This window comes from Saccharopolyspora elongata, assembly GCF_004348985.1.
Lineage (GTDB): Bacteria > Actinomycetota > Actinomycetes > Mycobacteriales > Pseudonocardiaceae > Saccharopolyspora > Saccharopolyspora elongata.
This window is the reverse complement of record NZ_SMKW01000065.1, coordinates 1-52,926: the sequence shown is the minus strand read 5'-3', so window position 1 is coordinate 52,926 and position 52,926 is coordinate 1. Positions and strand designations below refer to the sequence as shown.

General features: G+C 65.2%; 40 protein-coding genes and 5 pseudogenes. 17 read left to right on the top strand and 28 right to left on the bottom strand.

Going from position 1 to position 52,926, the window contains the following annotated elements; all coding sequences use genetic code 11:
• Both E1288_RS49205 and E1288_RS34400 read left to right on the top strand, forming a co-directional pair.
• Positions 1-159, top strand: a pseudogene (locus tag E1288_RS49205) (flavodoxin-dependent (E)-4-hydroxy-3-methylbut-2-enyl-diphosphate synthase); the annotation flags it as partial.
• The gene (locus tag E1288_RS34400) at positions 156-2,030 is read left to right on the top strand and encodes a 2-oxoacid:acceptor oxidoreductase subunit alpha (protein ID WP_132492748.1); all 1,875 of its coding nucleotides are present in this window, start codon (positions 156-158) and stop codon (positions 2,028-2,030) included. The pseudogene E1288_RS49205 and the gene E1288_RS34400, both read left to right, overlap by 4 nt.
• A gap of 85 nt (positions 2,031-2,115) precedes the next feature.
• Here the strand turns inward: E1288_RS34400 and E1288_RS34395 are convergent, their stop codons facing one another.
• Entirely contained in the window at positions 2,116-3,327 is a 1,212-nt protein-coding gene (locus E1288_RS34395) for an IS110 family RNA-guided transposase (protein WP_132492746.1), read from the bottom strand.
• A gap of 224 nt (positions 3,328-3,551) precedes the next feature.
• On the opposite strand from E1288_RS34395, the gene E1288_RS34390 reads away from it, so the two are divergent.
• The 3 genes from E1288_RS34390 to E1288_RS49195 all read left to right on the top strand — a co-directional run bounded on the left by E1288_RS34390 (position 3,552) and on the right by E1288_RS49195 (position 5,491).
• Positions 3,552-4,559 carry a 2-oxoacid:ferredoxin oxidoreductase subunit beta gene (locus E1288_RS34390; RefSeq protein ID WP_132492744.1) on the top strand — a complete coding sequence of 336 codons (1,008 nt, stop codon included), beginning with the start codon at positions 3,552-3,554 and terminating at the stop codon, positions 4,557-4,559.
• On the top strand, positions 4,556-4,951 hold the full coding sequence (locus tag E1288_RS50545) for a hypothetical protein (RefSeq protein ID WP_456320515.1): 396 nt from the start codon (positions 4,556-4,558) through the stop codon (positions 4,949-4,951). The genes E1288_RS34390 and E1288_RS50545 overlap by 4 nt, the downstream gene beginning before the upstream one ends.
• 273 nt (positions 4,952-5,224) lie before the next feature.
• Positions 5,225-5,491 (top strand): hypothetical protein, encoded by a 267-nt coding sequence (locus E1288_RS49195; protein WP_235884008.1) that lies wholly within the window; start codon positions 5,225-5,227, stop codon positions 5,489-5,491.
• Between the two features lie 592 nt (positions 5,492-6,083).
• Here E1288_RS49195 and E1288_RS34375 read toward each other — a convergent pair.
• Positions 6,084-6,380 carry a hypothetical protein gene (locus tag E1288_RS34375; RefSeq protein ID WP_132492742.1) on the bottom strand — a complete coding sequence of 99 codons (297 nt, stop codon included), beginning with the start codon at positions 6,378-6,380 and terminating at the stop codon, positions 6,084-6,086.
• A gap of 547 nt (positions 6,381-6,927) precedes the next feature.
• On the opposite strand from E1288_RS34375, the pseudogene E1288_RS50540 reads away from it, so the two are divergent.
• Positions 6,928-7,125 (top strand): annotated as a pseudogene (locus E1288_RS50540) (integrase core domain-containing protein); the annotation flags it as partial.
• Positions 7,126-7,157: 32 nt separating this feature from the next.
• Here E1288_RS50540 and E1288_RS34365 read toward each other — a convergent pair.
• The 3 genes from E1288_RS34365 to E1288_RS47375 all read right to left on the bottom strand — a co-directional run bounded on the left by E1288_RS34365 (position 7,158) and on the right by E1288_RS47375 (position 9,852).
• Positions 7,158-7,781 (bottom strand): DUF305 domain-containing protein, encoded by a 624-nt coding sequence (locus E1288_RS34365; protein WP_165968409.1) that lies wholly within the window; start codon positions 7,779-7,781, stop codon positions 7,158-7,160.
• An 8-nt stretch (positions 7,782-7,789) separates the two neighbouring features.
• Positions 7,790-9,199, bottom strand: coding sequence for an LVIVD repeat-containing protein (locus tag E1288_RS34360; protein WP_165968408.1), 1,410 nt, complete (start codon positions 9,197-9,199; stop codon positions 7,790-7,792).
• Between the two features lie 515 nt (positions 9,200-9,714).
• Positions 9,715-9,852 (bottom strand): hypothetical protein, encoded by a 138-nt coding sequence (locus E1288_RS47375; protein WP_165968407.1) that lies wholly within the window; start codon positions 9,850-9,852, stop codon positions 9,715-9,717.
• Positions 9,853-10,716: 864 nt separating this feature from the next.
• On the opposite strand from E1288_RS47375, the gene E1288_RS34355 reads away from it, so the two are divergent.
• Genes E1288_RS34355 through E1288_RS34345 form a run of 3 tightly spaced genes read left to right on the top strand, consistent with a single transcriptional unit; the run spans position 10,717 to position 13,633 of the window.
• Positions 10,717-11,457 (top strand): hypothetical protein, encoded by a 741-nt coding sequence (locus E1288_RS34355; protein WP_132492734.1) that lies wholly within the window; start codon positions 10,717-10,719, stop codon positions 11,455-11,457.
• 11 nt (positions 11,458-11,468) lie between these two features.
• Positions 11,469-12,149 (top strand): O-methyltransferase, encoded by a 681-nt coding sequence (locus E1288_RS34350; RefSeq protein ID WP_235884007.1) that lies wholly within the window; start codon positions 11,469-11,471, stop codon positions 12,147-12,149.
• Between the two features lie 41 nt (positions 12,150-12,190).
• Positions 12,191-13,633 (top strand): tryptophanase, encoded by a 1,443-nt coding sequence (locus tag E1288_RS34345; protein ID WP_235884006.1) that lies wholly within the window; start codon positions 12,191-12,193, stop codon positions 13,631-13,633.
• A gap of 414 nt (positions 13,634-14,047) precedes the next feature.
• Here E1288_RS34345 and E1288_RS34340 read toward each other — a convergent pair whose 3' ends face one another.
• The 4 genes from E1288_RS34340 to E1288_RS34325 all read right to left on the bottom strand — a co-directional run bounded on the left by E1288_RS34340 (position 14,048) and on the right by E1288_RS34325 (position 15,427).
• The gene (locus E1288_RS34340; RefSeq protein WP_132492730.1) at positions 14,048-14,329 is read right to left on the bottom strand and encodes a hypothetical protein; all 282 of its coding nucleotides are present in this window, start codon (positions 14,327-14,329) and stop codon (positions 14,048-14,050) included.
• Positions 14,326-14,547, bottom strand: a complete 222-nt coding sequence (locus E1288_RS50535; RefSeq protein ID WP_165968406.1) for a transposase — start codon at positions 14,545-14,547, stop codon at positions 14,326-14,328. Before E1288_RS50535 ends, E1288_RS34340 begins: the two co-directional genes overlap by 4 nt.
• Before the next feature lie 27 nt (positions 14,548-14,574).
• A complete protein-coding gene (locus E1288_RS34330; protein WP_132492728.1) occupies positions 14,575-14,952 on the bottom strand; it encodes a hypothetical protein in 378 nt (125 codons plus the stop codon).
• Positions 14,953-15,142: 190 nt separating this feature from the next.
• A complete protein-coding gene (locus tag E1288_RS34325; protein ID WP_132492726.1) occupies positions 15,143-15,427 on the bottom strand; it encodes a hypothetical protein in 285 nt (94 codons plus the stop codon).
• A 211-nt stretch (positions 15,428-15,638) separates the two neighbouring features.
• On the opposite strand from E1288_RS34325, the gene E1288_RS49935 reads away from it, so the two are divergent.
• Together E1288_RS49935 and E1288_RS50530 are read left to right on the top strand one after the other, a co-directional pair.
• On the top strand, positions 15,639-15,989 hold the full coding sequence (locus tag E1288_RS49935; RefSeq protein WP_132492724.1) for a DUF4158 domain-containing protein: 351 nt from the start codon (positions 15,639-15,641) through the stop codon (positions 15,987-15,989).
• Complete coding sequence (locus tag E1288_RS50530) at positions 15,986-16,624, top strand: DUF4158 domain-containing protein (protein ID WP_132492722.1); 639 nt, start codon at positions 15,986-15,988, stop codon at positions 16,622-16,624. The genes E1288_RS49935 and E1288_RS50530 overlap by 4 nt, the downstream gene beginning before the upstream one ends.
• Before the next feature lie 294 nt (positions 16,625-16,918).
• Here E1288_RS50530 and E1288_RS34310 read toward each other — a convergent pair whose 3' ends face one another.
• The 3 genes from E1288_RS34310 to E1288_RS47370 all read right to left on the bottom strand — a co-directional run bounded on the left by E1288_RS34310 (position 16,919) and on the right by E1288_RS47370 (position 20,982).
• The gene (locus E1288_RS34310; protein ID WP_235884005.1) at positions 16,919-18,328 is read right to left on the bottom strand and encodes a cytochrome P450; all 1,410 of its coding nucleotides are present in this window, start codon (positions 18,326-18,328) and stop codon (positions 16,919-16,921) included.
• Between the two features lie 490 nt (positions 18,329-18,818).
• Complete coding sequence (locus tag E1288_RS34305; protein WP_132492720.1) at positions 18,819-19,937, bottom strand: terpene synthase family protein; 1,119 nt, start codon at positions 19,935-19,937, stop codon at positions 18,819-18,821.
• Positions 19,938-20,556: 619 nt separating this feature from the next.
• Positions 20,557-20,982, bottom strand: coding sequence for a polyprenyl synthetase family protein (locus E1288_RS47370; protein ID WP_165968405.1), 426 nt, complete (start codon positions 20,980-20,982; stop codon positions 20,557-20,559).
• A gap of 207 nt (positions 20,983-21,189) precedes the next feature.
• Here E1288_RS47370 and E1288_RS47365 point away from each other — a divergent pair, with 207 nt between their 5' ends.
• Positions 21,190-21,438 (top strand): hypothetical protein, encoded by a 249-nt coding sequence (locus E1288_RS47365; RefSeq protein ID WP_165968404.1) that lies wholly within the window; start codon positions 21,190-21,192, stop codon positions 21,436-21,438.
• Positions 21,439-21,454: 16 nt separating this feature from the next.
• Here the strand turns inward: E1288_RS47365 and E1288_RS34290 are convergent, their stop codons facing one another.
• The 6 genes and pseudogenes from E1288_RS34290 to E1288_RS34275 form a co-directional block, all read right to left on the bottom strand.
• Positions 21,455-22,390, bottom strand: coding sequence for a transposase (locus tag E1288_RS34290; protein ID WP_165968403.1), 936 nt, complete (start codon positions 22,388-22,390; stop codon positions 21,455-21,457).
• A gap of 31 nt (positions 22,391-22,421) precedes the next feature.
• Positions 22,422-23,063, bottom strand: a complete 642-nt coding sequence (locus E1288_RS48295) for a group II intron reverse transcriptase/maturase (protein WP_408014248.1) — start codon at positions 23,061-23,063, stop codon at positions 22,422-22,424.
• Complete coding sequence (locus E1288_RS50525; protein WP_408014255.1) at positions 23,023-23,742, bottom strand: reverse transcriptase/maturase family protein; 720 nt, start codon at positions 23,740-23,742, stop codon at positions 23,023-23,025. The genes E1288_RS48295 and E1288_RS50525 overlap by 41 nt, the downstream gene beginning before the upstream one ends.
• Positions 23,643-24,200 (bottom strand): reverse transcriptase domain-containing protein, encoded by a 558-nt coding sequence (locus E1288_RS48285; protein ID WP_207954716.1) that lies wholly within the window; start codon positions 24,198-24,200, stop codon positions 23,643-23,645. Before E1288_RS48285 ends, E1288_RS50525 begins: the two co-directional genes overlap by 100 nt.
• 534 nt (positions 24,201-24,734) lie before the next feature.
• Positions 24,735-25,442 (bottom strand): annotated as a pseudogene (locus E1288_RS34280) (ISL3 family transposase); the annotation flags it as partial.
• 89 nt (positions 25,443-25,531) lie between these two features.
• Positions 25,532-26,191, bottom strand: a pseudogene (locus E1288_RS34275) (IS256 family transposase); the annotation flags it as partial.
• Positions 26,192-26,275: 84 nt separating this feature from the next.
• Here E1288_RS34275 and E1288_RS49190 point away from each other — a divergent pair.
• Complete coding sequence (locus tag E1288_RS49190; RefSeq protein ID WP_132492710.1) at positions 26,276-27,343, top strand: integrase core domain-containing protein; 1,068 nt, start codon at positions 26,276-26,278, stop codon at positions 27,341-27,343.
• Positions 27,327-27,617, top strand: coding sequence for a DUF309 domain-containing protein (locus E1288_RS34265; protein ID WP_132492708.1), 291 nt, complete (start codon positions 27,327-27,329; stop codon positions 27,615-27,617). The genes E1288_RS49190 and E1288_RS34265 overlap by 17 nt, the downstream gene beginning before the upstream one ends.
• Before the next feature lie 76 nt (positions 27,618-27,693).
• Here E1288_RS34265 and E1288_RS34260 read toward each other — a convergent pair.
• A pseudogene (locus E1288_RS34260) lies at positions 27,694-27,907 on the bottom strand (transposase); the annotation flags it as partial.
• A gap of 431 nt (positions 27,908-28,338) precedes the next feature.
• Here E1288_RS34260 and E1288_RS34255 point away from each other — a divergent pair.
• Both E1288_RS34255 and E1288_RS34250 read left to right on the top strand, forming a co-directional pair.
• Entirely contained in the window at positions 28,339-28,557 is a 219-nt protein-coding gene (locus tag E1288_RS34255; protein WP_235884003.1) for a WXG100 family type VII secretion target, read from the top strand.
• A complete protein-coding gene (locus tag E1288_RS34250) occupies positions 28,554-28,796 on the top strand; it encodes a hypothetical protein (protein ID WP_132492706.1) in 243 nt (80 codons plus the stop codon). The genes E1288_RS34255 and E1288_RS34250 overlap by 4 nt, the downstream gene beginning before the upstream one ends.
• A 268-nt stretch (positions 28,797-29,064) precedes the next feature.
• Here the strand turns inward: E1288_RS34250 and E1288_RS34245 are convergent, their stop codons facing one another.
• From E1288_RS34245 to E1288_RS34215, 7 genes are all read right to left on the bottom strand, one after another.
• The gene (locus tag E1288_RS34245) at positions 29,065-29,421 is read right to left on the bottom strand and encodes a hypothetical protein (RefSeq protein WP_132492704.1); all 357 of its coding nucleotides are present in this window, start codon (positions 29,419-29,421) and stop codon (positions 29,065-29,067) included.
• Positions 29,418-29,627 (bottom strand): hypothetical protein, encoded by a 210-nt coding sequence (locus E1288_RS34240; protein WP_132492702.1) that lies wholly within the window; start codon positions 29,625-29,627, stop codon positions 29,418-29,420. The genes E1288_RS34245 and E1288_RS34240 overlap by 4 nt, the downstream gene beginning before the upstream one ends.
• Before the next feature lie 279 nt (positions 29,628-29,906).
• Positions 29,907-36,296, bottom strand: coding sequence for a beta-ketoacyl synthase N-terminal-like domain-containing protein (locus E1288_RS34235; RefSeq protein WP_132492700.1), 6,390 nt, complete (start codon positions 36,294-36,296; stop codon positions 29,907-29,909).
• A gap of 5 nt (positions 36,297-36,301) precedes the next feature.
• Positions 36,302-42,268 carry a type I polyketide synthase gene (locus E1288_RS34230; protein ID WP_207954714.1) on the bottom strand — a complete coding sequence of 1,989 codons (5,967 nt, stop codon included), beginning with the start codon at positions 42,266-42,268 and terminating at the stop codon, positions 36,302-36,304.
• A 39-nt stretch (positions 42,269-42,307) separates the two neighbouring features.
• Positions 42,308-43,882: a PfaD family polyunsaturated fatty acid/polyketide biosynthesis protein gene (locus E1288_RS34225; protein ID WP_132492698.1), complete on the bottom strand. Its 1,575-nt coding sequence runs from the start codon at positions 43,880-43,882 to the stop codon at positions 42,308-42,310.
• On the bottom strand, positions 43,882-47,370 hold the full coding sequence (locus E1288_RS34220) for an FAD-dependent oxidoreductase (RefSeq protein ID WP_132492696.1): 3,489 nt from the start codon (positions 47,368-47,370) through the stop codon (positions 43,882-43,884). The genes E1288_RS34225 and E1288_RS34220 overlap by 1 nt, the downstream gene beginning before the upstream one ends.
• Entirely contained in the window at positions 47,367-49,163 is a 1,797-nt protein-coding gene (locus tag E1288_RS34215; protein ID WP_132492694.1) for a fatty acyl-AMP ligase, read from the bottom strand. The genes E1288_RS34220 and E1288_RS34215 overlap by 4 nt, the downstream gene beginning before the upstream one ends.
• A gap of 611 nt (positions 49,164-49,774) precedes the next feature.
• On the opposite strand from E1288_RS34215, the gene E1288_RS34210 reads away from it, so the two are divergent.
• Positions 49,775-51,271: a flavin-containing monooxygenase gene (locus E1288_RS34210; protein WP_132492692.1), complete on the top strand. Its 1,497-nt coding sequence runs from the start codon at positions 49,775-49,777 to the stop codon at positions 51,269-51,271.
• A gap of 261 nt (positions 51,272-51,532) precedes the next feature.
• Here the strand turns inward: E1288_RS34210 and E1288_RS34205 are convergent, their stop codons facing one another.
• Together E1288_RS34205 and E1288_RS34200 are read right to left on the bottom strand one after the other, a co-directional pair.
• Positions 51,533-51,979, bottom strand: a complete 447-nt coding sequence (locus E1288_RS34205; RefSeq protein ID WP_132492690.1) for a hypothetical protein — start codon at positions 51,977-51,979, stop codon at positions 51,533-51,535.
• Between the two features lie 62 nt (positions 51,980-52,041).
• Positions 52,042-52,521: a transposase gene (locus E1288_RS34200; protein WP_235884002.1), complete on the bottom strand. Its 480-nt coding sequence runs from the start codon at positions 52,519-52,521 to the stop codon at positions 52,042-52,044.
• Between the last annotated feature and the right edge of the window lie 405 nt (positions 52,522-52,926).

Sequence of the window (52,926 nt, the reverse complement as noted above, 5' to 3'; positions counted from 1 at the left end):
GTGGCCTCGGGCAACGGCAAGGGCCAGATCTTCGTCAAGGGCGAGGTGATCAAGACGGTGCCGGAGCACCAGATCGTCGAGACCCTGATCGAGGAGGCCATGCGCATCGCCGAGGACATGGAGCCCGTGCCCGGCTCCTCTCCGGTGGTCCTGTCATGACCGCCGTCGCTCCCGGTCCCGCTCTGAAGGAAGTGGATCGGGTCGTGATCCGGTTCGCGGGCGACTCCGGCGACGGCATCCAGCTGACCGGTGACCGCTTCACCTCCGAGGCCGCCACCTTCGGCAATGACCTCGCCACCCTACCCGACTTCCCCGCCGAAATCCGCGCCCCACAAGGCACGCTACCTGGCGTTTCCAGCTTCCAACTACACTTCGCCGACTACGACATCCTCACCCCCGGCGACTGCCCCGACGTACTCGTCGCGATGAACCCCGCCGCCCTCAAGACCAACATCGCCGACTTGCCCGCCGGCGGCATCCTCATCGTCAACACCGATGAGTTCACCAAGCGCAACCTGGCCAAGGTCGGCTACACCAGCAATCCCTTGGAAGACCAGTCACTGGCCTGCTACCAAGTACACCAGGTCGCGATGGCCAGCATCACACGCGCCGCACTCGAACCCACCGGCCTGTCGAAAAAGGATGCCGAACGCGCGAAGAACATGTTCGCCCTCGGCCTGCTGTCCTGGATGTACAACCGGGAAACCGTCGGTACAGAACGGTTCCTACGCGAGAAGTTCGCCGAGAACCCCGCCATCGCCGAGGCCAACATCCTCGCCTTCCACACCGGCTGGAACTACGGCGAGACCACAGAGTCGTTCGCGGTGACCTACCTGGTCGCCCCGGCCAAGCTCACCGCAGGCACCTACCGGCAGATCACCGGCAACACTGCGCTCGCCTACGGCGTCGTCGCGGCCGGCCAGTGCGCCAAACGCCCGGTCTTCCTGGGGGCCTACCCCATCACCCCCGCCTCGGACGTGCTGCACGAGTTGGCCAAGCACAAGAACTTCGACGTCACCACCTTCCAGGCCGAGGACGAGATCGCCGGGATCGGTGCCGCCCTGGGCGCCTCCTTCGGGGGCGCGCTCGGCGTGACCGCCACCTCGGGCCCAGGTATCGCGCTGAAGTCCGAGACCATCGGCCTTGCGGTGATGACCGAGATGCCGCTGGTCGTGCTGGACATCCAGCGCGGCGGCCCTTCCACAGGTCTGCCCACCAAGACGGAGCAGGCCGACCTCCTGCAAGCCATGTTCGGCCGCAACGGCGAGGCCCCTGTCCCGATCATCGCCCCGCGCTCGCCCGCGGACTGCTTCCAATCGGCGCTGGACGCGACTCGGATCGCGTTGACCTACCGCACTCCGGTGCTGCTGCTGTCGGACGGCTACATCGCCAACGGCTCGGAGCCGTGGCTGATCCCCGACGTGGAGGACCTCCCGGACCTGTCGGTGGAGTTCGCGACCGAGCCGAACGCCACCGACGGGTCCGGCGAGTTCTGGCCCTACCTGCGTGACCCACAGACTCTGGCGCGACCGTGGGCGGTGCCGGGAACGCCGGGGCTGGAGCACCGGATCGGTGGTCTGGAGAAGGCCGACCGGACCGGCAACATCTCCTACGCCCCGGACAACCACGACAAGATGGTCCGGCTGCGCCAGGCCAAGGTCGATGGCATCGACGTGCCCGACACCGAGGTCGACGACCCGTCGGGCAACGCCCGGGCGCTGGTGCTTGGTTGGGGGTCGAGCTTCGGACCGATCGGCGCGGCGTGTCGGCGGGTCCGCAGACTGGGGATGGACATCGCGCACGTCCATCTGCGCAACCTCAACCCGTTCCCGCGCAACCTGGGCGAGGTGCTGAGTCGTTACGACAGGGTCGTAGTGCCGGAGATGAACCTGGGACAGCTGGCGATGCTGGTCCGCGCGAAGTTCCTGGTGGACGCGGTGTCGCACACCAAGGTCGCGGGTCTGCCGTTCAAGGCCGAGGAGTTGCAGGACGTCTTCGTTGGCCTCGTGAAGGGACTGGATGCAGCGTGAACGAGCTTGCGAGTTCACCATTCAACACCGCGCCATGCGGGCGTGCGGTCGCCGAGCGAATCGAGGAGGCTGCCTAATGAAGTTGTCAAGCAGCGGTAGCCGTGTCGGGGGTCCTGTAGTCGGCTTGGTAGGGCTGGCGGGTGCGCAGCAGCGCGAACAGGACGTTGATGCGGCGTCGAGCGAGCGCGATGAGGGCTTGGTGATGTCGTTTGCCCTCGGTGCGTTTGCGCCGGTAGAAGGCTTTGCTGGCGGGGTCGGTGCGGATGGCGCAAAACGCGGACTGGTAGAAGACGAACTTCAGGGTCTTGCTGCCGGCAGTGGCCCGGCGCAGGTAGTGCATCTTGCCGGACTGCTGCAGCACCGGAGCCAGACCGGCGGCCGAGGCGAGTTGGTCGGCGGTGGCGAAGCGGGTGAGATTTCCTGCCTCCGCGAGGAACCCCCCGGTCAGGGTGGCCCCCATCCCCGGCAAGCTGCGGATGAGGGCCGTGGCAGGGTGGCGGTCGAGATCCTCGGCGATCTGGGCATCCAGCTCCCCGATACGGCGCCGGACCGCGATGGCCTCGGTGGCGAACTCGCGGGCGAACTCGGCCATCCGCGCCTCGCCGGGCACGACGGTTCGCTGAGCCTCGGCGGCGGTGACCGCTTTGCCGACCAGCGCTTCGGCGTAGGGGCGGCTGGCACCGGCCCGCAGCAGATACTCGGTGAGGCGGCGTCGGCCGGCCCGGCGGATCTCAGCCGGGGTGACATGCCGGGCCAGCAACTGGAGATCACCGAGGTTGGTGACGTCCACGGCGCGTTCCAGGCCGGGGAAGAAGCTGGCCAAGGTCTCCCGCAGCCGGGCCAGGCGGCGGGTTTGGTCCACCACGAGTTCCCTGCGGCGGGACACCAGCATGCGCAGGTCCAGCGTGGTCTCGTCGCTGGTGGTGACCTCGCGCCAGTCATCGTGCAGCCGCAGCTGGTCGGCGATGGTCTTGGCGTCGCGGGGGTCGGACTTGGCCTCGCCGCCCTTGGTGGCGCGGCGGGCGCGGTTGACCACCAGGCCCGGCACGTACACCAGGCGGATCCCGGCCTCGATGAGCATCGCGGTCAGCAGGCTGGCCACACCGCCCATCAAATCGATCGCGACAGTGAGCTCGCCGTGGTCGGCCTCGGCCTGCCGCAGCTGGCCGATCAGGGCGTCGATACTGTCGGGATCGTTATCGATACGTTGGGAGACAAGGACTTTCCCGGCTTCGGCCACCACGATCGCGACCCAGTGGAACTCCTTGGCGACATCGATTCCCACCTTTACTGCCATCGATCCTCCGATCAGTCAGACGGTGCGATGCATCCCCGTCCCGCCGTCAACGCCCTACATAGCGATCGTTCGCAGTGCCTAATCAGCGGTCAGAACAAGGGTGCGGGGCAGGGGGCCGAGCCTCCTGAGCCCTCAAGGGCAGCCTGCATGAAAGCCATCCCTGCCCCGCCTGCACACCCCGATCTTTCCGGACGACCGGAGGCACACCAGAAAGGTAGCGCCGCATGACCGGCATCGACCTGGGCCTGCCGGCGATGGGCGGCCTGGCGGCCGTGCCGACCTTCGACGGCAAGCAGTCCGCCAAGGACTTCAAGACCGACCAGGAAGTCCGCTGGTGTCCTGGCTGCGGTGACTACGCCGTGCTCGCAGCCGTGCAGTCATTCCTGCCGGAGCTGGGGCTCAAGCGCGAGAACATCGTGTTCATCTCAGGTATCGGCTGCTCCAGTCGCTTCCCGTACTACATGAACGCTTACGGCATGCACTCCATCCACGGGCGTGCCCCGGCGATCGCAAGCGGTCTGGCCATCAGCCGAGGGGACCTGTCGGTATGGGTGGTTACCGGTGACGGCGACGCGTTGTCGATCGGCGGCAACCACCTGATCCACGCCCTGCGCCGCAACGTGAACCTGAACATTCTGCTGTTCAACAACCGGATCTACGGTCTGACCAAGGGTCAATACTCGCCCACCTCGGAAGAAGGCAAGGTCACCAAGTCGACCCCGATGGGTTCGCTGGATCACCCGTTCAACCCGGTCTCGCTGGCTCTGGGCGCGGAGGCGACCTTCGTCGGGCGGGCACTGGACTCCGATCGTAAGCAGTTGACCGAGGTGCTGCGGGCCGCTGCTGAGCACCGGGGCTCGGCGCTGGTGGAGATCTACCAGAACTGCCCGATCTTCAACGACGGCGCCTTCGAACTGGCCAAACAACAACCCGTCGCGTTGCGCCACGGCGAGCCCATCCGCGACGGCAACAAGATCCTCATCCGCCAATCGGATGGCACACTCGCCTTCACCACCGACGGCGAGCCTGTCATCCACGACACGACGATCCCCGACCCGTCCTACGCGTTCCAACTGTCCCAACTGGACCGAACACTGACCGGTGTCTTCCGCTGCGTCGGCCGGCCTGTCTACGACGACCTGGCCCGCGCACAGGTGAACGCCACCAAGAACCGACCGCCGGACCTGGCGAGCTTGCTGGCAGGACGCGACACCTGGCAGGTCTCCCCATGACCAGCGTCCTCCATTCTCGGCTCGACCGGGTCCATCGGCACCCAGGCGCTGGACATCATCGCGGCGAACCCGGATACGTTCCACGTTGCGGGACTGGCCGCAGTGGCAATGCCGAACTCCTCGGCGCGCAGGCGGTCAGGTTCGGCGTTCGCATCAACGCGGTCAAGACCGAGGCAGCGCAGGAACGCCGCGCCCTGGGTTACCTGGGCAACGTCCTCACCGGACTCGATGAGACGTCCGAACTGCTCAACACCACTCCCGGCCGACGCCATGCTGAACGCCATACCCGGCAACTGGCTCTAGCGAACAAAAAATCCTGGTGGTCGGCGGCCAGCTGGTGCAAGCGGCGGCCTCACCCGGTCAGCTGGTGCCGGTCAACTCCGACGTGCTGAGCGAGTCCGGAGGTCGCGTTTCGCGGCAAGAACGCGTCGACCTGGCCGGTGACCGTACGGAACGCCCCGGCACACCCGACTTGGGACAGGGGGCCGCTCGTGAACGATCAACTCTGCGACCATGGTGAACAATGGCCTCAAGCTCATCGAAGCCCACCTGTTGTTCGGCATCCCCTACGACCCGATCGACATCGTGGCGCACCCCAGTCAGTGATCCACTCCGTGGTCACCTTCACTGACGAATCGACGCTGGCGCAGGCCAGCCCGCCGGACATGCGTCTGCCAATCTCACTGGCCCTCGGCTGGCCGAACCGGGTCGCCGGTGCAGCGAACCTCTGCACGTGGAACCAGCAGCTGTCCTGCCCCTTCGAACCGGTGGACCACGAAACCTTCCCAGCGATCGAACACGCGGGCAGGGCGGGCGGCTGGCTGCCTGCTATCTACCGCGTCGAACAACGAGGCGGTGGCGGCCTTCCTCGCCTGCAGTGCCGGCCGCAGAGCGGTGGGCGCGTACTCGTACGACCGAGCTGCTGGCGGTAATCCCTGTCTGACATACCGGTCCCAGTCCCAGCCACGATCAACCTTCAAACTGTTCGTCGGTGACTTGCGCAGCGACGGTTTCCACGCTCTGGCCGGGGTCTTCCACGCCACTCCCCCTACGACGACGTAAAGCCCGGCACCACCGGCTCCGGCATCGCCGTGCATGGCGAAGGCGCCGACATTGTCCCAACAGGACCGGACAGCCTTGCCGCACGAACAGTGTCCGCGTTCGCGTGCCACCTCGACCATCCTGGGTAGACCGGAAAGGTACACGTGAAGCTGCACAAATGCATCCCGGTCGCCGGCGGCATGGCGGGCTGCAGCGCGGATGCGGGGCCACCCTGATCAGGTCAGCTGAGATGAGTACTTCCTCGACCTGGGCGCCACCGCATTCAACCGAGCGCTGCGTGCACGGCGTTCCTGATCACTGCGTCCGCTTCGAGATATTCAGAGGCCGCCACTTGGCATCGAGCACCGCTACCCTGCGGCGATCGCCTGGGTTTGCGCACGGGGCCGCCAGAGTTTTCTCCGGCGGCCCCGTAGTCTTGCGGTCGCTCATCGAGCTTTGATGGCAACGCGCCCGTTTGTGCCGTCAGGACACGTAGAAGCTCGGTCCGGGGATTCCGTGCACCTCAGCGCCCCGCTGACCATTGTAGATGAACGAACCCATGTAGCGGTCCAGGGTGAACACGTCGACCCGTTCGTTGGTGTTCCCGCCCAGGTCGATAGTCGCACAGGTCGCTTCGTTGGGGCGCTTGGCGGGCGTGAAGCTGAAACCACCACGTCCAGGAAGCTTCACCGTGACGAAGAAGTCCTTTCCAGTGCAGACCTTCAAGGTGCCAGGGGTGGCCGCTTGCGCCATCCCTGTGGAGGCCAAGGTGATCGCCACGCTGAAGGCACCGATGACCCCCGCCGCCCTGGTGACCCGGCTCGAAACCGCTTTCCTCATGTTCATTCACTCCCAAATCCTCGAAACCATTCGGACGCCCCGTTTCTACCTCGTTCCTGACTTCTTGCCGGAGTTTGCGAGCTTCTTGGAGTCGGTAGGACGCACATCTCGGCCCGAAAGTACAGTGCGTTTCCGGCCGTGTGCCAGTAGTCCTCGGGAAGATCGGGCTGCGGATTTGGGCCCGATCAGCGGTGAGCCTGAAATCCCTTCGTGTGAGCTCTGGCTCAGGTTCCTTCGTGGTACGCGCCAGTTGCGGGTCCAGGTCGGGTTGGCAACGTGGTCGCGTGTTGCGTCCATGGCGTTCGGCGACGCTGACGCAGTACGTCTCGATCCGCTACACCGACCGCCTGTCCGAAGTAGGCGCATCGGCTTCGGTGGCTTGGTGGCTTGGTGGCTGACTTCGACAACGCGATGGCTGAGCTCTCAACAGCACGTTCAAGGCCAAACTGATCGACATCTGACCCCGTGACGGGCTTCCGACGAAGTCGAGCGTGCCGTGTCCGCCTGGGTCGCGTGGTACAACGATGAGCGCCCGCACTCGGCACTGGACTACGTCCCACCCACCGAGTACGAACACGTCAACTGGCGGAGAGTCTGGAACAAGGCCCGCAAGCACCCTGAACAAGAAAGATCTCTACGAACCCCTGGGCACTTCACAGGCCCGGGACGCTTGCCGTGGCAATGAGTCCTTGCAGCCGGGACACCATGCTTCTCTCGTTATGGGTCGCGTTGGCCGAGGAAGGCAGTCAACTGCTGGTTTTCCTTGGACTGTTCGACGGCTATGCGTTGAGCGAGTGCCTTGACTTGAGGGGTAGCGGCATGGGTGGCCGCATAGTCCGCCATGAGCACACCGCCTTGGTGATGGCGCACCATGAGTTGCAGGAAGTAGACCTCTTTCGCGCTACCGGCGAGCTCTCCCAGTCGGTTCAGCTGTTCCTGCGTTGCCATACCGGGCATCGCATCGTGCTGGCTGCCGTCGTGGTGGGCTTGGTGGCCTTCGGCACCGCCAGACATCCAGTCCATCGGTGCGATCGAGGAGATGAGCGGCTTGTCCCATACCTGCAGGAAACCCGTCATCTGGCCTATCTCCAGGAGTTGGTTACCCCGCAACACGTCGGCCAGGCCAGCGATCTCAACGCCCGCCCCGCTGCGCACGATCTCGCTCATGGTCACGGCCTGCTGGTGATGGACGATCATGTCCTGCAGGAAGCCCACGTCGACTGCGGATGGCATGATGTTGCCGCCTGACTCGTGGTGGTGGCTGTCGGGAGGAGTGGCCAGCGCAGCACCGATGAGCGCTGCGCCCGCCAGTAGCGCGAGCCCGCACAGCGCGAGCAGCAAGCGCCGGATCATCCTTGTGCACCGTTGGTGAGTTGCAGGGCCAGGAACCCGTTGTCCTGGCAGGTAACCCAGAGCTGGTCCGAACCGGCGAACCGCGGGGGCGAGCTGCACCAGTCGGCGGTCAGGTTGGACCCGGTGAGGCCGCCCCCGATGGGCGCGCCAATGCCGTAGGCATGTTCGGACCCTTTGAGCTTGGCCTTGTTGTCGGATTGGGCGGGTGGGTTGTAGTAGGCGATCTCCTTGACCTGGGAAAGATCACGGATGTCGAAGACCCGCACGCCGGACTGGAACCAGCCACAGGCGAGCTTGCGCGGCTCATCGGCACGGTCCACCGAGCAGTAGTGAGCTTCGTAGCCGAAGAGCCCGTTCCCGACGGTGTCCTCGATCCGCTCGGCTGCGTGCTCGGGAGCATTGATGCCGAGCTTCAGCTGATGGGTAACCTTCGGGTTGCGTTCGTCGCTGATGTCGATGAACCGGACGCCGCCGTTGTTAAATTCATCGACTGCGACGAGGTAGGGCTTACCTTGATACGTGATGGGAATGGTGTGTTGCGTGAACAGGCCGTCGCTCCAGGACACACTCCCGATCTGATTGATCGCCGGGGCCGGTTCCCTGTTCTGGATGGCGCTGACGTCGAAGATGTCGACGCCCGGAGGAGCGGCCCGTGTCATGTACAACCTGTTGCCGTCGGCGCTGAGAGAAAATCCGTGGTTGGCCGGGATGCCGGCGAGGCCAGTGAAGATCATGCGTGGTTTGGTGGGATCGGAGACGTCGATCGCGGTGAACGAGCCCCCGACAACGCCGCTGGCGTAGTAAGTATTGCCGTCAGGGGCCCACTCGCCCTCGTGCCCGAGCACGTTCGCCGGCATTGTCAGGTTGGTGCCGTTGGCGCCGTTGAGGATCCGCGGCCTCGCACAATCCTGGGAGATGTCGTAGACGTCGAAGAACAGCGCCCCCAACGCCCCTCCGCCCGACACTCCGGCCAGCAGCCCGCGCTTCTCGTTCACCTTGAGGCTTTCCCAGGGCGAGGTGAACATGGCAGGGCTGGTGAGGTTGGTGGAGAGCCGAGGATTCCGCGGGTCCGAAACGTCGACGACCTGTGTGCCCTGCGACCGCTTCCCCAGCGTCCCCAGGAACGCGGTCGCCATGTAGGCGCACGTGTCGTAGGACGGGTTCACCCACGCCGCGCCTTCGCCCTGATAGCCACCCAGCCTAACGAGATTGCACCAGTAGCCCAGCTTGTTCCGCCCACTGTCACGGTCAACCTTGGGCACCTGCCCCTGAACACCGGTCTCCGGCCGCGAGCCGGGGCCGCAGTCGGCTTCGGCGACCCGATTCACCAACAGGGACTCTGGCTCGCCAGCAGTGCTCGAGGCCGGTAAGCCGACCGTCACGATGGCGATCGCCACCCCCAGCACGACCTGCCTGCTCCACCACTTCGGTGTCGTACCTGACCGGAATCGTCTTCGTGCCACTTCGTACACCCTTCCATGACACATTCACACGGATATGCGCGCCGTTCTGCGCGTCGCAGTGGCCGGCAGATTCTGCGCTGAACTCGCTCTTGACTCGACTCGATCGGACCGACATGAAATCTGGATTGCCGAAGTTTGCCGATCGCTTGAACGCACTCTCAAGACGGCTGTCAATGCACTGCACTAACAAGTGCCACGTCCGGCTTCGGACACGGTAGATCGACCTCAAACTCGCCGAATCGCTCCGGAGGACGGGAAGGACCGGCGTACCGATCAAGCCGGCCGGTCGGTGCGGGAAGTTATCAGTTCACCGCGATCGACGACTGCACCCGGCTGCGGATCACAGGATTTCCCCGCGCAACGACCAGAAGACCGAGATCCAGTTCCTCGACTGCGTGCTCTCGCAGCCGCCGTTCGCCGTCGGGCACGTGCTTGTGGAGCGTTCCTGCCGCATAGTTCTACCGACTCCTGGACAGCGTTGTCAACGACGTCGACTTCTTCAACGCGCGCCGCAAGGAGGCGACACCCATCAGCGGCACACGCGGCAACGCCGCCGACAGCAGCACATCGCCGCCCTGCCAAGTCCAGACGGTCACTTTGCGATGACACATCGGACATCTCTTGTGGAGGGATGTTGCTTCGAGAAAGGCGGCCAGGAAAGGATCCGGACGTGCTGCGGTCCCCGATGCGATCGCACAACGACCCAAGACTCGGACACATTGCGGTAAATATTACTAATAGTACTTCTGTGTCATTATCTTGAAGGGGCGCTTGCAGATGCGGCATGTGGTGATCAGACCAAGCCGCGCGGCTATCGGAAGCATCGACTTCCGCGCTTCTTCGGTCAACAACCCACACGCGTACAGCTCGCCCTGACTCCGCGATCCGACCGCAGCAGCAGCCCTCCAGCATCCGCGCGGCGAAATCACCAGCCGCCAAACGAAGCCTGTCGGCCCCATCCGGAGTCATCACCACAGTCAATAACTATCCACAGAGGATGATCGACACGATGCGTTAGGACATAACCCCTTCGGGCGCCGGCTGGGCGTGCCGCAGAGTCTGCCTGGCCATGGACATAGCCCGGCCCGCACGTACGTCCTTCGTCGACCGCCTCCTGAAAATGGTCGTGCCTATCGATCCTGACTGGGCACGGGACAAGTAACTCCACCGCGTCGTTAGGGGCTTCGACCACAGCAACGGTGAGCCGTTTGCCTCGCACCAAGGAGCAACTCATGAGATCTTCCACCACTAGCGATGTGTGCTTCCGCGTTTCCGCTCCTTCCGCGTACGGTGACGTTGCCCCTCTTGTGCTGACGATGCCGGAAGAGGAGCCCTCGCCCTGCCCACACGTGGCAGAGGGAATGCCAGGGTGCACCCAGCCAACCGAAGAAGATTTGCGCGCACTACGCCACGCTGCACACGGTGGACAGCCTTCCGTTCTGCAGGCCCCGCTCGACCTGGTGGAACGGATCCGCTACCGGTGGATGGTGGGGCACCACGCAGCGTTCGGCGTCTGGCAGTTGCAGACCCGATGTTTGCAAGCGATTGCGGATAGTCCCGCCCCCACGACTGATGACGTCCATACTGCGGCGCGGCTGTTCGACGCGTACTCCTTGTTGTTCCTCTACACCGGAAGCTGCTCGGCCGAGCACTACGCCGCGACTGTGCGGGCGGAAATGATGGCCTGCAACGCGGCTTTCAGCGGCAAGTGGGCTCGCGACTACGAGCCGGTCATGCTAGCCCTGCGGGGGATCCGTAACAAACACCCTGAATCTGTCATCGCCCCGCTGACAAGCGCCGCCAAGCGCAATCATCGGCTGCACATGGCCGTCGCCAAGAAACTTGTTCCGAATGGCGCCTCCCTCTTGCGGGAGGCCGGGCACCACCCGGGGCACGCACCGACCGGGGCCGAACGTGATGTCTTCGATGCTTTCTTCCAGGTCCAGCGACGCACCCTGTGTCGACGAGCATTCGCAGCGCAGCTGGTCCGCCGCTTTGCCCAAGTGATGTGTGATATCGCCGCCCACAGATTGAGCGATCCAGCTTCTGCCCCCGCCCGGCAGGACGCGATACCGGCGCCGCGCGACGCGGCGCTGCGGGACGCTTTCGAACAATTCGAGGAAGACGCCGGAGACCTACTGCTGAGGATCAGCGAAATCGTCATCTCACAACAGGTGAGTCTACCTCGACAGCGCCGATGAAGGGACTTCCCGTGACCGCCAACGCGAACGATATCAAGACGCTTCAGATCACTCCACCTCTTTATCAGTACCTGGTGGAACAAGCCCAGCCGCCCACACCGGTGCAACAGTACTTGATCGACCGGACTCGGGCTCTTGGTGGATGCGCCGAGATGCAGATTCCGCACGAACAAGCAGTGTTCTTGAAGCTGCTCACCCGCCTGATCGGCGCTAGGTGGGTCGTCGAAGTAGGAACCTTCACCGGTTACTCCACCCTCGCTTTCGCCCTGGGTATGCCTAGGGTCGGCCGGGTAACAACCTGCGACCTGTCCGAGGAGTGGTTGAGGATCGCGCAGGACGCGTGGGAACAGGCCGGCGTCGCGGACCGTATCGAAGCGCTAATCGGGCCGGCGGCGGAGACCCTCGAAACGTTGCCCACCGGTCAGATGATCGACTTGGTATTCATCGATGCCGACAAGACCGGATACGAGGCCTATTGGGAACTGCTGGTTCCCCGAGTACGCCCCGGCGGGCTATTGCTCGCAGACAACGTCTTGTATTACGGCGAAGCGGCCAGCCCGGACGCCACCGGTAATGCCCGGGCTATCCGGGCCTTCAACGACCGGGTACGAGCCGACGAGCGTGTCGAGTCGGTCCTGCTCCCGATCGCCGATGGGCTAACCATTGCCCGCAAACTGCCCGAACGCCGATAGCCTGCGCAGCCCCGTTCAGCACAAGGACAGAGGAGACGAACGTGACCGTGCCCTATACAGCCGAGCCCTGGCGGATCAAGGTCGTCGAGCCGATCCGAATCCCTACCCGCGAGGAACGCGAGCGAGCGATCCTGACCGCCGGCTACAACGTCTCGCTGCTGCGCTCGGACGAGGTCTACATCGACCTCTACACCGACTCGGGCACCAACGCCATGTCCGACCGGCAGTGGGCTGGGATGATGATCGGTGACGAGGCCTACGCCGGATCGTCCAGCTTCTACCGGCTGGAAGCTGCCGTCCAGAGGTACTACGGCTATCCACACGTCATCCCCGTCCACCAAGGCAGGGGTGCGGAGAACATCCTGTCCCGGTGCTTGGTTCGCCCCGGCAGCCACATCCCAGGGAACATGTACTTCACCACCACCCGCGCCCACCAGGAGCTCAACGGCGGCTCCTTCCACGACGTGATCGTCAGTAGGGCACACGATCCCTCCTCAGAGCATCCGTTCAAGGGCGATGTAGACCTGGATGCGCTCGAGCGGCTCATCCACAAGGTTGGCGCAGACACCATCCCGTACGTCAGTGTGGCTGCCACAGTCAACATGGCCGGCGGACAGCCGATCAGCATGGCCAACCTGACGGCGCTGCGTGAATTGACCGCCCAGCACCGGATTCCGGTCATCCTTGACGCCGCCCGCGCGGTGGAGAACGCCTGGTTCATCCAGCAGCACGAACCAGACTGGGGTGAACACAGCGTCGCCGAAATCCTCTGGCAGATGTGCGCGCTGACCGATGGCGCCTGCATGTCGGCGAAGAAAGATAGCTACGCCAACATCGGCGGCTGGCTGGCCGTGCGCGATCCCGGGCTCGCAGAGCAGGCCCGCAACCTCGTCGTGGTGTACGAAGGACTGCACACCTACGGCGGAATGGCCGGGCGGGACATGGAGGCAGTGGCCCGCGGCATCGAGGAGTCGGTACAGGAGGACAACATCCGGGCGCGGATCCAGCAGGTCGCTTACCTGGGGGAACGGTTGATTCAGGCAGGTGTGCCCGTGGTACGGCCGATCGGCGGGCATGCAGTCTGCCTAGACGCCGCCGCAATCATGCCTGCCGTTCCACGAGACCAGTTCCCCGCCCAGACCCTGGCCGCCGCGCTCTACCTGGACTCCGGCACCCGCGGCGCCGAACGCGGCGTGGTCTCCGCCGGCCGCGACCCGGTCACCGGCGAAAATAGGCACCCCCGGCTAGAGCTCGTGCGGCTGGCAATCCCGCGCCGGGTCTACACCCGCAGCCACCTCGACGTGGTCGCGGACAGCGTCATCCGCACCGCCCAGCACTGCCAGGCCGTCACCACCGGCCTTTCCTTCACACACGAACCCGCGACCCTGCGCTTCTTCCAGGCGCGCTTCGCCCCAGTGCCCGCGGGCTCGGCCGACGGGGTCTCCGGACCGTACACCGCGCTGACAGCGGCCCAGAAAGGCTGACCGTCAAGCCAGCTGATGTTTCGCGTTCATCGTCGAGCATCCGGGACGCCAGGGTGCGGCGTCCAGTTACTGGACGCCGAATTGACCCAGCGTCCCCTCACCCGCAGGCTCGCGGCCCCCGATCCCCGGGCACCGGCATTCGCCAGTCTCTCACCCCGCCGCGTCGATCACACCCAAGGAGCAAAATCCATGACGGAAAAACGACCACCACCGTCAGCCCCATGCATTTGATGGAGCTGACGTCCGACGTGTATGCGTTCAAAGCCTTGGCGCCGGCCGACCAACTCGGCGTGTTCACGTCCCTCGCCGGAGGGCGCCACACAACCGTGCCGGAATTCGCCGCCCTGCACGGTCTCGTGCGTCCTACCGGGCCCCCGCCACCAAGGCCGCTGCCGCAGGTCACGGGAGCGGCGGCTACTTGCTCGCGTCCTCCGAGTGCGCGGCGGTGGGCTGTGGCGAGCAGATTACGTCGCCCTGGTGACCCGTGGTACGGGTTGCACCATGACGGATCTGCTCGCCGCCTTGGGAAACGGACCGCGTCCAGCGGTCCGCGTCGTAGAACTTCTGGGTTCGCATCAGTGCGAAGGCCAGGCGGTGCGCGCGGTGGCCGACCGCGATCGCCGCGACCAGGGGTGCCTTGCCCTCGCCGATCATTCGACGGCGGTAGGCCCGGAAGTCAGGGTGGTGCAGGCTCATTCCGCGTCCGAGGTCGAGAATCGCCTGGCGAAGCTCGACCGATCCTTCCCGGCTGATGTAGGTGCCTCGCCGGGCTTTTCCGGCGGATTCGTAGGGGGCCGCACCAGCCCGGCAGCCCGGTAGGCGCCGGCGCCGTTGCGGAATCGGTGGGGATCGCCCAAGGCGGCGCCGTATGCGCTGGCTGCGAGCACCCCGACCCCGGGGATCGAGGTGAGCACGTTGGCCGGCGTGTCGGGCGGAATCGCTTATAGCTGTTCAACGGTGTGCTGGAGTTCCTTGTCCAGGGCGTCGTAGAGGGCGACGTCCGCGGACAGGACCGCCAGGGCCGCAGCGTGGTCGGTCTCGGCGAGCCGGAGGGCGAGTCGCGCGGTTTCCACGATCTGCGTCGCCTTCGGCCTGGTCATGCGCACCCCGCGGCGGCGCACGAACTTCACCAGTCCTTCGACGCCTAGACGCTGCACCCGGGCCGGATCCGGGATGTCGCGCATGATGACCCGCAGCGATGCGGCCTCCAGGCCGTGCGCATAGCAGCCGGTCAAACCTGGGAAGACCTGATCAAGCTGGGCGTGAATCTGGTTGCTCAGACCGACGAACGCGGCGACTCGGCGCTTGCGGTGCGCCACCCTACGCCGCTTGGGTTGCCAGGCCTTCCGTCCGTTCCTGCGGCGGTCGGCCGGCTCCCAGCACGAGCAGCTCGACCATCGCGCCGTCGGGCATCGGACACCAGGCGGCGCAACAGCTGCTGGCCACGAGCATCGGCGACCGCGGCCGGGTTCAGGCCGACGACCCCGAATCCGGCCGAGCACAGGCGTGTCACGAGCGTGCGGTGATAGTGGCCGGCGGACTCGACCCCGACCAACACATCACGGCATCCCGCGCTTGCTGCGCCTGGACAACACGACCTGGCAGTTCCCGAAAACCCGCCTCGTTCAACGGGAACTCGGACGAAGCGACCACGATCTCGCCATAGTGACCGGCGACCAGGCCCATCGCCACTCGCTTGCCGACGTCGATCGGCACCACCAAGCACCGCTGCAGATCAACCCCACGAACGCGGCCCATGAACGCCGCTTCCAGCGCGCCGTTGACAAACGCCACGAACCCACCTCTCCACGGTGATCACTCAGATCTCCACCATGGCCCATCACGCCCGGCGCGGGTGGCTGCTCGTGGTGGTATCAACATCGGAACGAAAACTGGCACCAAGCCGTGACCTGCTGGTTGGCGAGTTGGCCTTGGGTGCTGACTGCTGCTGAGGCACGCCGCAGTTCCGCCATGGTGGGCGGTGTAAGCAGTAGGAGGCACTGCGTTGCCCGTTGAGTTCCTGTCCGATGAGCGAGCGACGGCCTACGGCCGGTTGCCCGAGTCGTTGTCTCGGCCCGAGTTGGAGCGGTTTTTCTTCCTCGATGACGTCGACCGGGGCCTGGTGGAGTCCAAGCGTCGCGATCACAACAAGCTCGGTTTCAGCTTGCAGCTGGTGACCGTTCGCAACGTCGGTGCGTTCCTCGACGATCCGCTGGAGGTGCCGGTCGAGTTGGTCGACTACCTCACCGAGCAACTCGGCATCGCAGACGCGTCGTGCGTGAAGTCCTACGGCAAGCGGGAGCAGTCTGGCGGTTGGCGGGAGTTCTCCACTGTGGAGGACGAGCTCGGTGAGTGAATCGAGGCCCGCGCCTGGACACGGGTGACGGTCCGAAGGCGCTGTTCGATACGGCGGTGGCGTGGCTGCGGGAGCGCCGCGTACTGCGGCCGGGCGTGACGACGCTGGGGCGGCTGGTCGCCTCCCGCCAGAAGGCAGCGACCCCGAGGCTGTGGGAGACGCTGTACCAGCTGCTCGACGACGAGCAGCGCGCCGCTCTGGACGGGCTGTTGGAGGTTCCGGAGGGGCACCGGAATTCGCAGCTGGACAAGCTGCGGCGGCCACCGACGCGGATGTCGGGTCCGGCGATGGTCGATGCGCCCCCAGCGGGCTGCGGAGATTCTGGGCCTGGGGTTCGCCGAGATCGACACAGAGGTGGTGGTGCCGCCGCGGCAGTTGGCCGAGCTGTCCCGATGGTCGCGGTCGGTACGGCGCCCTGCGGCGTGGATGGCGGTGGCGCACCACATGAGCTGGATGATCCGGCCAGTACGGTGTCGAGGTCGTGGGCGAACGCGCGCTGGACGCGGTCGGCGATCTCGGAGTGCGGCAGCGCCATGCCCCAGAGGGTGGCGGGGTCGAGGCCGCAGGGCGCGTGGCCCAGCCTTCCCAGTCGAGCAGGTGGCCGTCGGCGGCGACCCCAGTGCAGGTCACCGTAGCAGGCGGCCCATTCGGTGACGGTGGTGTCGATCTCGTGGCCGAAGATCCTGGTGATGTGGCGGATCACGCTGTCCTGATCGAGCCCTCGCCGGTCGCTGCGATGACCGGCGAGGGCGGTCAGGGACGACCGCAGACCGTTCCACCACGAATCCGGCAGGACATGTGCGGTCGCGGTGACGCCGGTGAGGTCACATCCGGTCGACCGCAGGCGCGTCGAGCAGCGTCAGTTGCCGCCATGTCTCGCCACCCGAACGTTCGGACAATTCGGCTGAGCCGGCCGTTGGCCAGCACTCCTACGGGACAACCCCCTTACCACCCTCGAACTCGCGCACACCATCGGCGAGTACCTCGGAACGGGGTGGCGCGCTCCGAGAGGTGAGACGCATGGCGAATTCGCGCGGCCGCAACGCGGCTGCTACGGCGGGACGGACGCGTTGTCCAGGAAGGGGTGTCAGGCGCCAGCGGGCGGCGATGGTCGCCAAGGCGAGCGTGGCTTCGATCGTGCCGTAGATGTCCCCGATGCATTTGCGGGCACCTCCGCCGAACGCGATGTAGGCGGTGCGCGGCGGCTGCGGATGGCGCGGATCCCATCGGTCTGGGGCGAAGGAATTGGGGTGGTCGTACAGGTCGTCGCGGTGGTGGATGAGGTAGGGGCTACAGACGACGGTAGTGCCGGCGGGGAGGGTGTATCGCCCCAGCCGAGTAGTGGTAGTGACAGATCGCGTAAAGAACCAGCCAGTCGGGTACACCCGGAGGGTTTCGGTGATGATGCGTTGGGTCTGTTGCAGTTTGGGCAGATCAGCGTGGGTGGCCGCCCTGCCAGCGAGGACCGCGTCGACTTCGTCGTGCAGTTGCTGCTCGATCGATGGATGCTGGGCGAGTAGGTGCAGTGCCCATGCCAGAGTGGTGGCAACGGACTCCACGCCTCCCACGAAGAAGGTGACCATCGTGTCGGTGATTTCCTCGTCGGTCAGCCCACGGCCATCGGTTCCGGGGGCATGGGCAGTCAGCAGAGCTGACAACAGATCGCCGTGGTCGACGCCGGTGGCACGACGTCTGCCGGTGATCTCCCGGAAGGTCTGGCGGAGGCGAAGGCTAGCCCGCCGGTAGGAACGGTTGCCAGGAGTGGGCAGCCGATCCAACGGCGGTAGCATGAGCATGCGCCGGAAAATCCCGCCGATGACGGTGTTCAAGTCGCTGACCGCATGGGGGAGCACCGATTGGGGTAGCGCGTCGGAGAACAGAGTGGTCATTGCGAGTCGACACGAGAACGCCATCATCTCGGCCATTACGTTCAGGACTTGGCCGTCGTACCAGGAACCAGTGACGTCGTCGATACAGGGGGTCATGGTCTGCGCGTAGCCGGGTAGACGGGTCGAGCGGAAGGCAGGCTGGACCAACGGTCGCAGTTGGCGATGCTCACTGTGCGGACAGGTGAGGATGCCATTGCCCACCACTTCGGCGAACCGGTTGTAGAACATACCGCCCTTGTCGAAGGTGCGACCATCACGCAAGACCTCGCGGGTCAACTCCGGGTCACAAATGACGACCATGGTGATGGGCCCCACGCGAATCCGAACCAGGTCCCCGTGAGCAGGCAGCGAAGCCATGAACTTCCATGGATCTCGCGAAAGGGCAGCGAAGTGACCGAGCAAAGGCAGTGCCTTCGGCGCGATGGGTATCGAACGCAACATTTCCATCATTGCTCCTCATGAGGGCTAGCGCTTAGACCATTACCTCGACAACCTCGGTTACGGTCTTCCCGACATGGCTCTATCGGGCCATGTGTCGGTTGCATTAGATGACGCAGGAATGGCAGTATATTCGTTGAGAAAAAATCGAGGCGCGCGTCGCCATGTGCTCTTCTGCTACTGCGGGGCTGTTGGTATGGGTTTGGTTGGACACGGGTGGTTGGTCGTTCATCGGTCGTGCGGTGGCGAATCGCCCCTTCGCTACCGTCAAATTGCGTATAGGTCCTACGGCGACAGCTCCCCCGCAACGCCGCCCTGACCATGGCGCTTTATGCTCATCGCGGGCCGCGCAGCCAAGCTGACGAAGGGGCTGCACTGCACGTCGTCGCGCTTTTCCGTGCGGGAGTCCGTTCGAATGAGTTCACCTCGTGGGCGTGCTGCCATCCTTGCAACGTGTATATGTTTAGTCCTACGGCGCGATCCGCGACTTTCAGTCGCGTCACTACAGGCGTGCGGCGACCTCCCACCACCAACTCACTGATGGTGCGACGGGGATGAGGCCAGAGTGGGATGGGTGGTCTGTGAACTCGAACTGAGAGCCAGCGGGGGGACGTGCCGGAGACTCGCGGGTTTCACCGCTGGGATCGGCGAGTTCAAGTCGCATGTCGTTGCTGTAGCGGGGCACAGTGCGTTGCCAGTCGATGTTTCCGCGGATCTTGTGGGCAAGCTGGGCCATGTAGCGGACGAGCTGCGTGCTGGCGGTGGGTTCGATCTGCTCTCGCAACGTCACGAACAGGTGCATCACGCAATCCAGGAGCGTTATCGCTTCGGTCATCGCATCTTGAGGGGAGCACTTCCGTTCATTTTGCAGCACACGAACGAGGTTTGACTCGGGTGAATCTTGGAGGACTTCTCGTCGGAAGCTGGCGACGTCGTTGTAGCCAGTGACGAGGACGTTGGTGGCGCCCGTAATGGCCCGCACCTGTGGCAAGTTGCGCTCCGCTGCAGAAAGCTCGGTTCTCTCGCAGAGTTCGATGAAGAGAGTGGTGAGATCCTCGCCCCGGTCCAGGGCGCCGATGAACATGTGTTCGTCGAGGCTGCGGACCCGGGCTCCGAGGCGATCACTGACTGAGCAGGCGCTCCCCAGAAGCCATATGTAGTGACAGTGCACCCATCGCTCCAGTTGCGCCGGCGACACCACCCGCTGCAACCGACGACGCAGCATACACAACGGCTCAGTGAAGGGATTTCCGTCGAATACCGGCCGCTCGGGATGTGTGAGATTTCCCAGCATCATAGAGATCATCGGGTTGTACAGGTCCGGGCGATTCATCAGCGGCCCGCCGTCGGAATAGAAGTCGTCGAACAGAAATGCCCAGCAGACCCAGTCCGCGAAGATCTGCAGGTGTTCTTCCTCGCCGTCCGGCGCGACACGGCACACCCATTCACCGGAGTGGGTTGGACCAATTCGTTTCATGGTGAGCGCATCAAGATCAAAACTGGAAAACCAAGGTGTGATACGTGCATTGATCCGAGCCACCTGCGGATGGACGGCCGACTCAATCGGACACCAAATGGGAGGGATATCAACGTTGATACCAGCAAGGGAAGCGGAACTCATTTCATACTTCCTAAAACTTATAAAGGGAAAGCCAATCGGATGACATATCTTGAGGGCTCGCTTTAGTTTGAGGAGACTCATTACAAGAGGGATGCAGCATGACGGATCGTGAACACTGTTGTATCAACTGCCACATGCCTGCACGGGACTGTAATCAAAGATGATCCCGTTATTCGCTGCTGGTGTTGGAGGACAGGTTTGTCTTACCTGGAGCGCTCAGCGACAAAGGCTAGTAGTTCCAGCGTCATCTCTTCGACGTAGTGGGAAAGTTGCAGGCGTCCCAGGACTGCGCGTGCGTGTTTGTGGTGTCAGGCGCATTCGCTGCGGGGCTCGTGTGGCGCTTCCTGCTTGGTCGACGAGTGTGATGGCGTGTGCGAGGTCCGATTAGGAGAGTTCGGGTGTCGCAGCGGTGCCGCAAGTTCGTTTCCGGCTGGCGATGGGGACTCTAGTGCGGCGAGGACGGGGAGGATTTCTTGCGGCGGGCCAGGTAGGAGTGTGCCGGTTTGCCTGTGTTGTCAGGGTTGCCGAAGAGGCCGAGTAGGTCGTCGACCACTTGGAAACACCACGCCGAGGTGGTGACCGAGTCGGTCGAGCTCGGCGATGGTGGTGGCGGCGCGCATCAACGCGCCGGTTTTGCCTTCCAGCATGGACAGGTATCCCTGTACCAAGACCGGTCGCGGTGTTCGAACTGGAAGTCGGCGGCCTGTCCGCGGCACGAATCACAGACTGTGGTGGCCAGGCGCGCTGCGGCGCGATGGCCATATAGTTCGGTCTCGGACAGGATTGTCTGGGCGAAGGTGTGGAGAGCGTTGCCGAGCAGGACCGCTGGCCCGATGCCGTAGATGGTCCAGACGGCGGGGCGGCCTTGGCGTAGTCGGCCGTTGTCCATGATGCCGTCGTGCACCAGGCTGAAGTCGTGCACGAGTTCGCCGGCGATCGCTGCCAGCAGCCCGACCGCCGGATCGGCGCCGACTGCTTGGGCTGACCACAGGGCCAGCGCGGCGCGGATTCGTTCAGTGCTGACTCGAGAACCCTGCTGGCGCAACGGTCCGCAGACCACCGTCGTCCGACACCGCGCTGATGAGATGCGCGCGCAGCCATGTCCACGCATCGCTGGTCCGCTGCCGCAACTCGCCGGTGAGCCAGGCACGAACCCCGGACGTTTAGGAGAAGTGGGAGCGAGGACGACAACACCTTTAGCGCCTCCTTGGGGGCCAGTCCGTACTCGAGTAGTAGAAGCGATCGCGTTCAGATGGCGAAGAGCGTGTTCCGTCACGTGGAACAGCGGATTCGGCGGGCCTGGGAAACGGACCCGGAGCAATCCGGATACCGCGCCCAGGCCCGCCCCAACAACCTGGCCGCGGCAGCCGAGAAAAGCGTCGTCGCCTTCGCCGCTTCCTGGAACGCAACGCCTCGCGTGGCCGGTTCGGTGCTTGCCGAGCGAACGCGGGAGCAGTTCTGTAGGCGCTCTTTGAAAGTGGTTCTGGCACATATTCGGTGACGCGGCTGGTGGCCGGTCATGTTCTGGCGAGTACTCGGCGGCGCAGCAGGTCGAAGTTCGCGCGGCCGAACATGGCACGCTTGATGAGCTTCAACCGGTTCACGTTGCCCTTGGTAGGGCCATTGCTGTGCGGCAGGGTCAGTCCGGCGACCACGGCGTCCCAGTCGCGGCGCAGGGTGGTGGCAAACGAGCGGATCTCGCGGACACTACTGGCTTCTGCTTGGTCGGACCAGGTGTCTAGTTCGGTGCCGCGGTGTTGGCGCAGCAGCAGCGTGAATTCGGCTGCGAGCCGGGATGTGGTGGCGACTTCCTCCGAGCGGCTCAGGACCGCGTCTAGCTGCTGCCGTTCGTCGTCGTCCAGATCCTCGGGCCGTCGCATGATCCAGGCGGTCACTTTCCGGGGGGTAAGAGTGGGCGGTGCCTCGGCGGGGGCGCTGGCGATGCGCCAGTGCTGCAGGTGACGGCGCACGGTCTGGGCACTGCCTCGGTAGCCCTGGGCTTTGATCTCGGTATAGAGGGTCGCGGCGTTGACGCAGCCCTCGCTCCAGCGCTGCTGGAGGTAGGGCACGAAGGCGTCGATGAGGCTTCTCCGGCGTACCTCGGAGTTCATCAGGCTGGTGATGTCGCCACGGGCGTAGCGGCGCACCGTCTTGCGGTCCAGGTTCAGCTCGCGGGCGATCGCCGAGATCGTCCAGCCCCGGGCGATCATCCGCTGAACCTGCGGTTGTCGTTGCCGGATCCGCTGGGCCAGCGGTCCTTCCGACGAGCCTGCCTCGGGAGTCGGCAGCTTCCGGATCTCATCGGCGGGCTTGTCCTGCAGGCAGGACCGGCAGCGGTGGATCACCTTCTCCACTGCGGTGGAGAGGTTGTTCCATACGGGCACTGGTGGGCCGCCGGCGAGGTGCCCGCAGTGCGGGTCCTTTTCCAGCGGCCCCCAGCCCGAACGACGCATGCGACTTTCACCGCACGTCGCTCTCCGGTGACTACTGCGTGAGACGCGGAGCAGGTTGTCCAGAGTGGATTGCATTGTGGCACTCGCGACAGACCACCAGGGTCTTGCGCCGCCGCCGTGCCATCAGTTGCGCCCACTCCGGCTGTGGCTGTCCTGGTCGATCGAGGTCTGCGAGCTGTCGGACATGGTGCACCGAGATGCCGTCCGTGCCCTTGCAGAGTTCGCACCGATCCGCCAAGAGCCGGGTGACCAACTCCTTATGGCGGACGACTCCCGGGACCAAGACACGGTCGGAGATCGCCGTGTCCTTCTGCCTTCTCAAAGGAATACCGCCGAACCGTGCGACCAGTGGCTTCCTGCCACTGCGTTCGATCCTGGCCTCGAAGCACTTGCGCAGCCCGTGCGGGGTGTTGACGGTGGCCGCGTACTTGCGGGCCATCGTCGACACCGACGAGCGGTGCTTGTTGGCCAAGGTCTTCAGCAGCGAGGTCTCCATGACCCAGAGCAGTCGGTAGAGACGATGGACGTTCCCGGCCAGCAGGTAGTACTGGACGATGCCCCGCCACTCGGCCCCATAGGTATTGACGATGGTGTGGTCGTCCTCGTTGATCAGATGGGGCCTGCGCTCGGGTTTACCGCGCGACAGGTAGGGGGCTTTCTTGGTTTTGATCACCGACTCCGGCACCCGCAGGCTGACGACGCCGTTGGCACTGCGACGGCCACGGGTGACCTTGCGGTCGTTGTGGAGCACGGTGATCTCGTAGCCGAGGAATTTCGCCGCCCCTGTACGGGCGTGCGTGATCAACGTCTTCTCGGACGAGTTCCAACTTGAGGTCATCACGTAGGAATGTCGTCAGGCGCTGTTTGATCTCCTCGGCTTCGGCCTTGGGTCCGGTGAAACCGAAAAGGGTGTCGTCGGCATACCGGACGTAGTGCAGCCGCCGGAAGCCCGGATCGCGGGGATCCCCACTGGGCATACCGCGCAACTGCTTACGCAGTTCCCGCGCCGTGACGCGGTCGCCGCGCTTGTGCGCTCGGTCTCGTGCCGCACGCACCCGAGCGTACTCAGTGTCTTGCTTCCTGATCCGCCCCCGGGTGTATTCCGGAATGAGCACTGTCGCGACGAACTCGTCCAGTCGATGCAGGTAAATGTTGGACATGACGGGCGAGACCACGCCGCCTTGCGGAACCCCGCTCAACGTCGCGTTCCATACCCAGTCCTCCAAGTATCCGGCCTTGAGCATGTTACGCATCAGGCGCAGGAACCGGTTGTCCTGGATCTTCTCCGCCAGCCTGGACAGCATGATCTGATGATCGAAACTCCCAAAGCAGTCGGAGACGTCTCCCTCAATGAACAGGTCGTCCCGGTCCAGGTGTTGGCCACGTCGCGCAGCGCGGTGTGGCATCCCCGTCCGGGGCGAAAACCGTGTGACCGGTCGGAAAAGGTCGGCTCGTAATACGCCTCCAACAACAGACGCGCCACCTCACCGACCAGCTTGTCCGACCACGACGGCAAGCCCAGCGGCCTGCGTTTCCCGTTCTTCTTCGGGATATATATCCGCCTGGCAGGGCTGAATCGGTAGCGCTCGTGGCGCAGCGCATCAATGATGCGCTCGATCTTGCTCAGCGACATGCCGTCCACGGTTTCCCCGGAGGCCCCAGGCGTCATCGCCCCATGGTTGGAGTAGATGCGCCCATAGGCCAGCAGATACAACTGCGGGTTGAACAACTGCCGATACAGCTCATCACACGGCAGGCCACGCCTGCCACGCTCACGCAGGACACCCAGCACCGTTTCGGCGCTCTGCATTACGCATACCTCCCGGTCGTTGAGTGTCCGATCACCTGGTCTGCTTCGCCCTGTGGACGGCCTTCCCGTCCGCCTTGGCCGGGCGTGACTCCGGCGACTACTACCAGACCTCCGTCGCCATAGGACTCGCGTCCCGTAGGCGATCCCATGTTCGCCCTGGCCGTACATGACAGCGTGACGTAGGCGTCCCACTCATCCCCTTCAATGTCCTCATTGGACATCGTTCCGTGCTCCGGAGGTTGCCCCGGCCATGGCACCAAACCGGAGCAGAGCACGGCGTCGGCTTCGGACGTCATTTCCGACGGATGCGACCTTCCATCAACTGGGAATTGGGATTCAGACAATCCAGCTTTCGCCATATCACGCGGGTCCCACAACGCGCCGCCTCCAACGCCTGAGCACGGCCGTCGCTTCAATGGCATGCTGTTGTCCCCTTCGCCTTTCGGCTCCAGGTAAGCCATCGGACCCAAGAACCTCCCTCCAAGTTCCTCCCGGCTGAGCCGGGGATACAACCAGGCGCCTCATGGCGCACTGCCACCGGTCGGCTACCTGCACCGCGCCGGGCAGTGCGTCGCGCACGGCCTGCGCGTAGGTGGTCGATCCGTCCCGGCAGACGACCTCGACCCCGGGATGGGCCCGCAGCCACTCGGTGACGACCTTCGCACCCCGGCCGGGCAACACGTCGACCCTCCGGCCGGTGTCGGCGTCGATGAGCACGGTGGCGTAGTCCTGACCCCTGCGCAGCGCGAAATCATCAATACCTAGCACCCGCGGCACCCGCAGCGCCGGCAGCGGGATGCCCAGCAAGGTGCGCAGTGCGGTGTCCCGGCCAACGTCCATGCCCAGGGCCGGCAGTAGCCGGGCCGAGGCGCGGCCGGCGAGTTCCCGCACCGTGACCCGGATCTGCTCGGTCAACCTGATCGTGCGCCGCTGATACCGCTGCAGCAGGCCAGGAACCTGTTCCCGGAACGTCCGCCACGTACAGTCCGCGACATCGCAGCGCATTCGTCGGATACGCACCCGCAGCAGCACCCGACGACCATCGAGAGGCACATCGGCCGGGGTCCGCTGGTGATAGGCGTGCAGCCGCGTCGTCGGAGTCGCACACCCCGGGCATTCCACCGCACCGCCCCGCGTCGCCGCCCGCACCACGATCACCTCACCGGCGTCCTCCACACCCTCGATCACCAACGCCGCTAAACCCGAAAACACCACGCTGGCAAGGGCTTTCACATCAAGCACACTTGATCATGACAAACCCCGCACGCACGACCGACAGCACCACCGAAAGTGCGGCAGAGCCAAGTTAACGGTGGATCGCGTTGATGTGGTTACTTTCTTCCTACGGACAGGCGTCCGTCGAAGGCGATCTCGAACGCGTTCAACGCCACCTTCCACCGGGAGGTCCAGCGTTTACGGCCGGCCCCGGTGGGATCCAGCGACATGATGGCCACGTAGACGCATTTGAGTGCGGCCTGCTCGTTGGGAAAATGCCCGCGGGCCTTGACCGCCCGGCGGATGCGGGCGTTGACACTCTCGATAGCGTTGGTCGAGCAGATGACCCGCCAGATCTCGGTATCGAAGGACAAGAACGGGACGAACTCCGACCAGGCGTTCTCCCACAGTCTGACGATCGCCGGATACTTGCCACCCCAGTCCTCGCTGAACTCCAGAAACCTTTCCATGGCGACGGCTTCGGTCGGCGCGGTGTAGACCGGCTTGACGGCTTTGGCGATCTTGTCCCAGTGTTGCCGGGCCGCGTACTGGAAACTGTTGCGGATCAAATGCACCACGCAGGTCTGGGTCACCGCCTGCGGCCACACCGTCCCGATCGCCTCCGGTAGCCCTCGCAGACCGTCGCAGACGACCATCAGAACGTCTTGCACGCCACGGTTTTTCAGCTCCGTCAAATGCGCCAGCCAGTCTTTGGCGCCCTCGCCGCCGTCGCCGGCCCACAGGCCGAGGATGTCGCGGGTGCCCTCGGTGGTGACCGCCTGTGGGGTTCCACAAGTCGGTTCACGTGCTGCGACCTGTACCTTTCGGCGTCACCGGCGAGCAGGGCATGATCGCAGGTCATGTCGCTGCGTCTGCTTTACCTGATCTTCGTGCGCACTGGGGGCTGGTTGTCGCTGCTCGGCCGCTCGTCGGCGTCCAAGGACGTCGAAATCCTGGTGCTGCGCCACGAGGTGTCCGTACTGCGCAGAGCCAACCCGAAACCCCGGATGAACTGGGCCGACCGGGCGATCTTCGCCGCGCTAAACCGGTTGCTGCCGAAAGCGCTTCGCGCGCATCGATTGATCACCCCAGGCACGGTCCTGCGCTGGCATCGTCGCTTGGTAGCCAGGAAGTGGACGTACCCGAACCACACCGGACGTCCGCCCGTCGATGACTCTATCGCCGTGTTGATCGAGCGCATGGCCAGGGAGAATCACATCTGGGGATACAAGAGGATCCAGGGCGAACTGCTCAAGCTCGGCTATCGAGTGGCTGCCTCGACGATCCGCCGCGTTCTCAAAGGATTGCGCATCCCACCGGCGCCACTCCGGTGCACGGATACGACCTGGCGGCAGTTCCTGCGCACCCAGGCGTCAACCATGCTGGCATGCGACTTCTTCCACGTGGACTGCGCGGTCACCCTCAAACGGATCTACGTATTCTTCGTGATGGAAGTCGGCAGCCGGTACGTACACATGCTGCGCACGACCACCAACCCAGACGGGGCGTGGACCACTCAGCAGGCCCGCCACCTGCTGATGGACCTCGGCGATGGCATCACCGAATTCCGATACCTCGTAAGGGACCGGGCCGGCCAGTTCACCGCTTCGTTCGATGCAATCCTCGCCGATGTCGGCATACAGGTAGTAAAGACTCCTCCGCGCTGCCCACGGGCGAACTGCTTCGCCGAACGGTTCGTGCGCACTATCCGAGCCGAACTCACCGACCGCCTGCTGATCTTCGGTGAACGGCATCTTCGTGCGGTACTCACGGAGTACGTCCGGCACTACAACGGCCACCGACCACACCGCGCCCGCGAACTCCGCCCACCACGACCACGCCACCCCGTCGCGAACCTCAGCCATGAGCGGATCAAGACCCGACCTGTGCTGGGTGGCCTGATCAACGAGTATGAGCGCGCAGCTTAAAGCTGCTGATCAGCGCCTCCAGCCGACTTCTGGAACCCCACAGGGCCTCACTCACCTGCGTCGAGGCAACGGTACTGGCGCTGCGGCACTACTTCGCCGGGCGCACGACCACATCCAGCCCTACATCCAGCAGCCCCCGTACTCGGTGGCCGCGGAGCAGCTCACCCACTACGCCACCGACCTTGCCACCCGGATCGAACGAGACGGCCCGGACGCCATCGCATCCGAGCAGCTGTCCCCGCAACTGCGCACCATCAGGGCACCGAACGGTTGACCACCTCGCGCGCAGAGCAGTCCGAGAATCCAACGTCACCGAACTGCACGAGACCCGGTTGCCAACAAATTGGGCTCTACTGACGTATCCGTGGGGTGTCATGCTCGTCTGGGGAGTGTGGGTGGGTGGCTGCCGAGGGCGAGCATGGCTAGTGCGATGAGTGCTTCGGGGCTGCGGAATCCGAATGCGATGCGGGTGAGTAGGCGGATTTTGGTGTTGGTGGACTCGATCAGTCCTTGAGACAGGCCGTGTTCCAGCGCGGCGTCGATGGCGGCGCGGTGTTTGACGATCATGCCCCGCGTCGCAACGGTGCAGGCTTCGACGCAGGGCGCTCACCCCGGTCGCGTGGCTGCTGCCCGGCTCGGCCCGTCCGCTGACCTACGCCCGCCGGTACCGGCGGAGACGAGGATGCGCGGAACCGCTTGTCTGAACGAACGCGCCCCCGCACCCTTCACCCGCAGCGTCCGTCGGTGGTGCCCTCAGAGGCGGGTTCGAGCATTCCAAAATCCAACCATCGAAGAAGCAGACGCGCGTAGCTACAGGCGCCTCTGACGAGCGCCGGCCAGCGATCGTTGATCGGTAGTCACGTGCGACCTCGTTGGTCTTGTCGGGTGGATCCGAGTGTGAACTTGATCGAATCGGTTGTCGCGACTGTTCCTGCTGTGTGAGGCTCAGCCGCTGGTTGACCAAGGCATGGCAGATTGGTTCTGGGGGTTTCGGCGTGGAACAGATCGCGGTGGATTTCCGCGCTCTGGAGGCCGGTGAAGAGGCGTTGCGGCACGCGGTCGACGAGATCGACCTCGAAGCTGTGGTCGCTCGGCTACTCGTTTCGTGGAGTGGCGAGGCCGCTGACGCCTACCAGGCCGCGCAGGCCGAGTGGGACCAGGCCGTGGCCGGGATGCGGGAGAACGTGCGTGAGATGCACCAGCTGCTGGTGTGACCGCGCTGGCGACCTCCGTGGGACACGACGCGGGCGTGCCCCTGGACCGCGACCAGCGGTATTCGGTGTTCACGCTCGAGCACCGCGCCACCGGAGAGGATTGGCGCAGCCTGATCGGCACTCCGGAGATCGTCCGCGGTCTGCTGGCGGGGCTGCGGCGCTCCCCGGACGGTATCGCCGACGTGCTCGACCGGCTGGAGACCCTGCTGGCCGAGCACGATGCCGTCGGCCAGGGCTGACCGCACGCACTCGTTCGGGGACGTTCGTGGACTTCTAGAGTGCGGCCATGAGCCCGACGGGAACCTCGCAGACCCGGCTGATCCACCGCGAACAACACACCCTCATCCGCATCCGTCATATCCTCACCGGTCAGCACCTGGAAAAGCCGCCTCACCTCCTCCGGCACCATGATCGACGAAAAACATCACACCCGCCCACCCCAAGAAAACCCAGCGACTGGGCAGTCTCGGGGGAAGCTCGGCCGATCCGGCCAAGCAACCCTCGACTTCACCGGAACATCAGCGGCAACTGCCGCTCCCAGGAATCATCCTCTTCTATATCCCACACCAGGACACAACGACCTTGGTATTCACCGAGTAATTCTTCATACACCGCAACAATTTTCTGCTCGGCGAGTTCGTACGCATCCCGGACGGCGTCACCTGCCACACATACCGATGCCGCACTGCCCGGGTTGAACAACACCTGGTTTTCGTTGCAAGTCAGCTCGATCAGTTCCGCAACAGCAACACGCCACCACACCAGCGAGGAAACACGCCGCTTGGGTGATTCCGCCATGGCCACAAGCACATACGCAGCTTCATCCGGCGATCGCACCACCTGCGGGTGCCCGGCGCCGTTCATGACAACCCGAACCGCGTATCCCGGAAGAACGCCCGAAGATACTTGGCCCCGTCCGGGCCTTTATCCATCAGGAAACGCAGCTTGGTGGCATCCACCACATCGCTCAGCGAATCATTCTCAGCAGGAACATAGTCCGGACCGGCGAGGAAACGGCCAACGCACCAGTTCTTCTGCGACGGCCACACGCTGACGACCGAATAGATCAATGGAACCTCCTCCGCGGCCTCACCAACCCACCGTGGGTCCATTATTACGAACCAACGTCCCCGGCTAAGCATCGCCCCTCACCACGGCTCGTCGCGCGCGCATTCGAAGTCGCACACGCAACGCCAAGCCAAGCCAAGCCAACACTGCCAGTGCAACTGGTATCCAGCTGCGGAAAGCCTGGCAAGTGTGCCCCTTCTACCCGACCGTCAGATGAGAAAGGGCATCGATCTCGCTGACGAACCCAAGGCTCGGAGCCGACCAGCAATGCCCCAAAGAACTCACGGGTTCTGCTCAACCACGCGCAGCGCGAGTTCCGGTACGTGGTAGATGCGAGCGCCGTCGACCCACAGCGAAGCGTCGGCCACCGCGAAGCGGCCGTCGGGGCCCTCGCCGATTTCCAGCACGTCCAACTCGACTGTCGCTGTTTGGTTGGCCGGCGTGACCTGTCCCCGGTACTTCCAGGTCAGCGGCCGATCGGTCACCAACGAAAACCGCGGGTCGGTCAGGCCGTCGCCCAGCCCACGGTCGATCATGTAGAACCTCAGCAGCTGGCACATCGCTTCCACCCCCAGCGAGCCCGGTTGCACGGGGTCCTGGAAGAAGTGGGCCTTGAAATACCACTCGCCGGGCCGGATGTCCTTCTCCGCCACCACTCGGCCGAGCCCGGCCTTGCCGCCGTCGGGCCAGTACCCGGTGATGCGATCCAGCACCAGCAACATCGGACCAGCCAGTCTCAGCGAGCCGTGCCCGTCGCAGGGAAGCAGCTCTCGACATGAGTCGCCGGAAAGTCGCTCGCCACTTGTGGAGGGCAGGCCTATTTGCTCGGCGAATGCCCGTGCGGGAAAGAACCCGAACACGCTCGAAGCATGCAGCAACCGTTGCCCATCGGCCTCTACGTCCACAGCGAAGGAGACGATGATCGTGCCGGAATACCGGGAAATGTCCAGCAGGGTGACCGTCGTGCGTAGCGTCTGCACCGACTGGTCCACCTCGCCGAGAATAGTGGCGCTGCCGTCCAGATTGCGGAAAAGAAGGTCCTCTTCGGACGACAGTGTGCATCCCGCGTAGGAGGCGAACCACCCGCATGGCTGCAGCGCCACTTCCATCAACACCGCCAACGGCATCACCGGGTACCCGTTCTCCGCCCAGTACCAGGCATCCGCCGGCAGATCGTATTCGGCGACGGCGTGACCGCCTGCGGTCATCGCGCCCTGCGGCGCGTCGACCGAGACGATCCGCGAGATGAAGTGGTACGGCGGCCCCGGCAACCGCGCCGAACGACGGACGCCATCGAACGGGGCGAACGCGGGGCCGAACGCATCGGTCGGCTTGCCCCAGGCCGATGCGAGAAGCCCGGAACGGCCGAAGATGCCGCTGCCAACTTCGGCATCCTGAACGGGGACCAAGGTTGCCAGCGGCCAATCCGGCACCAGGCGCAGCCCGACTCGTCTCGCGTGGAACGCCTTGACCCCGTCCACCGTGCACAGCACGTCGGCGGTCAGCGTCGGCACCGGACCCGCCGAAACTTCGGTGACGAAAACTTCGTAGGTGATCGACCGGCTGTCCGGGGTCACCTGGCCACGACAGCGCATGGCCACCGGTACGCCGGTCACCGGCTCGAACCGCCAACCATCGGCGTCCACGGTGTGCCCGAGTGCCGCAAGGTAGAAGGCCATTGCCTGCAGGCAGCCTTCGTACATCAGGGTTCCGGGCATGCACGGGTCGTCCTTGAAGTGGCCTTCGAAGAACCAGTCATCGGCGGAGACCGGTGTTTCCGCCCGCAGATAACCGCGTTTCCACGGACCGCCAGCCGGATCGAACTCGGTGACCTCGCGCAGCAGCAGCATCTTTCCGCCGGCGATGCGCGGGGTGCGGACGTGCGCCTGGGTGCACAGCCATTCCGGGCCGAAGCAGTCGTCCGGCCGCCCCGCCGCGAATGCGGCGACCTGCTCGGCTGAGAAGCTGCGCGCCGAGGACACCACCTGAGGTTCATCGAGCCATCGAGCGGGTTCCGGGGTCTCGCCGGCCGGATCCCACAGGACGCCGCTGGTGTCGGCAAGCTCGTGGTCGCTGAAGAACCCCGCCTGGCCGCCGCGCACGCTCAGCCTGAGTTCGCCGTCGACCCGGCAGTCGTAGTGAAAGAAGAAAAGGCGCGTGCCACCGTGGTCGCCGTGCGCGTCGATGTGGATGTCGAAGTCGAGCATCTCACCGGGCGCGGGTGGGCTGCCGTGAAAAGTCAGCTCGCAGCCCAGCAGCCGGTACACGCGTTCGCCGCGGTTGAGCAGATCCACCCCCATCCAGCTGATCAGGAGCAAGTCTGCCTGTCCTGCCTCGATCATCAGCCCGGCTGGCATGCGCCCGGTCGGATCGAGATACCACGCATCGGCGGTCACGTCGGTCTGGGTCCAGATAGTGCCGGTCCCCAACCGCCCGCGCGGCGCATCGAGCCCGGTCACCCGGTCGGCCAGCAGCATCGGAGGCTGGGGCATCCGGACCTGACGCCGAAACCCGTCCTGTACCCGGAACTCCGGCCCGAACACCTCCGAAATCCGGCCACTCGCCAACTGCACAAGCTGCTCCCGACCGAAGATCGGGCCGCTCAACTGCCCGGTTGGGTGCTGGGTGAAGGCCGCCTCTGACCAACGTACCTGGTCAACGGTGTCCTGCACCTCGCCCAGACCGGGCGTACCGGGCCGGCTCATCAGGACCATGCGTGATTTCTCGAGCAGGGCGAGGTACTGCTGATGTACCTGGGCATGGCTTTCGAGGAACTCCTGGTGCGTCGAGGCGACGATGCGGTGCCATTCGCCGTCCGCGTGGAGTGTTTTCCTCTCGACCGTAGTCTGGACGGGTGCCGGAGTCTGGATTGGCAGTAGCGGCTCACCGGCCGGATCCGGGACCGGTGCCAGCAGCTCGCCCACGGGAGGAAGCACCGGTGCCGGCTGCATTCGCTGCTCCGGGTGCGGTTCCGGTAGCACGATCGGCGGAGGATGCGCCGCGGTGACGAACGTCTTGACCACGGGGCGTGGCGCGGGCCGACCGGTCGCCAGCGCACCGAAAAGCCGTTCGTGGTCGATGATGACACCCGCTGCGACCAATTCCGCGACCGCGCGGGTGAGCTGGCGCAGGCTCCGGCCGTCAGCCGAATCCAGCGCTACGGCCACATGTTCGCGGTCGCCGAGAATGCGTTGAATCCATCCCGTGCACAGTCCGCGCGGCCCGTGCTCGATGAACACCCGGACCCCGTCCCGCCACGCCCGCTCGACGGTCCCGATGAAATCGATTGTGCCGACCGCCTGCGCGGTCACGGCATCGGCGGCATTCTGCTCGGTCACCACGTACGGCTCCGTGGTGGCGCAGGAGTAAAAGCGCATGTCCGGCAGGTCGAAGGTGGGCCTGCGGTGCAGCTCCCAATACTGGTTCCGTACCTCGTCGACCTCCGGGACGTGCGCGGCGATGTCGTAGTCGAGCGGCAGTGCGTTCGGTTGTCCCAGCCGCCGCAGCACACGCTGGCAGCCTTCGGATTCACCGCCTAGAACACTCACCCCGGGCGCGTTCATCGCCATCAGGTGCACGGCGGGTTCGCCGGCGACGGCCTCGCGGACGGCTTCCGCTGATGCGCTGACGATGTAGGCGGCCCATTTCTCGCCCGTAACGCCATTCCGCCGCCACGCCCGGCGAACAGCGGCGAACTCCCCGGCGAGCGCGCTGGTCAACACCACGGAGTCCTCGACCTCCGCAACCAGCCGCGGTACGTCGCGCCATGCGCCCATCGCGACCAAGGCGCTGGATTCCCCCGAGGAATAGCCGATGATCGCGGTGGGTTTCACGCCGAGCAAGCCCCGCGTGATCTCCGTGTGCAGCTGACCGAGTACTGAGGCACCCCAAATCTGGTCCAACGCGCGAGGTGCCGTCCCGGCAAACGCCCATCCGATCAGTTCGGTCAGCGAGCCACAACGCTGTTCAACTCGTTGCCGGATATCCGGCAGCGCGAGCATGACCTCTCGCCCCATCCGCGGGTAGCTGGCTGAACCATTGGAGAACACGAATGCTGTTTCGCCCAAAATGGGTTTGGGCCGGAACGCCACCCCTTCCGGCTGGAGGCCCTGCCCGGCCAGCCAACGTTCGGCGGCCCCGATCCGATCGTTTAGCTGAGTATGGTCGGCTGCCCGGACGACCAGTCGCGCCGGTCCCGTGTCGGTTTCCCGGCCTGCCCGCGCGGCAGCGAGGGCAGTAGCTGCATCGGCGCCGGAAAACACGTGCAATCTGCCAGCACCATCGGCGATCCACGAATCCACGGAGTCAGCCCGGAGTCCGAGATGTCGCTCCCGCGCCCCCAGCGTCGACACCGCCACAGCCGCGCTCCGACGGTCAACGGACGGATCGGCCGGCCGGTCGACACGCGGTATCGCCCCATGCCGCACGGCCACGGCGGCGCACGCCACGGCAAGCAGCCCCTTGGCTGCATGCGGCACCCCGAAAATCTCGGCGGGGTCGAAGGTTTCTCTGGAGCTATGAGCCACCTGATTCTGCTGGTTCGCAATTTCAATGGAAATCGGATCCCTAATTTCCATTGAAATTGCACCGTCACCCACGACGAGGCCAACGTCCGGTTGGGGGTCGGTGAGGACGGCGAGTACGTCGTCGCCGTCCCGGCGCGCGTCGTCTAGGCGTTTGAGGATCAGCACGACGGCCGCATCGCCGGGTGGAACGTCGATGTTCAGGTCTGCGAGGGCTTTGCGGTGCACCTGCTCGTGGGAGAGGTCGACGGCACCGACCAACACCGCATCGGCCTCCCGCGAGCGCAAGGCTCGCTCGCCGATTTCGAGCGCCACCAAACCGGATGCTTCCTCCGCCGAGACGGTGAAGCTCGGCCCGGCCAAGTCCAACTGGGCATTGATCCGGTTCGCCACGGCGTTCGGCATCGTGCCGACGACCGCGGGAGCGTCGAGGACCGGCGCGAAAGCGTTCGGATACTGCTCGCGCTGCTCCGATTCGCCGAGGTTGCTCGCCACGCGTGTGCGGGTCGGATAGCGGGCCACCTCGACATCGCAACCCATGCCGATCAGCACCATCGTCCGATCACGAACCAGACTGACATCGCGCACCGCCTCGCGGGCGGCCTCCAGAATCGACACCTGCTGGCCCAGCGACTTCTGCAGGTCCGCCGGTGGCACGCGAAGTTCCGGGACAGCGACCGCGTAGTCGACGGCACGGCCCAGGCGGGGGGTTCCACGCAGTAGCGCATCGCGGAACTCGTCGGAGTCCGCGCAGTCGGCGACTCGCGCGCCGATACCCACGATCGCGACCTCATCGGGTCGTGAGTGCGAAGACCGGTGGGGGGCGGTTTTCGCACTTACGACCACGTTGTCACCTGTCCATTGTTCGAGGACCAGGTGGGCATTGTTGCCGCCGAAGCCGAACGCGCTGATCCCGGCGCGGCGGTGGCCTTCCCATGCTTCGGCTTCGTGCAGCAGGCGCAATGGGGTGTCGCGCAGCGCCTCGATCGGCTCGTCGGCTCCGAGCGTTGGAGGGCGAATGCCGGCGTCCATCGCGGCAAGCACCTTCAGCACACCGGCGGCTCCCGCGGCCGTGATGAGGTGGCCGGTGTTCGACTTCGCCGAACCGATCGGCAGATCCCGCGCCCCGGCGAAGGCCCGCGATGTGCTGCGAACCTCGACCGCATCGCCGAGGCTGGTGCCGGTCGCGTGGCACTCGAGAAGCGACACCGACTCGGGCGAGATCTCAGCGTCGGTATAGGCCTGCTGGAGCGCGCGAACCTGGCCCTCCTCGGTGGGCACCAGGATGCCTTTCGACCGTCCGTCGTTGGACAGTCCGACCCCGCGAATCACGCCACGAATCCGAACGCCCGCGGCGAGTGCGTCGGACAACCTCATCAGGGCGACGAAGGCCGCACCTTCGGCCGGGACCAGGCCGTCGGCGTCGCGGTGGAAGGGACGGCTGCGTCCAGTGGGGCTCAGCGCGGACAGCGCACTGAACGCCTGGTGGATCGCGAGATCGTCGGTCCGGTTGACCGCGCCCGCCACCATGAGATCCGCCGTGCCATCGTGCAGGCGATCGCACGCCAACTTCATCGCGTAGAGCGACGATGCGCACGCCGCGTCCAACGCGAACGCGCCCGCACCCAAGCCGAGCGCGGCCGCCGCGAAATGCGCCGGGATACCGGAGGAAAACCGGTTCAGCGCGCTGGGCTCGGGCCCATCGAGCAGGCCGGACAAAACCGCCCGGACAGCAGGCGTCTGGTCGGACAACCACACGCTCTCGGCAAAACGCACCATGCCATCCGTAGGCAGCGACAGATTGCCGAGCACCAGTCCGGCGCGTTCGTGGGGCTGGTTGATGCCTGCTTCCCCCAGTGCTTGACGTGCACCGTGCAGTACCCAGCGATACGACTCGTCCAGCACGTCGATCCGCGCGGCATCGACCTGCAAACCATCAGGATCGAAGACATCGGCGAAGCCGGAGACATAACCGCCGACGTCGCTGCGGATGTCAAGCGGCACGTCGCCGGCGGGCAGTCTCCAGCGGCCTTCGGGAACCCTGGTGAGGCTGACATGGCCTTCGATGATGTTGTCCCAGAACGCATCCGGGTCAAGTGCGCCCGGTAGTACGCACCCACGACCAACGATGGCTATCGGCTCGAACACGCCCGTCACCTCCCGCTCGGGGCGCCATCGGGGCGGGCCACCAAGCGAAGCCGGTGAAGCTCGGCGACGGGTGTGCCATCGGCGGCGCAGAGCTGGAGATCGCACTCAGCATGAGCGCTGTGCACCTCTCCCGCTCGGATGATGCTCGTGCCCGCACCATCCAGCATTCCCGGACGATGCAGCCGGAATTCGCCGACGCCCATGGGTAGCGCGGCGGTCCCCAGTGCCCGCTCAGCCCACAAAGTCGCCAACTGGATACCGCCGTCCACCGCCGCCGGGTCGGTGTGACGGTGCTCATCCGGCCAGCCCAGCGCACGCGCGCCGACAACCGTCCCAACTGCTCCGGCCGCGGAAACCCCGTCGACGCCGCGGAGGGCCTGGAACGCCGGACCGTGAAACAGCAGGTAGCCGTCGTAGATCGGCCTGTCGCCGAAGGCGTCCAGGCCCGCCGGGACGTCCCATCGGCGCGGTGCGTCGACCGCAGTTTCAGTTGTTTCAATTGAAACTGCGGTCTCTCGGAAGCCCAGTTGTGCTCGGTAATGCGGCAACTCCCCCGTACCATGCAGGACCAGGGATCCGCCCGGCGCACAGGTGATGCGCACGACATCGCCGTCTCCGGCGAAGTGGTCAAGGGTGATCTTGCGGAGTACGTCGAGGTCGCGAAGCGCAGCGGTTTCACACGTCCCGGACAGGTGCGCCGCGGCGGTGAACCACTCCAGCACCATCGCGACCGGCACCACCGTCGTTCCGGCAACGGAATGGTCCGCCAGATACGGATGCGACCGGTCGGTGACCACGATCTCTCCGGCTGCACTGGGCTCGGCTTTCGGGAAGGTGCCCGCGGCAACCACGACCTGCACAGGTTCGCGCGCACCCAGTACCTCATCGACGAAGGCTTTCGCCCCTGCTTCGATCGGGATCAGCTGGACTCCGGAGGCCCGCAAGCGGTCGGCCAGCGACGCATCCACCATCCCGCCGTCCCACGGGCCCCACGCAATGGTGCGGACCAGGCATCCCGGGCGTTTCGCGCGCTCTGCCGCGGCGATCTGGGTGATGACCTCGTTGGCCATGGCGTAGTCGCTCTGTCCCGCGTTGCCGTAGCAGGCTGCGACCGAGGAGAACACGCAGAGGAGATCAAGGGGGTCCTCGGCTGTCACGTCGAGCAAGGTTCGCAGGCCGTCGACCTTCGTGCCGAAGACGTAGTCGAGCTGTTCGTCGGTCTTGTCCTTGATGGTCTTGTCCGCCAGCACCCCGGCACCGTGCACGAGCCCAGTGATCGGCCCCCACTCCGCGCGCACTCCCGCCAGGGCTTTGCTCAGCGCCGCGCTGTCGCGGACATCCACGGGCAGATAGCGGGCCGGCGAACCGCAGGATTCCAGCGCGTCGAGCGTCGCCCGGATTTCGCGGCACGAAAGCACTCTGGCGGCTTCGGACCTGATCCGCTGCGGTGCAGCTGACTCACCACTGGTCCGCAGGTGCCCGGCCACCGCCTCCCGCACAGCTGCCTCGCCGGACACGCCAGAGAGGTAAGACGGCTCTTCCTCCAAGGCCGTGCGGCCGAGCAGGACGACCTTGGGTTTGCGTGCGGCGGCGAGGGCTCGCGCCGCCATCGCGGTCACGCCGCGCGCTCCGCCGCTGATGACGATCACAGAATCCGGCCCGATCACGTCGGTCCACGAGTCGCCGAACGGCGCCTCGGCGTGGTGAAGCACGGTGCGGGCGCCGTCAGCGGTCAGTCCCACGTCGGTCACCGCACCACCGGTGAGCAGCTCAAGAGCGATTGCCCGCGCCAGCTCGGCGCCGCTGCGCCCACCCCGCTCGCAGTCGATCGCTTTGACCGCCGTCCCCGGCCATTCCTTCGCGGCGGTACGCGCCAGCGCCGCGACCCCGCCGACCCACACACGTTCCGGTGCGCAGCCGGACAGCCCGAAGTCACCACCGGTGTCCTGCACCGCAACGAAAACCCTGGGTGTTTCCGAACGACCAGCGACCATCGCGCGAGCCACCCGCAATGCCTCCCGGTTGACCGCGATGGCCTGCTCTGCCGAGCCGGAGCGCAGGCCCCCGAGGAAGATGACGCCGTCGGTGTCGGCCGGTACATCTGCGGTGACGAACGCGCGCACACCGTGCTCGACGAGTTCGGCCGCGAGAGGCTCGGCCACGCCGGTTCCGTCCTCGGTGATCGCTATCGACGCGCCGATCAACCCGGGCAGCGCGAAGCCGACCGCCGGTGCCCGCCGGGTGGAAATGGCCTGTCGCGTCAACTCGGTTTGGTTGTAACTCGATGTTACTTCCTGGGGCGCGGCAGGTTCGGCTTCGACCTTCACCACGCCGCTATCCCCGGCACCTAGCAGTTCAGCCACCTCGCCGAGCGTTCCGGCGGCTCCCAGCAACGCCGGATCAACCTCTGCCAGATTCCGAACCCGCTCCCGCACCGCCGAAAGAATCTCCACCCGCTTGATTGAATCAATGCCCAGATCCGACTCCAACTCCATGCCCGCATCCAGCACGCTCAACGGATAACCCGTTTTCTCCGCCACCACCTCCAACAACAACGCCACATCAACACCGCTGGAATCCGGCTGGGCAGCCGGGTTCTCAACCGAATCCCGGTATGCGTCGTATGACGGCGTGACGGAATCAGAAGCGGGAACCTGGACACCCACGGGTTCCGGTGGAGCCGATGACACTTGGGGCAGGGCGTAGCCGGCATGGTCCCACGGGGCAACAGCGGGCTGCACGGCAGCCGCTTCGGGCACGCTAGCGGGAGACAACCCACCGGACGCTGCTTGCGGCACGCCGCCGGAAGACAACCCGCCGAGAGCCGCTTCGGACATGCGGAGGAACGCCAGGTGCGTCTCGGCCATCACGCGCTGGTAGGTGGCATGCGCTTCGCTCGCCTGCCGCTGCGTCTCCCGCAACGCGTCCAGCCAGGGGTCCGAAACGAGGTGAGAGCCACCCCGGACCAGGTTGCTCGGTGAAGGGTGCCCCTGGCCCTCACCTGGCATCCAATCGGGGGGAGGTCGATGTCCGTGGACGACAGGTCCGTCCACGGGTTCGGGAAATGGGCGGGTGCTTTCGGCTTGCTGTGGTGGGTTGGGTCGCGGGAGTTCGTGGGCACCGCCGGGCGGTGGATACGGTTTGCCGTAGTTCGCACCGAGCAGGTCCACTGTCATGCCGGGTTTCTCGTCCATTCGGGGTTCCTCGATCGGCGTGAACGGGCACCACAGTGCCTCGAAGTTCAGGGGGATGCCGCGCACGGCGAGCTGGGCCAGCCCTTCGTGCAGGGCGGTGACCCCGTCGGTGCGGGCGTGATCCAGGCTGACCGACAGGTGTTCGCGTCCGGCCAGGATGTCGTTGGTCAGCCTCGTGAGGGTCGCTCCCGCACCGACCTCGACGAACGTGCGGACACCGTTGGCGTGCATATTCTCGATCTGGTCGACGAACCGGACCGGCCGTTGAAGGTGGTCGGCGAGGCGGTCCCGGATCGCGTCCGGGTCGGGCGGGTAGCGATCGGCTTCCGCGTTCGAGTACGCGTCGATTCGCGGCGGCTGGAGTTCCACAGCCTCGAGGGACTCCCGCAGCGGTGCGCGGGCGGTGTCCATGAGCGGGCTGTGGAACGCGGCGGCTGTGTTCAGTTTCCGGGCGGCTCGGCCAGCTTCGGCAAGCCAATTCACCAGCCGATCGATTGCCTCGCTGGTGCCGGATACCACGACTTGCTTGGGGGCGTTGTGGTTGGCGACCCACAGCTGGTCGTCGAGTTCTGCAACGATCGAGCGGACGTCATCGATGGAACCCGCGACCGCGAGCATAGCTCCTTGTGCAGTGGCGGCGTCCCGCATCAGTTCTCCGCGCTTACGTGCCAGCCTGATGAGCGTCTCGGCGTCGTAACAACCAGCGACGTGCAACGCAACCAGCTCTCCGAAGCTGTGCCCCGCAACGGCATCCGGCGAGACGCCCAAGGTACGCAGAACTTCCAGCAGCGCGAGGCTTTGCACAGCGAGAGCCGGCTGTGCCCACTCCGTGCGGGTCAGCCGGCGGTCTTGCTGAGCCCGCTCGTCGTCGGTGAAGACGGGAGGCGGGAACACCACGCGGTGCAGCGCGACACCGTCGAAGCAGATTCCAGCGGCCGAGTCCCATGCACTTCTGGCGGCCGGGTGAAGCATCGCCAACTCCGCGCCCATCCCGACGTACTGGCTCCCCTGCCCGGAGAACAGGAGTCCCAGCTTGCCCGGATCGATACGGCGAGGCGCATAGTAGACACCTCGCGAGCCGGACAACGCCGTTTCCGGATTTGCTTCGATGCGGTCCGCGGCCTCTGCCAGCTTCGCGGTCAGATCGGCGTCGGTGGTCGCCACGATTGCCAGTTTGGACTGGGCGGTGTGGTCGAACGTGCCTTGCGTCTCCCGCGCGATCGTGGCCAGCGGGCGGGAGACACCTGAGCTTGCCCGGCACGCGCTCACCAGCGCCTGCGGGGAATCGGCCGAGAACAGAACCAGCTCGGACGAGGCTACCCTGGTCAACTCGGGCTCACGGCTCTCCGACCCCGGCGAGGGCCGGTACTCCTCCAAGGTGATGTGAAAATCTGTTCCGCCGAAGCCGAAGCTGGACACAGCGGCGCGCCGCGGCTGGCTGCCATCGCTGATCCACGGACGCGCCTGGGTGTTCAGGTAGAACGGGCTGTCGGCGAATCCGAGTGCCGGATTGGGGCGGTCGACCTTGATCGTCGGCGGCAATACCTTTTGGCTCAATGCGAGCGTGGCCTTGAGCAGGCCGGCAGCGCCCGCCGCGTTCTTGGTGTGGCCGATCTGCGACTTCACCGAGCCGAGCGCGCACCACTGGGCGTCGGACCGTCCGGCCTCACCGAACACCGCTCGAAGCCCGGCGAACTCGGCGGCGTCCCCGGCGGCGGTTCCAGTGCCGTGCGCCTCGACGAGCTCCACCGTTTCCGGACCGTAGCCCGCTGCGTCGTAGGCCCGGCGCAGCGCCCTGGCCTGTCCTTCGGGCACCGGCGCGTAGATGGAGCTGCCGCGCCCGTCCGAGGCGGTGCCGATGCCGCGGATGACCGCGTGAATCCGGTCGCCGTCGCGCTCGGCATCTTCGAGGCGGCGAATCGCGAACAGGACAATCCCTTCCCCGAGAACCATGCCGTCGGCTTGGTCCGAGAAGGGACGGCAATCGCCAGTTGGAGAAAGCGCGGGTGTCTTGCTGAAGCAGGTGTACATCACCGGATCGTTGAGCGTGTCCACCCCGCCCGTGATCACCAAGTCGGCTTGACCCGTGGCGAGTTCGTTTGCACCGCTGGACAACGCAGCCAACGAGCTCGCACACGCGGCGTCCGTGGTGTAGTTGCTCCCGTGCAGGTCGAACCTGTTGGCGATCCGCCCGGCCACGACGTTGCTGAGCAAGCCAGGCAGGCTCGCCTCCTGCCACGGGACGTAGTTGGCTGCGATTCGGTCGCAGATCGCCTGCGCCTGGTCTTCGTCGATGCCGCTCTCCCGCAACGCCTTCAGCCACACCGGCCGCTGGATGCGACTGCCCATGGTGGTCAGCAGTTCCAGCGACGACGTACCGAGGATTACGCTCACCCGCTCGCGATCCACACCCGACAAGCCGGTAAGACCGGAGAGCAGTTGTTCGGCTGCCACGAGTGCAAGCAGTTGACTGGTGTCGGTGGCTTCAATCACCTTGGGGGGAATGCCGTGAGCGAGCGGGTCGAAGGGCACCGGGGAGAGGAACGCGCCGCGATGCGCATAGGTCTTGTCCGGTGCCGCCGGATCCGGGTCGTAGTGGTCCTCGACCAGCCAGTGCGTGGCGGGCACGTCGGTGACCTGGTCTTCTCCCGCCACAGCAGTGCGCCAAAATCCGCCCGGATCGGAAGAACCGGGCAGCAGCGCGCTGACCCCGACTATCGCGACCGGCGGCATGGTTCTCGCTCTCGCCTCGGGCATGGCCTTGTCCTTCGGTTTCATCGGGGTCGTCGAGATCAGGACCCGTGAGTCAGTGGCTTCTCATGTCAGCCTGCGCGGCGTGAAGCGGAAAGCCGTCGCGGGCACCGGCACCCCGTAGGTGCGCAGTTGGTGGGCTCTGGTCACCACAGCCGCACCTTCCAGCAGATTGCGGGCTACCTGCACGACACCGCGGTTCGCCGGATCTGCCAGGAAACTGCCGGCCACCCAGCGGTTGAACGCCCCCGTTGCCGGCCCGCACCAGAGCTGGTAATCGGCGCGGCGCGGCGTCTCGCCATGGATCGCCCACCAGCTCGACCTGCCCAGGTACCAGCGGCACACCAGCGCCATGCGGTGTTTCGGATCGGCCTCGGCGCGAGAAAGCTCGGCAGGATCTCGTTCCAGCCAGTAGCGCCGCGTCTCCGCCCAGATGTCCGCGATCGTGGCGCCCAGCACAGTGCGTTCGATCTTCTCGGCCTCCCGGTCGGGCATTTCGTCGAACGACCGATACTGCCGGTAGATCTGGTACAGCTGGTTGGCACGCGGGCCGAACATGGTGCCTTTGCGGAGCACCTGCACCTTGGCACCGAGCTCGAACATGTCCGAGGCTGGTGCCATCATCACGTCCGCGATGTCGGCCGCTGCGAGCATTTCCTTCGCTTCCGCCGAGATCCCGGCCTCCAGGCAGGTCTGGTTCACCGACCCGGTCAGCACGTAGGCCGCGCCGGCGGCAAGGGCCGACGCGACACCGTGGGGCGTGCCGAGGCCACCCGCAGCCCCGATCCGAACGTTGCGCCCATGCCGGAAGTGGTTGCTCAACGCATCGCGCAGCTCCATGATCCGGGGCAGCAACGATGTAAGCGGCCGGTTGTCGGTATGCCCACCGCTGTCCGCTTCCACGGTGATGTCCTCGGCCACGGGGACGCGCTTGGCGAGTTCGGCTTCGTCGGCGGTGATCCGGCCATTGAGGACCAGCTCATCCAGCAGGCGCCGCGGTGCCGGCGCGAGGAACTTCTCCGCGACCTCTGGGCGGGAAATCTTCGCGAACAGCCGTGTCCCGCGGACGATCCGACCACTGCGGTCTGTTCGCAGTCCGGATGCTGCCAACTGGACCACGGTCGCAGTCAGATCCATGAACGCGGACGCCGAAACCGCGGGCACCTGCTCGCGGAGGAGCATGTCGACCAGGTGCCTCTCCCACGCCGGATTCTGTGGTGCGTGGATGAGGTTCACTCCCCAGTTCTGGCGTCCCGGCAACGCTTTCCGGAGGTTCTGCACCGTCGCCGTCACCTTGGGAACGGGGATACCGGCGGCGCCGAAGAAGCCGAGCATGTCCGCTCGTGCCATGGCGATCACCAGCTCCGCGGTTGCGATCCCGTTCGCCATTTCGCCCGCGACATAAGGAAACCGCGTGCCATGAACCTCGTTGAAGGACCGGTCACCCAGCCATTCCGGGTACAGCGGCGGCAAGGTGGCCAGCACACGCCGACCGCGCGGGTCGCCGACGATGGCACCGATTCCGTTGTCGGGCGTCGCGACGATCTGAACTTCTTCACGAATCCTTGCTACCAGGTCAGCAAGCGACTCCTGCGATCCTGGCCGCACGGCGCTGGGTGCCGTGGTCGAGGAAATCTTCATCACTTCTCCAGCAGCGTCTCGTCGAGCACTTTCCGCAAGGTCGCGGCCAACCCGCGCAGGTCAGCCCCGCCGATGATGGTGAAGTGGTTGCCGGGCACCTCATGCACGCGCAGTCGAGCCATCTGCACCGACGCCCAGCCGTTGTGGGGATCACCCACCGGTATCGCTGGTCGCCGCGCCTCGCCGAACACTGGCGGAAAAGGTTCGACAGCGCGAAGCAACGTCATCGACAGATCAGAGGGCTGAGGCCGGTAGGCGATGTTGGCTTCCAGATTCGACTGGAACACCGGCAACAGCCGATCGAGTAGTCGATCGGCTGCGACCGCGCCCATGATCCGAAGCTCCCTGCTGACCAGCTCCCGGCACTGGACCGACGTCAGTGCGGGATCCACCCTCAACGCATCCCATTGGGCTCCCGACATCGCCCGGTGCACCGCCACCAACTCCTCCAGCGCGGCACGCTCATCCCAAACCGGTGCGGTCTGCCCACCGTGCGGAAGGTAACTGTCGATCCCCACCACCTCGGCGACCTCTGCCCCATCACGCCGCAACCGGCAGCCGATCTCGTACGCGACCAGACCACCGAACGAGTAGCCACCAACGACGTAGGGACCACGCGGCTGGACCGCGTAGATGTCCTCGATGTACCGGTCGGCGAGTTCCTCGACGGTCGCGAGTGCCGGCTCGCCGCCGTCATACCCGGGGGCTTGAAGCCCGTAGAACGGGTATCCTGGCCCCAGATCGTCGGCGAGCGCCTGCAACTGATGCGCTGCTCCGACCGCGCCTCCGATGCAGAAGAAGGGCCGTGGCGGAGTCAGCGCAACAGCCAACATCGGTTTCCGCTCCACCTCACGCGTGTCGGCGTGCTCACCGTCCATCAGCGTGACGAGTTGGCGTGCCACCGTCTCCAGTGTGGGATGTTCGAGCAACAGCGTTGGCGGGACGCGGAAGCCCAGCCAGTCGGATAGCTCGGCCTGCAGACCGGTGGCCGTCAGCGAGTCGAGCCCGTAGTCATCCAGTGGGGTCTGTGGGTCGATCTCGGCCACGGGACGGCCGAGATCGGCCGCGAGCTGCCGAGTCAGCCACTCCAACAGCTCGGCTTCGGAGCGCACCTGGTATCGCGGTGCGCCGCGCCGGCCTCGCTCGCGGCTGTCGTCGGCCACTGGAGCTGCGAAGTAGCGGTGCGCGAGATCCTGGGCATAAGCCACATTGGTCTCGATCAACTCGAACCCCAGGAGACTCCCGACGTGGTAAGTCTGCCGGTCTCCTTGCATGCGCTCGAGGCGATCGAGAACACCGGCCTTGAGATCCGCGGCACGGAAGTGCGGCATGAACGGCCATCGTCTGGCGACCAGCACATCGGTAACCTGGCCACCCATCGCGGCCACATCTTCACGAAGCTGCCGGACGATGTCCGTGGTGTCCAGGCCTTGCGCCCCGTAGGAATAGCAGGTGTAGACGTCCGTGTCATCATACCGGTTGTGGTAGGCGACGCAGTGGCCAGGTTGCGGTGCCGCCCCCTTGGAGCGCACGAGATACATGCCGGCTCTGGGCAGTCCGGAAATCCGGCAAAGCACGGTGTAGTAGTCGATCGTACGAACCCTCGACGCGATATCCCGCTCATCGGCGGTGGCGTCGAGCACATCGACGACCTGGTCGAGTGGAACGGACAGGATGAGCGAATCCGCATGTACGGGACCGGAATCGGTTTGCACGACGACGCCGCTGGATTCGCGCTCTATCGATGTGATGCGCGTACCGGTGCGCACATCGGAAAGACTGTCGGCAACCCGCTGCCACAGCCTCCCGAAGCCGCCGGATACCGTGAAGGGCCCGGCATGGCCGGTGGTTTGCGGACCAAGGGAAACCAGGCCGGTCATCTCGGCATGTTTGACAAAGTACAGCGCGGGGACATCGTCGTTCGGATAGCCGTATCCCGAAGCGGTGTAACCGGATCCGAGCGAATCCGTCATACCCAGGAGATCGTTGCCGACCACCCATTCCGATATCGACTGCGACAACGACACTGCGGAGTGCGCCAGGCCGGCTGTCGCGATGCCTGGAAAGGCCTGCTCCCGCAGCTGCGTGTACCGGGAGAACTCCGATCTCCGGAAGAAAGATGCACCCGGCGATCTGCGAAACCACCGGTCGGCGTCATATTCGTAGGTCGCTGTGGCTTCCACAGTGTCGACACCGAGTTCTGCCGCTAATTCGGCAAACCGCTCGTAGCGCGGTGTGCAGATGTGGGCGCCCAGATCGTAGGCACGCCCGTCGACGTCGATCGAGACAGCCTTACCACCGACGACCGGCTCGCGCTCCAACACCACCACGGTGTGCCCGAGGCGCTCCAACTCACGCGCGATAGTCAGCCCGCTCGGGCCCGCACCGACGACGCAGACCGTTTTGGCGAGCGGCCCCTTTGACCCAGTTACTTGTTCATGGGCGCCCCTTGCCTCAACCAGCGCCGTCCGCGCGGCGTGCATCTTCCGGTATATCAGGGCACGGGCGTGGTTTACCGAGGCCGCTTCAAGCGGCGACCGGGCGAGCGCGATGCCAAGACCTTCCGGGGCGTGGGCAGGGTCGAACACCAGGGCTTTCGCCGTCTCGGTGTTGACAACGGCGTCGAACTGCACTCGCGCGATCGTGTGGTATCCCTCAGTCCACACGACCGATGGATCGAGCGCGGCCTGATTGCTGTCTGAGGAGTCGGTCACCGGATGCAGCTGGATTTGCAGCAGTGCACCGAATCCGCCGTCCGAAACCTGCTCGACGAGCTCATCCCGGAGAGCAGTCGGCGGTCGCGGATCAGCGGGATCCCTGGCGAGGAAATCCGGTGGCACGGGCGGAAAAAGGCGATGGCCAGCGACGTGCTGTCCGCAATCGGCCCTGTCTTCCGCCGGTACGAGCCGATAACGCGCCAGCCAAGGACGCCCGGTGGCGTCCACGTGCACGCGCGGCGCCTGCGAGTGGTAGTGGTACCGCATGAACGAGACCGGATCGCGGACCTGCTCCCACAGCAGTTTCCCGGCACGCGGATTCGACCGGACCATGTCCTGGCGGTCCTGATCGTTTCCCTGCAGAAAGCGCACGAAGGCCGCGGCATTGCCGGCGAAAAGTGCGCGACCGGTGTTCAGCGTCAGATTGAACTGCGGCTCCCCGGAACCAGCGGGATCCAACCACAACAGCGACGCACCACGGGTTCCGGGGGCGATGTCGTCCGACGATTCACCGTTGCTGTACCTGGCAATCAGCGGATATTGCTTGCCCGCCGCGAAGAACGGGTGCACGGAGATCCCCGCGACGTCAACGAACTCGATATGCCCGCGCACACAAGCGCCTGCACCGTGGAAGAGGCGTTTGCCGGTTGAGGTCACCACCGTCTGGAATTTCCGGAGCAGTGCGGTGAAGTCCGCGTCGACGTCGTGCAGTCGGGGATCATCCGGCCCGGTGCAGATGCGCAGCCCCGGGACCAGAAGTTCACTACTCATCGGGCGTGCTCCTCTAAACGCTGAAGGTACTGCGTGCGGCACGCGGCGCGGCGCACCTTGCCGCTGGTCGTCTTGAGCACCAGTCCTGGCGCACCCACGACCACCTCGTCGCATGCGATCCCGTGGGCTTCCCTGATCGCGCGACGAACCGTCCTGGTGATTTCCTCGTCATTGTCGGCAACAGGCGCGCCATCCACCATTTCCACGAAGATGATCAAACGCTCGCCCTGGCCCGATCCTGCCGAGGGAACCGAGAACGCGGCGACCCCGCCGGGGCGGATCAGCGGATGACACCCGCGAACAGTTTCCTCGATGTCCTGCGGATAGTAGTTATCGCCCCGGATAACGATCAGTTCCTTGAGCCGACCGGAGACGAACAACTCTCCATTGCGAAAGAACCCGAGATCACCTGTCCTCAGATACTCGCGGGGATCGTCGTCGGCGACGCGAGCACGGAATGTCTCGCGGGTCTCGTCCGGCAGGCCCCAGTACCCGAGTGCCTTGGTGGGCGAGTCGACCCAGATCTCCCCGACCTGACCGGGGTCGCACGGTTTGCCGGTGGCCGGATCGACGATGCGAACGTTGGCACCTTCCTTGGTGACCCAACCGCTGCCGTAGAAACCGGCGGCACCCTGGGTGGAGTCGGCTTCAACCGGCTCCACCCGGCCCTTCTCCAACTCGCGCTTGTCCACCCACAGCGGACCACCGCTTCCCATGCTCAAGCTCAACGTGTGCTCGGCCATGCCGTAACCGGGGTGGAACACCGCAGGGTTCAGTCCGGTCAGCATGAAAGCGTTCCAGAACCGCTCCATGGTTTCTGGGAGCACCATTTCTCCAGAAGAACCGAGAACTCGTACAGAGCTGAGGTCCCAATCTGCGCGCTGCTCCGGAGTCGTCTTCCGGATCATCAGGTCGTAGGCGAAATTCGGCGCCGACGTGTGCGTGGCGCGCACCCGGGACATGACGTCGAACCACACCGAGGGCCGCTGCAGGAAGCTGAGCGGAGACATCACGTAGGTCCGCCCGGAGTGCCCCGCGATGGTGTTCAGCAGGAAGCTGATCAGCCCGAGATCGTGGAAGTGCGGAACCCAGGTGACGGCGACCGTGTCGTCGCCCAGTGCCAAATCCGCGGCCAGGAACTGCAACTCGTGGCTGATGTTGCGATGGCTGACGATCACGCCTTTGGGGAACCCGGTCGACCCGGACGTGTACTGCAGGAAGACCGGCTCGTCCGGATCTTCCGGATTGTACCAATGCCGCGGCTCGACCACGTCCACCTCGCCGCCGCGGCGTGAATCGGTGGCCAACCACGGAATCCCGGGCATTTTGGGCGCTTCGGGCGGCAGTGGGTGTGCTCTCAACGCCGCATCGATCGCCCCCTGGTAGGCATCGTGGGTGAGCACGACACGCGCACCGGAGCTGGTGGCGATAGCCGCCAAGGCCCCGGTTTCCTGCGCGAGTTTCAGCGGGTTTGGCGGTGCGACCGGAACTGGAATCACTCCGCACGCCAGGCAGCCGAGGAACGCGCTGATGAAATGCAGCGATGGCAGGTACACCAGCAACGCCCGGTCGCCACGCCGGACGCCCTCTGCTTCCAGCAGCGACATGGCCCGCTGCGCGTCGTGAGCCAACCTACGCACCGTCATCGACTCGACGTCGCGGCCGTAGTCGTCGACGAACACGAAGAGCTCGCGGTTAATGTCACGCTCGTGGAGATCGATGAACGCCGACAGAATCGTGCCTGCACCAAGGCTCGAGGCCGGGTTCAGATCCGGCTCAACTTCCAAATGCATGGCGAGTCTCCCTGTCTACGGCCGGGCCGCGAACTCACTTGATCCGCGCCCAGCTGCTCGTGCTGGCACCGCCCTGGACGCACCACGCGGACGGTCTTGCGCCACAACTGGCCCAATCCGACCTCGACACCGAAATGCTAGGGACCTCGGCGCGGCGGACGGAAGATCACCATCCCCGACGCTGCCTGATCAGACAGCGTTTCCTGCCTACACCATCAGGCACCGTAATCTCATCGGCTTTTCGGCTATTTTGCGACCCAAGAAGCTAACGACGAGAATCTGGACACTTCGGCAGGTTGGTGAGCTCTGCCCCACCCCGCCACCCGCTAGGCCGGCCATCCAGCGGACGGGCGACCGAACGCCGACAGCACAGGCGTGCCACCTTCGAAACCCCCACGTGGCGCGAGTGCGTGATGCGTACGGAAGCCGCTACGCGATGCGGCCGTGCAACGGTAGTTCCCACTTCCGGAGATGTCTCATTAGGCATGGTTTTTTGCCCTTTGGTTCGCACCGCCGGGCGGTCTCTTGACGAGAGCGCGCCCGGAACGTTAAAGATTCGACCGGGACAGGCAACCGCGACGGTGTGAGCGGGTTGGCCCTGCGAGGAGCGCATGAACCAATACCTCAAGGCCGTGATCGTCGGCACCGGATTCGGAGGACTCGGACAGGCCATCCAACTGGAGAAGGCCGGCATCCGGAACTACCTCGTCCTGGAAAAGGCCGATGACGTGGGCGGCACGTGGCGGGACAACTCCTACCCCGGATGCGAGTGCGACGTGGAGGCGCACCTGTATTCGCTGTCCTACGAGCAGAAAGCCGACTGGCTACGTGATTTCGCCACCCGGTCCGAAATTTTCACCTACCTGAGCAACATCGCGGACAAGCACCGGCTGAGATCCAAGATCCGATTCGGAGTCGGTTTGACCGGTGCGACCTGGGAGCCGGACCAATGCAGGTGGCGGCTCAGCACCACGACAGGTGAAGAACTCTTCTGCCAGTTCCTGATCTCCGCAGTCGGCGGACTGCACATCCCACGGCTTCCCGAGCTTCCTGGGCTCGAAACCTTCAAAGGCCAAGTCTGGCATTCCTCGCAGTGGAACCACGACTTCGACTTCGCCGGAAAGCGCGTCGCTGTCATCGGCACCGGGGCATCAGGGATTCAGCTCGTGCCACCGATCGCGGCCGACGCAGCCAAGTTGTACGTCTTCCAACGCACCCCCCACTGGGTGCTGCCCAAACGCAACCGAGACGTTCCCGGCTGGCTGCGGGCGTTGTTCAAACACATTCCCGGTGCCCAGCGCATCTACCGCAACACGATCTACTGGCGCCGGGAGATGCGCGCGCTTGCGTTCAACGGGCGCTTGGAGCTGTGGGAGGGGCCCGAGTCGATCGCCAAGCAACACATCGCCCGGCACATCAAAGACTCCGCTCTGCGGGAGAAACTGACTCCCAAGTACACCATGGGCTGCAAGCGGGTACTGTTCTCCAACGACTACTACCCGGCCTTGGCGAGGGACAACGTCGAGCTCGTCACCGACAGCGTGGCCGACGTTCGGGCCGACTCGGTGGTGGACGCGTCCGGCGTCGAGCGCGAGATCGACGCGATCATCTACGCGACCGGCTTCCGCATCACGGATGCGTTGGACTACCTCCACATCATCGGCACCGACAAGCGGTTCTTAGCCGAGGAATGGGCGACTGGTGGCATGCGCGCTCACCTCGGCACCACCGTTGCTGGATTTCCGAACATGTTTTTCCTGCTCGGGCCCAACACCGCTGTCACCCATACATCCGTGACCGTGATGCTCGAAGCGCAAGCCAGGTACGTGGTGAACGCGATCAAGTTGGTCGACAATAGCGGCGCTGCGGCACTCGATGTTCGGCGCGACGTGCAGGAAGAGTTCCAGACAACGATCCAGCAGAAGCTGGTCAAGGGCGTCTGGACCCGGGGTGGCTGCACGAACTTCTACCACGATGCGGCAGGCGTCAACCGAGCCATCTGGCCGGGCTTCACGTGGCAGTTCTGGCTGGCCACCCGAAGGGTCCGGCGCAAGGACTACCGGCTGCTCCACCGCGCACCGCAGGATAGGCGCCTCGAGACCATCTAGAACACCCCGGCTCGGTGAAATCCGCCGAGCCAACCGCTGCCGGTGGATCATGCCGACGAAGCGGGGTACCGCTCTGCGATGCTCACTCCAGACGACCCCGCCTGCGCTCGCAGGCGGGGTCGGCACAAGATGATGCGGACCACCGCACTCCGCACACCCCGACTGACATTCTTCTCGCGCTGCCCGCCTGGCATCGCGATGCCCCGCCAGTCCGGGGCGACGGGGCATCCGCGATACAACCTTCCCATGATCAGCCGCCGCCTATGCCTTTCCATAGGTATTGGTCTCGATGTTCGAGCGCACGTGGATGTCTGCGGTTTTACTCCCGGTCTTCCACAGCGTTTCTCCGATACCCGACCTCGGGAACGCGGTGTTGCTGGCCGCTGAATTGACCCCGCCGCGCACCGCGCCGATCGCTCCCTGCAGCAGCACGCTCTTCCACATGTCGCCGGGCTGGCCGTTGCCCCTGGCCACCTCAATGCCGGACTTTATCGCGCCGCTGGTCATGCCGTTGATGGCATCCTTCGGGACATCGTAGAAGAGGATTTCTTGCCAGCTATTGCGCGTGCCGAATGAGTCACTCCACGCATTGTTCTTCCGCACGAACGCCAGCCGCTGGCGGAAGGTGGTCTGCTCGCGGGCGGCGATGCGGGCCGCGTCGAGCTGGTTCCAGGCGTCGACCCGGTCTCTCTTGCCGACCCAGACCACGACGGTGCCCGTAGTGCTTCAAAAAGGGTTCGCTGGTTGTGAGTTGGGGTTTCGTCGGGCCGTCAGGCTGCTTGGCGGTACTCGTTGATGAGTCCCGCCACGGCTTGTCGGCGTTCGATCCGAGCTGTCGGCAGCGGTATGACGTTCGGGTCGTCGAGGGGTGCCCGCTGGTCGCGGGCTTGGTGGGGCCGATGGGTGTTGAAGTGGCAGGCGTATTCCTGGAGGATCTTCTCCGCGTGACCTCTGTCGAAGATCAGCACTCGGTTGGTGCACTCTTCGCGGACGGAGCGTATGAATCGTTCCGCGTGCGGGTTGCAGTTGGGGCTGCGCGGCGGGATCTTCGTGACCGTGATGCCTTCGCTGGCGAAGATTGTGTCGAAGGCGGCGGTGAACTTCGCGTCGCGGTCGCGGATGAGGTGCGTAAATGTGGCGGCGCGGTCGCCGAGCTGCCACAGCAGCTGCCGGGCGTGTTGAGTGGCCCAGGCGGCGGTGGGGTGGGCGGTGACGCCGAGGATGTGAACGGTGCGGGTGCGGACCTCCATGACGAACAGGGCGTATAGCCGCTGCAGCCCGATAGTGTCGATGTGAAAGAAGTCCGTGGCGAGAAGACCGTTTGCCTGGGCTTTGAGGAACGTGGTCCATTCGTGGCGCGCTGCCTGTCGACGTTGTCTGGGACGGGCGTGTCAGATGGGTGGCTCTGTCGCTGGTTGCGTGATCAACTGTCGGCCTGGTGGCTGGTGCTGTTCGGGTCTTTGTGATCATGGTCGGCGTGTGATCACCAGTGTTTGGACTCGTTGCTGCCCCACCTGGCCGGCGTGACGGTCGAGCGGATCGAGCGGTCCGGGGCAGGCGTGCTGGTCTGGGCACGTGTCAAGGCCGACGATGGCATCTGCCCGTCCTGCGGCGGTAGGTCGCGGCGGGTTCACAGCCGCTATGACCGCGGGCTG

Bases quoted from the DNA above. Each gene is read 5' to 3' on its own strand.
- E1288_RS34200 (WP_235884002.1), bottom strand. From the start codon at position 52,521: ATGGAGGTCCGCACCCGCACCGTTCACATCCTCGGCGTCACCGCCCAC.
- E1288_RS34230 (WP_207954714.1), bottom strand. From the start codon at position 42,268: ATGAAACCGAAGGACAAGGCCATGCCCGAGGCGAGAGCGAGAACCATG.
- E1288_RS34400 (WP_132492748.1), top strand. From the start codon at position 156: ATGACCGCCGTCGCTCCCGGTCCCGCTCTGAAGGAAGTGGATCGGGTC.
- E1288_RS49190 (WP_132492710.1), top strand. From the start codon at position 26,276: ATGTCGCTGCGTCTGCTTTACCTGATCTTCGTGCGCACTGGGGGCTGG.
- E1288_RS34310 (WP_235884005.1), bottom strand. From the start codon at position 18,328: ATGATGGAAATGTTGCGTTCGATACCCATCGCGCCGAAGGCACTGCCT.
- E1288_RS50545 (WP_456320515.1), top strand. From the start codon at position 4,556: ATGACCAGCGTCCTCCATTCTCGGCTCGACCGGGTCCATCGGCACCCA.
- E1288_RS34265 (WP_132492708.1), top strand. From the start codon at position 27,327: ATGAGCGCGCAGCTTAAAGCTGCTGATCAGCGCCTCCAGCCGACTTCT.
- E1288_RS34245 (WP_132492704.1), bottom strand. From the start codon at position 29,421: ATGAACGGCGCCGGGCACCCGCAGGTGGTGCGATCGCCGGATGAAGCT.
- E1288_RS34225 (WP_132492698.1), bottom strand. From the start codon at position 43,882: ATGAAGATTTCCTCGACCACGGCACCCAGCGCCGTGCGGCCAGGATCG.
- E1288_RS47365 (WP_165968404.1), top strand. From the start codon at position 21,190: ATGGCGAAGAGCGTGTTCCGTCACGTGGAACAGCGGATTCGGCGGGCC.
- E1288_RS48285 (WP_207954716.1), bottom strand. From the start codon at position 24,200: ATGCAGAGCGCCGAAACGGTGCTGGGTGTCCTGCGTGAGCGTGGCAGG.
- E1288_RS34215 (WP_132492694.1), bottom strand. From the start codon at position 49,163: ATGCATTTGGAAGTTGAGCCGGATCTGAACCCGGCCTCGAGCCTTGGT.
- E1288_RS34210 (WP_132492692.1), top strand. From the start codon at position 49,775: ATGAACCAATACCTCAAGGCCGTGATCGTCGGCACCGGATTCGGAGGA.
- E1288_RS34340 (WP_132492730.1), bottom strand. From the start codon at position 14,329: ATGAGCCTGCACCACCCTGACTTCCGGGCCTACCGCCGTCGAATGATC.
- E1288_RS34290 (WP_165968403.1), bottom strand. From the start codon at position 22,390: ATGCGTCGTTCGGGCTGGGGGCCGCTGGAAAAGGACCCGCACTGCGGG.
- E1288_RS34305 (WP_132492720.1), bottom strand. From the start codon at position 19,937: ATGAGTTCCGCTTCCCTTGCTGGTATCAACGTTGATATCCCTCCCATT.
- E1288_RS49195 (WP_235884008.1), top strand. From the start codon at position 5,225: ATGCGTCTGCCAATCTCACTGGCCCTCGGCTGGCCGAACCGGGTCGCC.
- E1288_RS34390 (WP_132492744.1), top strand. From the start codon at position 3,552: ATGACCGGCATCGACCTGGGCCTGCCGGCGATGGGCGGCCTGGCGGCC.
- E1288_RS34395 (WP_132492746.1), bottom strand. From the start codon at position 3,327: ATGGCAGTAAAGGTGGGAATCGATGTCGCCAAGGAGTTCCACTGGGTC.
- E1288_RS34220 (WP_132492696.1), bottom strand. From the start codon at position 47,370: ATGAGTAGTGAACTTCTGGTCCCGGGGCTGCGCATCTGCACCGGGCCG.